Below are 55,755 nucleotides of genomic sequence, written 5' to 3'. Positions count from 1 at the left end.
ATGCCGGTACCGGCGGGCGTCAGGTTAAATTCGCGGGTGATGTCTTTAATGCCGAACGCCAGCGCGCCCAGATCGTAGGCATCGAGAAAAATGCCGCCCAAAGCGATTCCGACCACGATACGGGCGTTTGTCCGGCCCTGAGAACCGTCATTAACGAGGCGTGATACATCCGACGCGCTGCGCACCCACTGGATGTCGCCATCCGGGGTGCTTCCTGCCGTTGAAAGGGGAGTTGGTTCTGTGATTTCTGCCATTTTTCTTTTTGTGTGGTTGTGTTGTGTCTCTAACAGTTACCACAGGCAGAAGGTGACCAAAATCACATTTGGCTATAAGGCATAACTAACCCTTCGGAGCGTCTTTTTTCTTTCTCTTGAGCTTCGTCCATATTTTGGTCTCCTGACGACGCCACAGGCGCTGGATATTGTCGTGATGACGCAGCAGGATAAGACAGGAGAGCATCGACACCGGGAAGGTGAACTGGGGTTTGAACCACCAGACGTAGAACGGGGCGATCAGCGCGCTGACGATGGCGCCCAGCGACGAGTAGCCGCTCAGAAGAATGGTCAGAAGCCAGGTTCCGGCCATGACGCCGGTGAGATCCCAGCCGATAGGTGCAATCGCACCGAAGGCCGTCGCAACGCCTTTTCCGCCTTTAAAACCAAAGAAAATGGGCCAGATATGGCCAACGCAGGCAGCAATAGCAATGAGCCCCAGCCAGAACGGCGTAACGCCCAACGCATAGGCGCCCCAGACGGGCAGCATCCCTTTCAGAACATCAAAAATCAAAACCGCTACGGCTGCTCCCTTGCCGCCAATTCGTAGTACGTTGGTCGCCCCCGGATTCCCGGAACCATTTTCACGCGGGTCAGGTAACCCGGCAATGCGGCAGACCAGAATGGCGCTGGAGATTGAGCCGCAAAGATAGGCGAGGAGGATCATTCCAGGCGCGATTGCACTCATAACGCTGTTCCGTTTTGAAAATGTATCTGTATTCTCAGCATCTGTGGATAATACGCATAATTCGCCGGAAGTGGTATCCGGTTTAGCCAAAAAGCAGGCAGGTCGTGATGGATATTGTATTTATAGAGCAACTTTCGGTAATCACCACAATTGGTGTTTACGACTGGGAACAGACCATCGAGCAGAAGCTGGTGTTCGATATCGAAATGGGATGGGATAACCGCAAATCGGCAAAAAGCGATGACGTGAACGACTGTCTGAGCTATGCCGATATCAGTGAAGCGGTCATCGCCCACGTTGAAGGGCAACGTTTTGCGCTGGTCGAACGGGTGGCGGAAGAAGTTGCAGAATTGCTGCTGAAAAAATTCAACTCATCGTGGGTGCGCATCAAGCTGAGCAAGCCGGGAGCGGTGGCGCGCGCCGCCAACGTTGGCGTCATTATTGAGCGTGGCACAAATCTGAAAGGCAAGAATTAACGTCATAATTGCTAAACCATTTTAGGTTATACCGGTCTTAAAGCTGTATCTTTCACGGTAGCCGTTGGGGCGACCGTTTTTTTATATCTTTTTAGGGGTTTATAGATGAGCGATATGCACTCGCTGCTGGTGGCGGCAATACTGGGTGTGGTCGAAGGATTGACGGAGTTTTTGCCGGTCTCCAGTACGGGCCATATGATTATCGTTGGCCATCTGCTGGGCTTTGAAGGCGATACCGCAAAAACGTTTGAAGTGGTGATCCAGCTGGGGTCTATTCTGGCGGTGGTCGTAATGTTCTGGCGTCGCCTGTTTGGCCTGATCGGCATCCATTTTGGCCGTCCGCCTCAGCACGAGGGGGCCAGTAAAGGTCGTCTGTCACTGATCCATATTCTGCTTGGGATGATCCCTGCGGTGGTGCTGGGCCTGGTGTTCCACGACGCCATCAAATCGCTGTTTAACCCGATTAACGTAATGTACGCGCTGGTGGTGGGGGGCTTCCTGCTCATCGCCGCGGAAGTGCTGAAGCCAAAAACGCCGCGGGCGGAAGGTCTGGACGATATGACGTATCGTCAGGCGTTTATCATTGGCTGCTTCCAGTGTCTGGCGCTGTGGCCGGGCTTCTCGCGTTCAGGCGCAACCATCTCCGGCGGGATGCTGATGGGCGTAAGCCGTTACGCCGCGTCAGAGTTCTCGTTCCTGCTGGCGGTGCCGATGATGATGGGCGCCACCGTACTCGACGTCTATAAGAGCTATCACTTCCTGACGGCTGGCGACATTCCGATGTTCGCCGTCGGCTTCATCACCGCGTTTATCGTGGCGCTGATTGCGATTAAAACCTTCCTGCAGCTGATTAAGCGTATCTCGTTTATTCCGTTCGCGATCTATCGCTTTATCGTGGCGGCTGCGGTGTACGTGGTCTTCTTCTGACCGATGGCCCTCAGTCTTTCGGCTGAGGGCAATGCTTTTCCTTCCAGTCCGACACCGCCTGAATTCGCCGTTTCGTGAGCTCTTCGCGAATTTCCGGCCCTTTGAATCCCGCTTCGACAACGTCCTTCGTGGGCACCGCTTTCGCTACATCCCAGGCTTTGCGCAGTAAACGTCCCTGCGGGTAATCGCACGCTTCAAACCCGGTACGACCGCGCACGTCAGCTTCGCTGGTGAGCGCGATTTGCTCGACGCGCTGGGGTTTGCGCCAGGCGTCGATGTTATCGAAAAGCTTAACGATGGTGGCCGGTTTCAGAATAGGGAAGGTGTGGATCAGATCGTGGAACTCGGCCACCAGTTTCGCCAGATCGCGGATCTCGTTCGGCACGCGCAGACGCTGGCACAGCCCCTCGACCAGCTTCACCCCCGCCGGGCCGTGCCCGTGGTGGCGAGGCCAGAATTCTTTTGGCGTTAGGCCTTTGCCGAGATCGTGGCACAGGGTGGAAAAGCGCACGTCCACGTCAGGGCTGAGCATGGCGGCCATGCTCAGGGTCATTAGCGTGTGTACGCCGGTATCAATTTCCGGGTGCCATTTTGCCGGGGCAGGTACGCCAAACAGCGCGTCTATTTCCGGGAACAGCACCTTCAGCGCGCCGCAGTCGCGCAGGACCTGGAAAAAGACCTGCGGGTTGCGCGTGGTGAGGGCATTTTCCGTCTCTTTCCAGACGCGCTCAGGCGTCAGGTGTTCAAGCTCGCCCGCCTCGGTCATGGCGGTCATCAGCGCCATTGTTTCATCGGCAATCCGGAAGCTGAGATGGGCGTAACGCGCGGCAAAGCGCGCCACGCGCAGCACGCGGAGCGGATCTTCAGAAAACGCCGGGGAGACGTGGCGTAAAAGGCGGTTGCGCAGATCGTCCTGACCGCCATAGGCGTCAACGATCTGCCCGTCCTCGTCCTGCGCCAGCGCGTTGATGGTGAGATCGCGGCGCAGGAGATCTTGCTCCAGCGTCACGTCCGGCGCGGCATAGCAGGTGAAGCCCGTATAGCCCGAGCCCGATTTCCGCTCGGTACGCGCCAGGGCATACTCTTCACGGCTTTTCGGGTGCAGGAACACGGGAAAATCGCGGCCTACCTGCTGGTAGCCCGCGTCGAGCATCTCTTCAGGGGTAGCGCCAACCACCACCCAGTCTTTATCTTTGACCGGCAGACCTAACAACGCATCACGTACCGCACCACCGACCAGATAACTCTTCACGCCCAACTCTCCCGTTTTCTCTTTTCCAGAATGATACGTAAGTCTGGCAGAGAAGACGAATTAGTTCATCCAGCGATCTTTACGCTTGCGGCTTGGGATCAGATGCGGCAGGACCAGACCCAGCACCAGACCCACGCCCAGCACGCCGCCGCCATACATAAACCACTGCATGATGATGGTGCGCTGTTTGTCGTCGAGCTGCAGATTAGCGGCATTCACTTTCTTCTGCGCGACAATCAGCTCGTTTTTCAGTTTCTGGTTCTCTTCTTTCAGGCCGTTAATCACACCGTCGCTTTGCGCCACTTTCTGCTGCATTTCAGCGGTGCGCTGGTTCCAGGTGCCGTCGATGTTGTTCAGCTTATCGGTCAGGGTCTTCACCTGGTTTTCCAGATCGGGAACGCGCGTGCGCAGGCTTGGCACGGTGCTCAGCTCTTTCAGCGGGATCCAGGACGTACGACCGGTACTGTCGCGAACCTGACCATAGTTGGTGTCCGCGTTGGTCTGCAACAGGGTGACTTCCTCGCCGGCATTCACCGTGCCCACGAGGCGATAATTATCTCCGGGGCCACTGCGTACCCAGGTGTTCAGTTCGTCAGAAACGTAACGCTTCTCTTCAGCGTGCACTGCGGTTGCGGCGCTAAAAGCGAGTAAAGTAAGTCCAATCAGGCGTAATTTAAGCATCATTAGTCGTTATTTTCATAAATAGTGGAACGATAGTAGTGGCAACAGTGTCTCTACGCAAAGCATTCGTCAGCAATCAGAATCATCTGTGTCACGACTCTATACATTTACGCCCGACAAATTGCTCATTGCATGGCAATTTGGCGCAAAATACTATGTACTGACAAACAAATGGCGAGGAAGTTCGCCCTCATTGACGCGTCTGTGACGCCCGCAAAAGTACAAGGCTATGGCACAAGAAATCGAATTAAAGTTTATCGTCGAAAAAGACAGCGTTGACGCACTCCGCCAGCATCTGCATACGCTTTCCGGCGAACACCATGCACCGGTACAACTGCTTAATATCTATTACGAAACGCCAGACAACTGGCTGCGTCGCCACGATATGGGGCTGCGCATCCGCGGCGCGAGCGGGCGCTACGAGATGACGATGAAAATTGCCGGCCGCGTGGTCGGCGGTTTACATCAGCGTCCGGAATACAATATCGACATCAGCAAGCCAGAACTTGAGCTGGAACGTTTCCCGACGGAAGTCTGGCCGGATGGCGAGCTGCCTTCCACGCTGGCGGAACAGGTGCAGCCGCTGTTCAGCACCGATTTCTGGCGCGAGAAATGGCTGGTGACGGAAGGCAAAAGCCGCATCGAAATCGCCCTCGATCTGGGCGACGTGAAGGCGGGTGAGTTCCAGGAACCGATTTGCGAACTCGAGCTTGAGCTGCTGGAAGGGGACGCGAATGACGTGCTGAAGCTGGCGCGCAAGCTGGTGAACCAGTCCGGACTGCGTCAGGGAAGCCTGAGTAAAGCCGCGCGGGGTTACCATCTGGCCGCCGGAAATGCGCCGCGCGTGCTGAAAGAGACGACCATCCTGCACGTTGCGCCGAAGGCCAGCGTTGAACAGGGCCTGGAAGCCGCGCTGGAGCTGGCGCTTTCTCAGTGGCAGTACCATGAAGAGCTGTGGGTGCGAAATGTGAAAAACGCGAAATCCCACGTGCTGGCGGCGATTGCCCTGGTGCGCCATACCCTGACGCTCTTCGGCGGTATTGTTCCTCGCAAAGCGAGCGCTCACTTACGTGATCTGCTGACGCAAACCGAAACGCTGATGCTCTCCGACGTATCGGCGCAAACGGCGATCTACAGCCCGCAAGCCGCGACGGCAAAACTGGCGCTGACCGAGTTTCTGGTGACGCGCGGCTGGCGCGCCTTCCTGGATGCGAAAGCGGAGGCCAAAATCGCGGAAAACTTTAAGCGTTTCGCGGATATTCATCTTTCCCGTCATGCCGCCGAGCTGAAGAGCACCTTTGCGTATCCGCTCGGGGACCAGTATGGCGATCAGCTTCCCCGTCTGTCGCGCAACATCGACAGCATGCTGCTGCTTTCCGGCGCTTATGACGGCGTTAAAACCCAGGCCTGGCTGGAAAACTGGCAGGGGCTGAAGCATGCCATTGAAACCCGACAGCATATTGAGATTGAGCATTTCCGTAACGAGGCCATTTCGCAGGAGCCGTTCTGGCTGCACAGCGGAAAACGTTAACTCTGGCAAGGAACCCCTATAATGCCGCTTTCTTCACCGTTACAGCAGCAGTGGCAGACCGTTAGCGAACGTCTGCCTGAGTCATTACCGGCGTCATCGTTAAGCGAGCAGGCGAAGAGCGTGCTCGCCTTCAGTGATTTTGTGCAGGAAAGTATCACCGCCAACCCGGACTGGCTGGCAGAGCTTGAGAACGCGCCGCCGCAGGCGGACGAGTGGCGGCAGTATGCCGGCTGGCTGCAAACCGCACTCGAAGACGTTGCGGATGAAGCCACGCTAATGCGCGTCCTGCGCCAGTTCCGCCGTCGGGTGATGGTGCGCATTGCCTGGGCTCAGGCGCTGGAGCTGGTGAGCGAAGAGAGTACGCTGCAGCAGTTAAGCGAGCTGGCGCAAACGCTGATTGTCGCCGCGCGCGACTGGCTGTACGCCGCCTGCTGTAAAGAGTGGGGCACGCCGTGCAGCGAGGAAGGGGTTCCTCAGCCGCTGTTGATTCTGGGGATGGGCAAGCTGGGCGGCTGCGAGCTGAACTTCTCCTCCGACATCGACCTGATTTTTGCCTGGCCCGAGAACGGCTCCACGCGCGGCGGCCGTCGCGAACTGGACAACGCCCAGTTCTTTACCCGCCTCGGTCAGCGTCTGATTAAGGCACTGGATCAGCCGACGCAGGACGGTTTTGTTTACCGCGTGGACATGCGCCTGCGCCCGTTTGGCGACAGCGGACCGCTGGTGCTGAGCTTTGCCGCGCTGGAGGATTACTACCAGGAGCAGGGGCGCGACTGGGAGCGCTATGCGATGGTTAAAGCGCGGATCATGGGCGACAGCGACGACGCTTACGCCAACGAGCTGCGCGCCATGCTGCGCCCGTTCGTGTTCCGTCGCTATATTGACTTCAGCGTGATCCAGTCCCTGCGTAATATGAAAGGGATGATCGCCCGTGAGGTGCGCCGTCGCGGGCTGAAGGACAACATCAAGCTCGGCGCGGGCGGCATCCGCGAAATCGAATTTATCGTCCAGGTCTTCCAGCTTATTCGCGGTGGCCGTGAGCCGTCCCTGCAGTCCCGCTCGCTGTTGCCGACGCTGAGCGCCATCGAGCAGCTGCACCTGCTGCCGGACGGCGACGCGCAAACCCTGCGCGAGGCCTATCTGTTCCTGCGCCGTCTGGAAAACCTGCTGCAAAGCATCAACGACGAACAGACCCAGACCCTGCCGGGCGATGACCTTAACCGGGCGCGCCTGGCCTGGGGCATGCGTGTGGACGACTGGGCGGCGTTAACCGAACGGCTGGACGCTCACATGGCGGGCGTGCGCCGCATCTTTAACGAGCTGATCGGTGATGACGAAAGTGAATCATCGGACGATGCCCTTTCCGAGCACTGGCGCGAGCTGTGGCAGGACGCGCTCCAGGAAGATGACACCACGCCGGTGCTGACGCACTTAACCGACGACGCCCGCCATCGCGTGGTGGCGCTGATCGCGGATTTCCGTCTTGAGCTGAACAAACGCGCCATCGGCCCGCGCGGCCGTCAGGTGCTGGATCACCTGATGCCGCACCTGCTGAGCGAGGTCTGCTCGCGGGCGGACGCGCCGGTGCCGCTGTCGCGCATGATGCCGCTGCTGAGCGGGATTATCACGCGTACCACGTATCTGGAGCTCCTGAGCGAGTTTCCGGGGGCGCTGAAGCACCTGATTACGCTCTGCGCCGCGTCGCCGATGGTGGCCAACAAGCTGGCGCGTTACCCGCTGCTGCTGGATGAGCTGCTCGACCCGAACACGCTGTATCAGCCCACGGCGACGGATGCCTACCGGGACGAGCTGCGTCAGTATCTGCTGCGCGTGCCGGAAGAGGACGAAGAGCAACAGCTGGAGGCGCTGCGCCAGTTTAAGCAGGCGCAGATGCTGCGCGTGGCGGCGGCTGACATCGCCGGAACGCTGCCGGTGATGAAAGTGAGCGATCACTTAACCTGGCTGGCAGAGGCGATCATCGACGCGGTGGTCCATCAGGCGTGGGTGCAGATGGTGGCGCGCTACGGCCAGCCGAAACATCTGGCCGAACGTGAAGGACGCGGCTTTGCGGTCGTGGGGTACGGCAAGCTTGGCGGCTGGGAGCTGGGCTATAGCTCCGATCTGGATTTAATCTTCCTCCACGACTGCCCGGTTGACGTAATGACCGACGGCGAGCGTGAAATTGACGGGCGCCAGTTCTACCTTCGCCTGGCGCAGCGCATTATGCATCTTTTCAGCACCCGCACCTCGTCGGGCATTTTGTATGAAGTGGATGCGCGCCTGCGTCCGTCCGGCGCGGCGGGCATGCTGGTGACCTCGACGGAGTCCTTCGCCGATTACCAGAAGAATGAAGCCTGGACGTGGGAGCATCAGGCGCTGGTGCGCGCTCGCGTGGTGTATGGCGATCCGCAGCTCAAAACGCAGTTTGACGTCATCCGTAAGGAGGTTATGACCACCGTGCGTGATGGCAGCACGCTGCAAACGGAAGTGCGCGAAATGCGCGAGAAAATGCGCGCGCATCTCGGCAATAAACACCGCGATCGCTTTGATATTAAAGCCGACGAGGGCGGGATTACCGATATTGAGTTCATTACCCAGTATCTGGTGCTGCTGCACGCCCACGACAAGCCGAAGCTGACGCGCTGGTCCGATAACGTGCGCATTCTGGAGCTGCTGGCGCAAAACGACATCATGGACGAGCAGGAGGCGCAGGCCTTAACCCGCGCCTACACGACGCTTCGCGATGAGCTTCATCACCTGGCGCTGCAGGAGCAGCCGGGGCACGTGGCGCTGGACTGTTTTGCTCATGAACGTGCTCAGGTAACGGCCAGCTGGCAGAAGTGGCTGGTGGAACCGTGCGTAACAAATCAAGTGTGATATTATCGCGCGCAAATTGTGAATCTTTCTGGAGTCAGGAATGAAAGTAACACTGCCAGAGTTTGAACGTGCTGGGGTAATGGTTGTTGGGGATGTGATGCTGGATCGCTACTGGTATGGGCCTACCAGCCGCATCTCTCCGGAAGCACCGGTACCGGTGGTTAAGGTCGACACCATTGAAGAGCGTCCCGGCGGCGCGGCAAACGTGGCGATGAACATTGCCTCTCTGGGCGCGCAGTCGCGTCTGGTGGGCCTGACCGGCATCGACGATGCGGCGCGCGCGCTGAGCAAGTCGCTGGCGGACGTGAACGTGAAGTGCGACTTCGTTTCTGTTCCGACCCACCCAACGATTACGAAACTGCGCGTGCTGTCGCGCAACCAGCAGCTGATCCGCCTCGACTTTGAAGAAGGGTTCGAAGGCGTTGATCCTGAGCCGCTGCACGAGCGTATCAACCAGGCGCTGGGCAATATCGGCGCGCTGGTGCTGTCCGACTACGCCAAAGGCGCGCTGGCGAGCGTGCAAACGATGATTCAGCTGGCGCGTAAAGCCAGCGTGCCGGTGCTGATCGACCCGAAAGGGACCGATTTTGAGCGCTATCGCGGCGCGACGCTGCTGACGCCAAACCTCTCCGAGTTTGAAGCGGTGGCGGGCAAATGCAAAACCGAGGACGAACTGGTTGAGCGCGGCATGAAGATCATTGCCGATTTCGAGCTGTCCGCGCTGCTGGTGACCCGCTCCGAGCAGGGGATGACGCTGCTGCAGCCGGGCAAAGCGCCGCTGCATATGCCAACCCAGGCGCAGGAAGTGTACGACGTGACCGGTGCCGGTGATACGGTGATCGGCGTGCTGGCGGCGACGCTGGCAGCAGGAAACTCGCTGGAAGAGGCGTGCTACTTCGCTAACGCCGCGGCGGGCGTGGTCGTCGGTAAACTTGGTACCTCAACCGTTTCGCCAATCGAGCTGGAAAACGCGGTGCGCGGTCGTGCGGATACCGGTTTTGGCGTCATGACCGAAGACGAGCTGAAGGTGGCCGTCGCCGCCGCGCGCAAGCGTGGTGAAAAAGTGGTGATGACCAACGGCGTGTTCGACATTCTGCACGCGGGCCACGTTTCGTATCTGGCGAACGCGCGCAAGCTGGGCGATCGCCTGATTGTGGCGGTTAACAGCGATGCATCGACGAAACGCCTGAAGGGCGAAACGCGTCCGGTGAACCCGCTCGAGCAGCGCATGATTGTGCTCGGCGCGCTGGAAGCGGTGGACTGGGTGGTGTCGTTTGAAGAAGATACCCCGCAGCGCCTGATTGCCGGCATTCTGCCGGACCTGCTGGTAAAAGGTGGGGATTACAAGCCGGAGCAAATCGCGGGTAGCGAAGAGGTCTGGGCCAACGGCGGCGAGGTGATGGTGCTCAACTTTGAGGACGGGTGCTCAACCACCAACATCATCAAGAAGATCCAGAAAGACAGTCAGTAAAAAACGGGCCAGCTGGCCCGTTTTTTTATGTCGGGTGGCGGCTGCGCCTTACCCGACCTACGCGTTCATGTAGGCCCGGTAAGGCGTAGCTGCCACCGGGCACAACAGGCCGCACTTACTCCTGGTCATCCACCGGTGGAATGGCCGGTGCCGGCTTCACTTCTTCTGGCGCATTGCGGTTTTCCAGCTCGGTCAGACGCTGTTCCAGCAGCGCCAGCTTCTCGCGGGTGCGCAGCAGAACCTGGGTCTGCACGTCAAACTCTTCGCGGCTGACTAAATCAAGGCGAACCAACTGCGCCTGCAGCGTCTGGCGGATTTTCTTTTCTACGTCATCACCAAATTCACGAATGCCTTTTGGCATAGATTCATGAACCTGACGCGCGATCTGCTCAATTTTTTTCGGGTCAATCATTGGCGTTTCCCTTGATGGAAAAGTGTTAGTGTCCATTGTAGCGCGTCATGCCCGGGGTAAACAAAATTGTTTGATGCTTATGCATTGCCCAGGATAATCAATAGCGTTATAGTTATCTCGCTTATTCTCAGGGCGGGGCGAAATTCCCCACCGGCGGTAAATCAGCGTGACGCTGAAAGCCCGCGAGCGCTTTGGGTGAATACTCAAAGGTCAGCAGATCCGGTGTAATTCCGGGGCCGACGGTTAGAGTCCGGATGGGAGAGAGTAACGATCAAGTCGGGCATGGGCCCGCTCACGTTATCTTTTTGCCGCTTATACGGCGCTCCTAAGACTGCCCTGATTCTGGTAACCATAATGTTAATGAGGTTTTTTTACCATGAATCAGACGCTACTTTCCTCTTTTGGCACTTCAACTCAACGTGTTGAACATGCACTGGATGCACTGCGCGAAGGCCGCGGTGTGATGGTGCTTGACGATGAAAACCGTGAAAACGAAGGCGACATGATTTTCGCCGCCGAAAACATGACCGTTGAACAGATGGCGCTGACCATCCGTCACGGCAGCGGCATCGTATGCCTGTGTATTAATGAAGATCGTCGTAAGCAGCTCGATCTGCCGATGATGGTCGAAAACAACACCAGCGCCTTTGGTACCGGTTTTACCGTGACCATTGAAGCGGCGCATGGCGTGACCACAGGTGTGTCTGCGGCTGACCGTCTGACCACCGTACGTGCAGCGATTGCTGATGGTGCGAAGCCATCCGATCTGCACCGTCCAGGCCACGTCTTCCCACTGCGTGCGCAGGCGGGCGGCGTGTTGACCCGCGGTGGTCACACCGAAGCGACGATCGACCTGGTGACGCTGGCTGGCTTCAAACCTGCTGGCGTGCTGTGCGAACTGACCAACGATGACGGCACCATGGCGCGCGCGCCGGAATGCATTACCTTTGCCCGCCTGCACAACATGCCGGTGGTCACGATTGAAGATCTGGTTGAGTATCGCCAGGCGCACGAGCGCAAAGCCAGCTGAAAATAAAAACGCCGGGATATCCCGGCGTTTTTTTACCCGATTCCTGCGGTCTGCAGCAGAACCAGACTTAATCCCATCACCGACATTCCGCACAGCACGCCATAGCTGGGGTTGTTGTTAGGATCGATCTCCTTCGCCAGCGGCATCAGTTCATCCACCGAAAGCGCAACCATGATCCCGGCTACCGCGGCCATAATCGCCGCCATCACCACCGGAGAGACCAGGCTACCAAGGATCAGCCAGGCCAGTACGCCGCCAAGGATTTCGGCCATCCCGGAAATGCCCGCCCAGAACACCGCGGTGCGTTTCGATCCCGTTGCGGCATACACGGGTCCGGCGACGGCCAGTCCTTCAGGAATATTGTGTAAGGCGACCGCCAGCGCGATGCCAAAGCCCATCTCAAGATTGCTGCTGGCCGTCACGTAGGTAGCGACCCCTTCCGGGAAGTTATGCAGACTGATGCCAAGCGTTAACAGCACGGCGGTACGCTTGATATTGCGCGGCATGGGCGTCACGTTTTTCTGCATTAAATCCTGCGGATGCGCGTGCGGAAGCATCCGATCGAGGGCAAAGTATCCCAGCAGGCCAAAGACAAACATGCCGTAGCCCAGCAGCGGAGACATGCCTTCTGTGCCCAACGCGGCAGGCAGCATCTCCATCAGGGAGATGAGCAGCATGATTCCGGCAGCAAAGCCCAGTGAAAAGGCCAGTACGCGGTTAGAGGGCTTTTGGCCGAGCACGCCGAGGAGCGCACCGATAAAGGTCGCGGCGCCCGCCAGTATGGTCAGGATCAAGGGGACTGACATGCATTGCTCCTTATGATAATCATTCTCATTAATATAAATGATTCATTTCTGGCAAAGCGAGGGTGAAAACCCGGCTTTACACATTCCTTACATTCAAATTTCCTGATGATGATCTTCACGCTTATCTGCGTTCATCTTTGCCGGATTGCGCGTAATGTAGCACCATTAAATTGACACCTTCTGTAAGGATATCACCATGACTTCTTCCCGTATGCCAGCCCTGTTTTTAGGCCACGGTAGCCCTATGAACGTTCTGGAAGACAACGTCTATACCCGCGCCTGGCGTCATCTTGGCGAGACGTTGCCGCGTCCGAAAGCGATCGTGGTGGTGTCTGCACACTGGTTTACCCGTGGGACGGGCGTGACCGCCATGGAAGCGCCAAAAACCATTCATGATTTTGGCGGCTTCCCGCAGGCGCTGTACGACACGCATTATCCGGCCCCCGGGTCGCCTGAGCTGGCGCAAAAGCTGGTAGAGTTGCTGGCACCTGTCCCTGTGACGCTGGATAAAGAAGCCTGGGGCTTTGACCATGGCTCCTGGGGCGTGCTGATTAAAATGTATCCTGACGCGGATATCCCGATGGTGCAGTTGAGCATCGACAGCACTAAACCGGCGGCCTGGCATCTGGAGGTGGGGCGCAAGCTGGCAACCCTGCGTGATGAAGGCATCATGCTGGTTGCGAGCGGCAACGTGGTGCATAACCTGCGTACCGCACGCTGGCACGGTGAGAACACGCCGTACCCGTGGGCAACCTCTTTTAACGACTACGTTAAAGCGAACCTGACCTGGCAAGGCCCGGCTGAGGAGCATCCCCTGGTGAACTATCTGGATCATGATGGCGGTTCGCTCTCTAATCCGACGCCGGAGCACTTCCTGCCGTTGCTGTACGTGCTTGGCGCGTGGGATGGTCAGGAGCCGGTGACGATCCCGGTCGACGGTATTGAGATGGGGAGTCTGAGTATGCTGTCGGTGCAGATTGGGTAATAAAAGCAAAACGGCAACCTCAGGTTGCCGTTTTCAGTGTTTGCACCCTCTCCCTGTGGGAGAGGGGCGGGGTGAGGGCATCAGGCCGCGGCCTATTCGACAAAAATGTGCGGATAAAACCGTGACAGATCCTGCGTGATCAGCGCGCGATCTTCGCGAATGCCAATCCCGGCCGGTTGATCGTTGATGAGCCAGCTGCCAATCAGCGTATAGCTGTCGCCAAATTTCGGCAGCTGATAGAACTCCTGGACGATCATCCCTTCTTCGCCGTATGGCCCTTCAACCGCTTCCAGCGTCTTGCCGTTTTCGATAATCGAGACGTTTGCGCCTTCGCGGGAGAAGATCGGCTTAACAACGTATTTTTCCATTTGCGGGTAATCATCTTCCGCAAAATAGGCTGGCAGCAGGTTCGGGTGGTTCGGGAACATCTCCCAGAGCATCGGCAGCAGGGCTTTGTTAGAGATGATGCTCTTCCAGGCCGGCTCCAGCCAGCGCACGCCAGCATCTTCCAGCTTGGTGGAGAACATCTCGCGCAGCATGTATTCCCACGGGTAGAGCTTGAACAGGTTGCTTATCACCTGGTCCTGCATATCCGTAAACTGACCTTTTTCACCCAGGCCGATATCCTCGATATAGAGGAACTCGGTCGCCACTTCCGCTTCGGCGGCGCAGTCCTGCAGATACTGAACCGTGCCACGGTCTTCTTCCGTGTCGCGGCAGCAGGCGAGATGGAGCAGGTTAAAGCCATGCTGTTCGCGCAGCTCGGCAAAACGCTCAATCAGCTTTTCCTGCAGGCTGTTAAACTGGTCGCTGCCTTCCGGCAGGTTTCCGGCATTGGCCTGGTCTTCCAGCCAGATCCACTGGAAGAACGCCGCTTCATACAGAGAGGTTGGCGTATCGGCGTTGTTTTCCAGCAGCTTCGGTTCACCTTTGCCGTCCCACGCCAGATCCAGGCGAGAGTAAAGCGAAGGTTGATTCGTTCTCCACGACTGGCGCACAAAGCCCCAGGTGTGCTTCGGAATGCGGAACTTTGCCATCAGCTCGTCGCTGTCGATGACCTTTTCCACGACCTTCAGGCACATCTGGTGCAGCTCGGCCGTCACCTCTTCCAGTTTTTCCACCTGAGCCAGCGTGAGCTTGTAATAGGCGTCTTCACACCAGTACGGCTCGCCGTACATGGTGTGGAAGTTAAAACCGTACTCGGTGGCTTTTTCGCGCCAGTCCGGGCGCTCGGTGATACTGACTCGTTCCATGATCAGCCGCCCATTGAGCGAGTAGAGGAGGTGCCTGTCGCACTGCGCTGCATGCTGGTCTGCTTCGCCACAGATTCACCAAACCCGCCGCGGGTGATGGTGCTGGTGGTCGCAGGCTTCGGCGCCATCGCCGTTTTCGGAACGTTCACGGTGCGGCCTGGGGTCGCTGCGCCGTAGCCTTTGCCGCTGGCATCGGTATATTGACCGTAAGCCGGGCTGGCCGGGTTTTTCGAGCTAAACAGCGGCTGCTGCTGGTAGCCCGCACCGCCGCCCATCAGGCGACCCATCATGTAGCCTGCCATCAGCGGCATCCAGAAGCTGCCGCTGGACTGCGCCTGCGCCTGATTTTCAGGTGCGGTGCCTGCCTGAGCCGGTGCCTGCTGGCACTGACCTTCACCAAACTCCGCCACGCAGTCTTCGCGTGAGGCATATTTCGGTGCAGTACGTTCCGCTTCTTTCAGCGCGCTGGTGTAAGCCGTTTTACATTCGGCGGCTTTGCCGGTTGCGGCAGAGCAGTCGTCTGCGTTTTGATACAGCGAAACCGTTTCGTCATTTTTTTCACAGCCTGCCAGCATAAAGACAGCCGTGACCGCCAGCGCAACAGGGGTGAGGTGACGCGCGTTCCAGCTCTTGCGGAACGAAGCGTGATTTATGGATTTTGTCCGTTTCATGTTTGTCTTCCAGGACCCAGTGGTAATAACGCTCAGGATAGAGGATGAGTGGTTGAAAATGAAGCGAAGAGGGGCGGAATCAGGGGGATCTTTACGTTGGCTTACGTTCGGATGTGATTCAGATGCGCCCCTCTCCCTGTGGGAGAGGGGTGGGGTGGAGGGCATCAGGCCGCAGTGGGCCTGATAACACTCTTAGTTACGGAACGGATTATTGCCTTTGCTGGCGGATGTAGTGGTACGCGCAGCGGCCGGCTGTGCCGCAGGGGTGCTGCTGTTAGCGTTGAAGTTATCAACCGCGGCAACCTGCTCCGGGTTCTCCGGCGCAACGCTGTCCGGAGAGGTGGAGACCGGTTTGCCCAGCGCGCTGTTCAGCATCTGCAGGTCTTGCTCGTTCAGCGTACCCAGAGCCTGTTTGATGTTCAGCTGGTTAATCAGGTACTGGTAGCGCGCGCTGGAGAGCTGCTGTTTCGCGTTGTACAGCGTGGTGGTCGCGTCGAGCACGTCAACGATAGTACGTGTACCGACCGAGTAGCCCGCTTCCATCGCATCCAGGGAGCTCTGTGCAGACACAACGGCCTGTTTATAGGCGTTGATGCTGCTGATTGAGGCGTTCACGTTGTTGAAGGAGGAACGCACGGTCTGCACCACGTTGCGGTGGGCGCTTTCCAGCTGCTCGCTCGCGCCAACAAAGTTGTACTGCGCCTGTTTCACCTGAGAGTTGACCTGACCGCCCTGATACAGCGGCAGGGAGAAGCTCAGACCCACTTTATTCTGACCCATATTGCTGTCGTCATACTGGGACGTATTGGTTTTAGAGCCGCTATAGGACGTATCAGAGACACCGGTAGACGCGCTCAGGCTCAGGGTTGGCAGATGGCCGTCCTGCGCCTGACGAATTTGCTCGCGGGCCAGGTCCTGGCTCAGACGCGCCTGCAGCAAACTCAGGTTGCGGTTTTCCGCCTCTTTCAGCAGGGCGTTAACGGCCTGCGGTTTATCCGTTTTAAAGCTGTCCACGTTCAGCGACGCCAGCTCAGGATAGTAATTCCCGGTGACCTGACGCAGGGATTCCAGCGCGTTGTCGAGGTTGTTACGCGCGGTCACTTCGTTAGCCAGCACGGTGTCGTACTGTGAACGGGCGTTCTGCACGTCGGTGATCGCGACCAGGCCCACGTTGAAACGCTGGGTGGTTTGATCTAACTGGCGGTAAATCGCCTGTTTCTGCGCTTCGGTGTAGGAGAGTGCGTCAATCGCGCTCAGCACGTTGAAGTACGCCGTGGCGGTGTTCAGGATCAGCGTCTGCTGGTCGGTCTGATAGGTCACATCCTGAATACCCGCACTCTTTTCCTGCAGGGTCAGGGCGCGCCATTTGGACATATCAAACAGCGTCTGTGTCAATTGCAGTGAGGCGCTGGTAGCATTGGAGTTTACGCCGTTAGCGTCGCGGAAACCGTTGCTGTAGGTATAATCTGCACCTAAACCTAACTGTGGCAGCAGGGGGCTACGCGCTTCGTTAATCTTTTCAAACGCAGCATCACGATCGGCCGCTGATTTACGTAAATCAGGGTTGCCCAGACGTGCCTGCTGGTAGACCTGTAACAGGTTTTCCGCCTGGCTCATTGCACTGAAGCCCGTCAGGCTCAGGCCGATAAGGATGGGGAGCAATTTCTTCATTTGCATTCCTTGTTGTGAAGCAGTATTAGCGCTGATCTAATTAAAAAATAATTGCCGATTCTAACAGAATCTTCCATACCAAAAGGTTGGCGTAACGTGCCATCTGGCGGTAATTTGCACCAATCTACCATATAGCCTTACAAACGGCAGCCAAACAGCCTTGAAATTCACAATTTCATCACCATTGCTACCAGGACTCGACTCATGCAAAAACCAGAAAAGTTGCCCGTGACATTCGCCAAAAACGATGTAGAAATTATTGCACGAGAAACGCTTTATAGCGGTTTTTTTTCAATGGATCTTTACCGTTTCAGGCATCGCCTGTTTAACGGGGAAATGAGCGGCGAAATCAGACGCGAAATTTTTGAGCGCGGGCATGCGGCAGTCTTGCTACCCTTTGACCCAGTGCGTGACGAAGTTGTGCTGGTGGAGCAGATCCGCATCGCCGCTTATGACGTCAGTGAGAGCCCGTGGCTGCTGGAGATGGTGGCCGGGATGATCGAAGAAGGTGAGTCTGTTGAAGACGTCGCCCGTCGCGAGGCGCTGGAAGAGGCCGGACTGGTGGTGGGCCGTACAAAACCGGTGCTGAGCTATCTGGCAAGCCCGGGCGGTACCAGCGAGCGCTTGTCCATAATGGTGGGCGAAGTGGACGCCACGACGGCGGAAGGGATCCACGGTCTGGCAGATGAAAACGAAGATATTCGGGTTCATGTGGTGAGCCGGGAACAGGCTTATCAGTGGGTAGAAGAGGGGAAAATCGACAACGCAGCGTCTGTCATCGCCCTGCAATGGCTGCAGCTGCATTATCAGACATTACGAAACGAGTGGAAAAAATGAAGCGCTATACACCTGACTTCCCAGAAATGATGCGCCTGTGCGAAACCAATTTCGCACAATTGCGCCGCCTGCTGCCGCGAAACGACGCACCCGGCGAAACGGTAAGCTATCAGGTGAGCAACGCGCAGTATCGGTTAACGATAACAGAATCAACGCGCTACACTACGCTGGTGGAGATTGAGCAAACGGCACCCAGCATTAGCTACTGGAGCCTGCCGTCGATGACGGTGCGCCTCTATCACGACGCGATGGTCGCTGAAGTGTGTTCAAGCCAGCAGATCTTTCGCTTCAAGGCGCGGTATGATTACCCGAATAAAAAGTTGCATCAACGCGACGAAAAGCATCAAATTAACCAGTTTTTAGCCGACTGGCTAAGATATTGTTTAGCACATGGAGCAATGGCGATTCCGGTTTGTTAGCGTCATAAACCTACCTAAGGACACCATTTGGAAAGCCTGTTGAACCTGACTGTTGCTGGTGGGGCGCCAGTCAGGATATTACAAATCACCGATACCCACCTTTTTGCCGAAAAGCATGAAACGCTACTGGGGGTCAACACCTGGGAGAGTTATCAGGCGGTACTTAGCGCCATTCACGCTGAAAACCGTGCATGCGATCTGATTGTCGCAACGGGCGATCTGGCGCAGGATCAGTCCTCCGCGGCCTACCAGCATTTTGCTGAAGGCATCGCGAGCTTTAGCGTGCCTTGCGTCTGGCTGCCAGGAAACCATGACTTCCAGCCCGCCATGTACAGCTCTCTTCAGGATGCGGGAATTTCTCCGGCGAAATGTGTTTTTGCGGGTGAACAGTGGCAGATCCTGCTGCTTGATAGCCAGGTGTTTGGCGTCCCGCACGGTGAGTTAAGCGAGTTTCAGCTCGACTGGCTTGAGACCAAACTGGCTGCTGAACCTGAACGTCACACGCTGCTGTTGCTTCATCATCATCCTCTGCCGGCGGGCTGCAGCTGGCTCGATCAGCACAGCCTGCGCAACTCCGCGGCGCTGGATCGCGTGCTGGCGAAGTTCCCGCGGGTGAAAAATCTGCTGTGTGGACATATTCATCAGGAACAGGATCTCGACTGGAACGGACGCCGCATGCTGGCGACGCCATCGACCTGCGTTCAGTTTAAGCCGCACTGCGCCAACTTTACGCTTGACACCATCGCGCCAGGCTGGCGCTGGCTGGAACTGCATGCCGACGGCACGCTGACCACGGAAGTCTGCCGTTTGACCGGTGCAAAATTCCGCCCGGATACCGCTTCAGAAGGCTATTGATGTCTACGCTCCTTTATCTGCACGGATTCAACAGCTCGCCGCGCTCCGCAAAAGCGACACAGTTTCGCCAGTGGCTGAGCGAGCATCACCCCGACGTTGAGATGATTATCCCGCAGCTGCCGCCTTACCCGGCAGAGGCCGCGGAGATGCTGGAATCTATTGTGCTTGCGCACGGCGGCGAAACCTTCGGTGTGGTCGGTTCATCGCTGGGCGGGTACTACGCCACCTGGCTCTCACAATGCTTCATGCTGCCCGCCGTTGTGGTTAATCCGGCGGTACGGCCATTTGAGCTGCTGAGGGACTTTCTTGGCGAAAACGAGAACCCCTACACCGGGCAGCAATATGTGCTAGAGTCACGCCATATTTACGATCTCAAAGTTATGCAGGTCGACCCGCTTGAGGCACCGGATCTCATCTGGCTGCTGCAACAGACGGGTGATGAAGTGCTGGATTACCGCCAGGCAGTGGCGTATTACGCCTCCTGCCGCCAGACTATAGAAGAGGGCGGAAACCATGCTTTCACGGGCTTTGAGAATCATTTCACCCAGATTGTCGATTTTCTTGGACTGCACAGCCACTGACAATCAATGCGAATTGCTAGTTTAAATCATGACGCAAACCTATAACGCTGATGCCATTGAGGTCCTCACCGGGCTTGAGCCGGTTCGCCGCCGCCCGGGGATGTACACCGATACGACGCGCCCAAACCATCTGGGCCAGGAAGTTATTGATAACAGTGTGGACGAAGCGCTGGCGGGCCATGCCAAACGCGTTGACGTCATTCTGCACGCCGATCAGTCGCTGGAAGTCATCGACGACGGGCGCGGCATGCCGGTGGATATCCATCCGGAAGAGGGCGTGCCTGCCGTTGAGCTGATCCTCTGTCGTCTGCACGCGGGCGGTAAGTTCTCCAACAAGAACTACCAGTTCTCCGGTGGTCTGCACGGCGTGGGCATTTCCGTGGTGAACGCCCTATCCAAACGCGTGGAAGTGAACGTCCGCCGCGACGGCCAGGTCTATAACATCGCGTTTGAAAACGGCGATAAGGTGCAGGATCTGCAGGTTGTCGGCACGTGCGGCAAACGCAACACCGGCACCAGCGTCCACTTCTGGCCTGACGAAAGCTTCTTCGACAGCCCGCGTTTTTCCGTTTCTCGCCTGACGCACCTGCTGAAAGCCAAAGCGGTGCTGTGCCCCGGCGTGGAAATTACCTTTACCGATCACGTTAACAATACCGCACAAACCTGGTGCTACGCCGACGGTCTGAACGACTACCTGTGCGAAGCGGTAAACGGCCTGCCAACGCTGCCGGAAAAACCGTTTGTCGGTAACTTTAGCGGCGATACCGAAGCCGTGGACTGGGCGCTGCTGTGGCTGCCGGAAGGCGGCGAGCTGCTGACGGAAAGCTACGTCAACCTGATCCCAACCATGCTCGGCGGTACGCACGTCAACGGCCTGCGCCAGGGGCTGCTGGACGCGATGCGTGAGTTCTGCGAATACCGCAACATTCTGCCGCGCGGCGTGAAGCTGTCGGCGGAAGATATCTGGGATCGCTGCGCCTACGTGCTCTCCGTGAAGATGCAGGATCCGCAGTTTGCCGGTCAGACCAAAGAGCGCCTGTCGTCACGCCAGTGCGCGGCGTTCGTTTCCGGCGTGGTGAAAGATGCGTTTACCCTGTGGCTGAACCAGAACGTTCAGGCGGCAGAGATGCTGGCCGAAATGGCCATTTCCAGCGCCCAGCGTCGTCTGCGCGCCGCGAAGAAAGTGGTGCGTAAAAAGCTGACCAGCGGCCCTGCGCTGCCGGGCAAGCTGGCGGACTGTACCGCGCAGGATCTCAACCGTACCGAGCTGTTCCTCGTGGAAGGGGACTCGGCGGGCGGATCGGCCAAGCAGGCGCGCGATCGTGAATATCAGGCGATCATGCCGCTCAAGGGTAAGATCCTGAATACCTGGGAAGTCTCTTCTGATGAAGTGCTGGCCTCGCAGGAAGTGCACGATATTTCGGTGGCGATCGGCATCGATCCGGACAGCGACGATCTGAGCCAGCTGCGCTACGGCAAGATCTGTATCCTCGCGGATGCGGACTCCGATGGTCTGCACATCGCCACGCTGCTGTGCGCGCTGTTCGTGAAGCACTTCAAAACGCTGGTGAAAAACGGTCACGTCCACGTGGCGCTGCCGCCGCTCTACCGTATCGACCTCGGCAAAGAGGTTTACTACGCGCTGACGGAAGAAGAGAAAGCGGGCGTGCTGGAACAGCTGAAGCGCAAGAAGGGCAAACCGAACGTGCAGCGCTTTAAAGGGCTGGGCGAGATGAACCCGATGCAGCTTCGCGAAACGACGCTTGATCCGAACACGCGCCGTCTGGTGCAGCTGACGATCAGCGACGAAGACGAGCAGCAAACCAACGCCATGATGGATATGCTCCTTGCCAAGAAACGTTCGGAAGACCGACGCAACTGGCTGCAGGAGAAAGGCGATATGGCGGATATTGAGGCCTGATGCCCTCACCCTAACCCTCTCCCGCCGGGAGAGGGAATGGATCGTAGGCCCGGTAAGCATTAGCGCCACCGGGCTTTTTTACATCAAAACTCCATCTTCACCGTAAACTGCACTTCGCGCGGATCGCCAATCTGGTTGCCCAGGTTGTTGGTCGCAATGGACGACGTGTAGTAGGTCTTATCAAACAGGTTTTTCACGTTTACCTGCAGCGTCACCGGATACTGTAGCTTCATCTTGTACGCCGCAAACGCGTCCGCCACGAAATAGCCCGGCAGATAATAATCCGCACCGTTGGTTGCTGAGCGACGGCTTACGCCGTGCCCGCCGCCGCCCAGCGTCAGGGTATTGCCGGCAAACGCATTGTGAATATCGTAGGTCAGGAACAGGGAGCCGGTATGGCGCGGCACGTTCGGCAGCGGTTTGCCCGCATAGTCCGGATCTTCCAGCACCTTCGCGTCGGTATAGCCGTAGCTGGCGATAATGTTGGTGTTCTCGGTCAGCGACCCGGCGAGATCCACCTCCACGCCCTGCGAGCGCACGCGGCCCGCTGTTTTGGCGACGGTTTCATCACCCACGCTCTCGGTGTACAGCACGTTGCGCTTGTGGATATCAAACAGCGCAATATTGGCGGTAATGCCGTCGAACAGGTCAAACTTAGCGCCTATTTCATACGCGTTTGATGTTTCCGGCGGCAGGTCGCCGATGTAGCTCGCAATGGACGACTGCGGCATAAACGTCTGGGAATAGTTGGCAAACAGCGAGACCGCCGGGGTGAGCTTATAAACAAGACCCAGCTTCGGCGTCCACTGGTCGTCGCGGCTGTCGGTGTTCACGTTAAACGGACGGCCTTTGCCCGCGTACTGGGTGTAATACTGATAGCGCATTCCGGCGACGGCGATCCACTTATCGGTCAGATACAGCGCGTCCTGCGCGTAGGCGGAGTAGCTCTCCTGCTTAATGGTTTGATCGCTGTCGGATGCCGAGACGGTGGTGCACTTGCCGAGGCTGCCGTAGCTCGGGTGGTAAATATTGAAATCCTTAACGTTCTTACAGCGGATCATGTCCGTACGCAGCAGATCGTAATTCTCATACGACACGCCGGTCAGGATCTCATTGTAAAAGCCCGCGATGTCCACGTTTCCCTGTAGATCCGCGCGCGTCGTGTGCATACGCTGGGTCGAGCCCTGGGTCGCATCCACGCGGCGGGTCAGGTTGCCGGTTTTTGAATCGTAGGCCATCACGCGGGCCTGGTTATCGCTGTATTTATCCTGGCTGTAGCTGTAGTCGAACTTCGCGGTCCACTGGCTGTTTAGGCGATACTCCGCGTTGAGCTGAGCGAGATCGGACTGGCCGTCGGTCACGTTAAACGGTTCGTCGAAGCGGGTTTTGCGATCGACGTTGACGGCCTTTTTGGTGTTGAGATCGAAGATCGTTCCGCGATCGAACGGCGTTTTATAGTCGCGATGCGAATAGAGCACGGTCACGGTGGCATCGTCGCCGAACCAGGTCAGCGACGGGGCAATAAAGGTGCTGCGTTCGTTGCCGAAATTACGCCAGTAATCCTCGTCCTGATATTCGCCCGTCAGGCGATACGCCAGGCGCGTGCCGTCAATCGGGCCGGTAACATCGATCTGTCCGGTGCCGCCGCCAAAGCTGGAAGAGGTAGCGGAGAGGGAACCGCCGAAGGTTTTCTCCGGGCGTTTGGTGATGACGTTGATCAGGCCGCCCGGATCGAGAATGCCGTAAAGCGTCGAGGCCGGGCCTTTCAGCACCTCCACGCGCTCGGTTGCGGCATTAAAGCTGCGCGGCAGCACGGTGCGCAGGCCGTTGGTCATGATCGAGCCGTCGCGGTTCGCGCCAAATCCGCGGCGCACGAAGGCATCCTGCGTACCGCCCAGGGTGTTGGTCTGCACCACGTTGCTGACGTTATAGAGCGCTTCGTCCAGCGTGGTGGCATGCTGATCCTCCAGCACTTTATCGCTGACGGTATTGACCACCTGCGGGATATCCAGCATCGGCATGTTGGTTAACGTCGCGGTGGAGGTATTCAACGGCTGATAGCCATTCGTGGCCTCCGCCGTCGTATTTGGATCGGCGGTGACGGTAAGCGTTTCGCCGCCTTTAGCCGCAGTGTTATCTGCTGCCTGCACCAGCGGCGCCATGAACAGCAGTGAAAAGAGCGCGCGCCCTTTTACCCCAGAGAGTGAAGGTGTGAACGTAGCCATTACATCTGTTATCCCGAAATATCCCGCGAATGACGTTTCGCGGAAAAATGTGTGAGTCATTGCCCTTTACGGTCTGTCCGTTAGCCACGGTGGGCATCGGACATGTAATTGAGAATCATTCAATCATGCGCGAATGTAGTAGTAAATGGAAAAAATAAAAAATCGACTACAACATTTAGCCGGGCGTATAAGCGCAACGGGATGATTATTAATTTATTGAATTAAATGCTTTTTAAAGTCATTCCTTGTTCATTTTCCCTCAGGCTTATCCCTGGTTTTATCAGGGTGTTTCTTCTCTTGACTACTACATGGCACAGCGTCAAACTCTCAAAAGAGAATGATTTTTATTTATATTTGTTGCGCTTTTTTATTACGTTGGCATTCACGTGGCTCACAACACAAAAAAACCGGGACTGGTTCTGGAGAACCTCTCTGCGGGCTATCAGAAAAAAATCATCGTTGATGATATCTCCCTTGCGATCCCACAGCAGAAAATGACCGTGCTGGTAGGGGCGAACGGCTGCGGAAAATCCACGCTGCTGAGCACCATTGCGCGTTTGCTTCAGCCGCTTGGCGGCGCGGCAGTTCTCGACGGCAAGGCGATCCACGAGCAGCCGACCAAAGCCGTCGCCCGCCAGCTGGGTATCCTGCCGCAGTCTCCGCTGCTCCCGGAAGGGTTGACCGTCTTTGAGCTGGTCTCGCGCGGGCGTTTTCCCTGGCAGAACTTTATGCGCCAGTGGAGCGACGAGGACGAGCTGGCGGTGGAAGAGGCCCTGCGCCTGACCGGCACGGCGGAGTTTGCCCATATGCCGGTGGAAAGCTTATCCGGCGGCCAGCGTCAGCGCTGCTGGATCGCCATGGCGCTGGCGCAGCAAACGCCGTATATCCTGCTTGACGAGCCCACGACGTTTCTCGATCTCCGCTATCAGGTGGAGATCCTGGAACTGCTGCACACCCTGACCCGCCGGCACGGACGTACCGTCGTGGTGGTGCTGCACGATCTCAACTTCGCCGTAAACTACGGCGATTCGCTGGTCTTTTTACGCCAGGGGAAAGTTGAAGGCGTATTGCATGAGGGCGATGTCTGCACGCCGGAGCTGATCAAAGCGGTGTTTGATGTGGACGTGCATATGTCCATAAACCCGTTGACCGGCAAGCCGTTCTTTATGCCGTTTCGCCAGAGTACCGTTCAGCCATGATGCGCTCCTCTCTGGCCTTTCCGATCTTCGCACTGCTCCTGGCGCTGGGTGCGATTATGCATCTGGGCATCGGCGCACGCTTCATCGCCCCGCAGACGGTGGTGGAGGCATTTTTCCATTTCGATCCGCGCAATTTCGACCATAACGTCATTATCAAATTAAGACTGCTGCGCCTCAGCGCCGCGATGGTGACGGGCGCCGCGCTCGGCGTGGCGGGCGTGCTGCTGCAGTCCGTGATCCGCAACCCGCTCGGCGAGCCGCATATTCTGGGGCTCAACGCCGGGGCCGCGCTGGCGGTCGTGATTACCAGCGCGCTTGGGCTGTCGCTGCCGTTTGGGCGCCCGCTCGTTGCCGCCGCCGGTGCCGCCGCGCTGTTTTTGCTGGTGCTGATGTTCTCCTCGTCCGGTCGCACCGGGCTTACGCCGATGAAGGTCACGCTGTGCGGCGTGGCGATGTCGGCGTTTGCCTCGTCGATTACCGCCGCGGTGTTAATCCTCGATGAACAGACGCTGCTCGCCATGCGCACCTGGCTGGCAGGGGACCTGGCCGGGATCAACGTGCAGACGCTCCGGAGCGCCCTGTGGGCCGCAACAGCCGGTTTTGTTCTCGCCATCGGGCTGTCGCCCTCGCTCAACATGCTGGCGCTGGGAGACCGAATGGCGCAGGGGCTTGGCGTGTCGCTGCTGAAAACCCGCCTGCTTGCCCTGCTGGCCATCGCGCTGCTCTGCGGCGCGGCCGTCTCAATTGCCGGGCCGATTGGCTTTATCGGCCTGGTCGTGCCGCAGCTCATTCGCCGTCTGGTGTCGGTGGATTTACGCGTTATGGTGCCGCTGTCTGCCCTGTGTGGCGCGCTGGTTCTGCTGCTGGCGGATATCGCCGCCCGCACGCTGTTTACGCCCTGGGAGCTGGCAACCGGCATCATGACGGCCCTGGTCGGCGCACCCGTATTCATCTTTATGGCATCGAGGATGTTCAAATGAACCGGGCCGGATTCCGCGCGATCCGTATTGGCCGTTTATCGGCGCTGGTTCGCCCGAGGGCGCTGGCGTGCCTGACGCTTTTAGCGCTGGTGGCGTTAAGCCTGCTGGGCTTTGGCCTGACGCACGGATCTCTGCCTGTTCCCACCTCCGCCATCGGGCGGGCGCTGTTTTCTCCTGAGAGCCTGACGGCGGAGACGCGCTACATCGTGATGAATATCCGCCTGCCGCGCCTGCTGATGGCGGTGCTGTGCGGCGCGATGCTCGGTATGGCGGGGGCGGCAATGCAGTCCATCACCCGCAATGGTCTGGCCGATCCCGGGCTTATCGGCGTGAAGGAGGGCTGTAGCGCGGCGGTACTGCTGCTGATTTTTCAGTTCCCGGCGCTGGGCCTGGCCTGGCGTCCTCTGGTCGGCATGGCCGGCGGGCTGCTTACCGCGCTGCTGGTTATCGCCCTGGCGCGCGATATCTCGCGCCCGCGGTTCATCCTGATCGGCATCGGCGTGTCGTGGGCGTTTGCCGCCGCAATGGGCGTCTTTATCACCACCGCCGACGTGCGGGACGTGCAGACGGCGATGCTGTGGCTGGCGGGAAGCCTGCATGCGGCAAACTGGACGCTGGTGGGGTTAGCCGCGCTCTGGGCTGCCCCCGCGTTTGCGCTGCTGCTGTTTACCGCACGGGCTGCGGACGTGGCGTTGCTTGGCAATCAGGCCGCCGCGGGCCTTGGCGTACGCACAACCCGGCTGGCGCTGCTGCGGGTTCTTGCGCCGGTGGTGCTGACGGCGGCCTGCGTCTCGTGCGTGGGCAGTATAGGTTTCGTGGGGCTGATTGCCCCGCATATGGCGCGCCTGCTGCTGCGCGGTGGGCAAACCGCGCTCCTGACGGGAAGCGCCGTGCTGGGCGCGCTGCTGCTGCTGCTGGCGGATAACGTCGGACGTCTGGCGTTCCTCCCGCTGCAGCTGCCGGCGGGAATTGTGATTTCATTGATTGGCGGACCGTTTTTCCTGCTGCTGCTCTGGCAGCGTCGGGACAGATTTTAGGAGACTAGGATGCGCGTAGTGTTTTCGATGCTGTTGCTGGTGGGGTTCGCGGTGGGTGCGGCGGAGCCGACGCAGACGTTTACTGACGATCTGAACCGAAAAGTGGTGGTGCCGGTTCATCCGAAACGGATTGTCTCTTTACACGATCTTGATATCACCATTCCGCTGATTGAGCTTGGCGTGCCGCCGGTGGCAAGCCATGGCCGCACGCGGCCGGACGGCAGCCACTTTCTGCGCTCCAGCGGCATGTTGACCGGCGTCGACTTTGATAATTCCGACATTAAGTTTATCGGCACGGCCGATATCGACATTGAAGCCATCGCCGCCGCAAAGCCTGACCTCATCGTTACCGAGCCGACCCGCAACACCCCGCTGGAACAGCTGGCAAAAATTGCCCCGACGGTGAGCATCGATCATCTCGACGGCGGCGCGCCGGAGATCTACCGCAAGCTGGCTCAGCTGACGGGAACGCAGGCGCGGCTCAAGGTTCTGGAGCGGCGCTATCAGGAGCAGATTAAGGCCCTGAAGGCGACAATTGATACCCGCAAGGTGACCGTGTCCGTGATTCAGGCGAATCAGGGAAAGATTAATGCCATGCACAGCTACCACTCGCTGGGCCGCGTGTTGCGCGACGCCGGATTCACCTTCCCGCCGCTGATTGAGTCCATCCCGGACGGAGGGCGTATCGACGTCAGCGCCGAGCGCCTGCCGGAGCTGGATGCCGATTTCGTCTTCGCCACCTGGCGCGGGGATACGGGCGGTAAACCGCAGGACGAGCTGGCGGCGATGGATGCGGTGATGCCGGGCTGGTGTCAGTTCCTGAATGCCTGCCGAACCGGGCATTACGTGCTGATCTCGCGTGAAGAGGCCATCTCGAATTCGTACGCCTCGTTAGGGCTGATGGCCGCGCAGGTGCAGTCGCAGATTGCCGGGCGTCCGCTGCCGGAGGCGTCACGGTGATCCGCAAAGAGAAAGGGCGCGTGGATGTCTATGGCGACCGCTTTCGCGCGCGTGCGCATCAGCTGACGCCTCGTCTGCTGCAGGTTGCACGCTATATCCATGACAACCGCGAAGCGGTGATGGAACAGACCGCAATGGAGATCGCGACGCTGTTGAAAACCTCGGATGCCACGGTAGTCCGCGCCATTCAGGCGCTGGGTTTCGCCGGGCTGCGCGATCTCAAGCAAACGCTGGAGCAGTGGTTTGGTCCGGTGGTCACCTCCAGCGAAAAGATGTCCACCACGGTGAATACGCTCGCCAGCGACGTCAACGCGAGCATTGATTTCGTGCTGGAGGGGCATCAGCACACCTGCGAGGTGTTATCCGAGCCCCACAACCGCTACGCAATGGCCCAGGCGGTCTCTCTGCTGGCGCAGGCGAGGCAGGTTGCCATATTTGGCATTGGCGCCTCCGGCATTCTGGCCGAGTACACCGCCAGGCTGTTCAGTCGTATGGGGTTACCCGCCACGCCGCTTAACCGTACCGGAATAGGGCTTGCCGAGCAGCTGATTGCGCTTCAGCGCGGCGACGTGCTGGTGATGATGGCGCAGAAATCCGCGCACCGGGAGGGGCAAACCACGCTGCGTGAAGCAAAACGGCTGGGCATTCCCACCATCCTGCTGACCAACGCCCTCGATTCGCGTTTCAGCAAGGAGGCCAGCGTGGTGATCCACGTTCCGCGCGGCGGCGAAAAAGGCAAAATCCCGCTCCACGGCACGGTGCTGCTGTGTCTGGAGATGATCATTTTATCCGTCGCCTCCACCGAGCCGCAGCGCACCATCAAGTCGATGAAGCGCATCAACGAGTTACACCGTGGGTTAAAGCCGGGGAAGAAAAGCACCTAAAAACAAAGCCCGGTAGCGCTGACGCTCACCGGGCCTGGATCTGTTCTCCCTCTCCTTTCGGGAGAGGGCGGGGGAGGGGAAACTTAAACCCCTTGCTCCAGAATGCGGATGTGGGTTTCCAGCACGTCACCCTTCACCGCGTCGCTCCACGCTTTCATGTGCGCGGTCTGCAGGTGCGCTTCAAGATGCGCGACGGTTTCCCACTGCTCAACCATGATGATCGAGTCTGGCGCGGTCGCCTGGAAGCTGGCGTCAGTGGCGGCATCCACCATCGGCGCGTAGCCGTGGCAGCCTTCTTCTTTCAGTACGGTCGGGATAATTTTCGCGAACTGATCCAGCACCGCCTGACGGTGATGTTGACCTGGACGAGTACGGATTTCTGCGATTACGGTAAGCATGTTTACTACTCCTTTAATTCCAGGCTACCAGTTAAGCAAAAATTTCCGCGAGATGCTTGCGATATTCTGCGATATAGCTCGGGACGTCAGGCATTTTAATCACGTCGTTGACGATAAAGGTCGGCAGCGGATCCATGCCCAGGAACTGGTTAGCCTTGTGGAACGGCAGGTACGCGCCGTCAACGCCCACGCCTTCGAAGAACTGATCTTTATCGGTGAAGGCTTCCAGCGGGGCGTTCCAGGTCAGCGAGAGCATATATTTTTTGCCCTGAATCAGGCCGCCCGAGCCGTATTTTTTGGAGGCGTCAGAGCGGGTGCGGCCATCGCTGGCATACAGCGAGCCGTGACCTTCGGTGAACACGTCGTCCATGTATTTTTTCACGGTCCACGGCGCGCCCATCCACCAGCCTGGCATCTGCCAGATCACCACATCAGCCCACAGGAAGTTCTGCACTTCGGCCTTCACGTCGTAGTTGCTGTCTGCACGCACGACCTTAACATCATGCCCGGCGTCGCGCAGGAAACCGTCCGCGACCTCGGTCAGGGTGTCATTCAGCTGGCCTTTAGAGTGCGCAAATTCTTTTGCACCGTTGATAATCAGGATATTGCTCATTATTTGTCCTCGATGATGAGAGTATGGCCAGTATTCTACGCGCGAGGACGGTGCGGTAAAATGAGCAAAATGTGCAAAGTCTTTTGCGTTAAACGCAATAATCCCTTACCAGCTGACCTTCACTTCAAAACCGCCTTCATGGGCATTGCCCAGCGAAACGCGCATCCCGTGCAGGGTGGCGATGCGTTTTACAATGGATAACCCCAGCCCGCTGCCCGTGGCATCCTGACCCGGCGGGCGATAAAAGCGCTCGCCGATGCGCGCCAGCGCGTCCGGTGAAATGCCTGGGCCGTTGTCGCGCACGATAAAGCCACGCGCGTCCAGCGTCACGTCGACCACGCTGCCGCGCGGGCTGTAGCGAATCGCGTTGTCCAGCAGGTTGCGCACCAGCAGGCTCAGGAGCAGCTGCTGGCCCGTGCGTGTCACCTCTGGTGCATGGATGTTCAGGCGAATATCAATGCCCGCCTGCTGCGCCGGATGCCAGATATCCAGCACGGCCGACTGCAGCAAGTCGGCCAGGGGAATCGGTTCGACATCGTCAAGGTTATCCAGCGAGTCCAGACGCGACAGCGTGAGGAGTTGATCCACCAGCCGGGAGGCGCGGTCGATACCCGCATGCAGCTGCATCAGCGCTTTTTCCCGCGCCTGCGGATCGTCATGAGAGAGCTGGGCCACGTCAGTTTGCACCTTCAGGGCCGCCAGCGGGCTGCGCAGCTCGTGGGCGGCATCGGACGTAAAGCGGCGCTCGCGGGTCATCATCTCCTGGGTGCGCGCGAAGAGATGATTCAGCGAGTCGAGCAGGGGGCGCACTTCCGTAGGGACACCCTCAGTCGGCAGTTTATCGGTGGCATCCGGCGAGCGGGAGCGCAGGGTCTGCGCCAGCTTTTTCAGCGGCTTCAGCTCCCGACTCAGGAGGACGATCAGCAGCAGCAACATCACGGGCAGCGCCACCAGCCAGGGGGTCAGCTGCGAGCTGACCACGTCCAGCGCCATCTCCTGGCGGTACTCCCACTCCTGGCCGACCACCACGCGGTACTTCCCGTCGGGTGAGGTTAGCCATAAAAAACGCCACTCGTCGTTGTCGCCCTGCAGCTGCCCGTTATCGAACCCGTCGCGGCGATAGTGGTACGGAATATCGCGTCCGTTTTCACCGTCGTTGAGGAGCATTTTGCCGTCGACGGCGTAAATGGCGAAAGCCAGCGCGTCGTCGTCCAGACGACCGTGCTTCACTTTTTTCGGGATCTCGCGCATGCGTTCGGGGGCGCGGATCTCGTCCAGATCCATCGTCAGCAGCCGTTTTGCAAACAGCATCTGCTGGGTATCGAACAGCTTGTCGAGCTTGTGGGTCGTCTGCTGCCAGGCAACCAGGCTGGCGGCAAACCAGGCCGTCAGAGACAGAAGTAAAAAGAGAAGCGTCAGGCGCAGCTTCAGGCTCAGTTTCATGCGTCACCCAGGGTATAGCCGATGCCGTGCACGGTGCGGATAAACTCGCTCCCAAGCTTGCGGCGCAAATGATGGACGTGAACCTCGATGGCGTTGCTGGAGACGTCGTCGTCCCAGGTATAGAGTTTTTCCTCGATCAGCTTTCGCGGCAGCACCCGGCCCGCGTTACGCATTAACAGCTCCAGCAGCGCGAACTCTTTCGGCTTGAGCGTCAGCGGCTCACCGTCTAGCGTGGCGACGAGACGGGTCGGATCGAGCGTGACCTTCCCGTGACGCAGCTCGCTACGCGCCTGGCCGTGGCTGCGGCGGACCAGCGCTTCGAGGCGGGCACCCACTTCGATCAGCGCGAACGGCTTACAGAGATAATCATCCGCCCCAAGACGCAGCCCTTCGACGCGCTGGTTCAGCGCATCCCGCGCCGTCAGAATCAGTACCGGCTCGCTGCGCCCGCTCTCGCGCCACGCGCGCAGGATGTCCAGACCGTCAATTTCCGGCAGCGTCAGATCCAGCACCACGGCATCATAGGGTGCAGAGGACAGCGCGGCCTGGCCGGTTTTACCGTCGGTAAACCAGTCCACGCTAAAACCCATTTTGCTCAACCCCGCCTTGATACCGTCGCCGATTAACCTGTCGTCTTCTACCAGTAAAATGCGCATGTTCCCTCCTTGATGTCGTCAGTAAACCCTCTGTAAGCGCCTGCTGTACAGCAATAATAAATAAATTTTTCCCTTAAGAAGTTGTTAAGGATTACCCTGTTAAATGGACTGCGAAACGACATTAAAGGGAGAGATGAAGATGAAAAAATTCGCTGCAATTGCTGCCATCATGATGATGACCACCGCGCCGGTCTTAGCTGCTCAGGGCGGTTTTACTGGCCCATCGGCCACACAGACCCAGACGCAAACTCAGCAGGGCGGTTTTGTCGATAACAACGCCAACCTCACCACCGCGGCAAAAGTGAAAGACCTGAAGGACGATGCCTGGGTGAAGCTGCGCGGGAACATCACCGAGCGCCTGTCCGATGACCGCTACACCTTCCGCGATGAATCCGGCACGGTCGTAGTTGAGATTGACCACAAGCGCTGGAACGGCGTGACCGTCACTCCGCAGGATAAAGTTGAACTGCAGGGTAAAGTCGATAAAGACTGGAACGAGTTTGAAATCGACGTGAAGCAGGTTATTAAGCTGAACAAATAACCCGAAAAGGGCCGCCTGTGCGGCCCTTTTTCTTTGTGACTCAATTCATCAGATGAGGTAGTATCTGCGGCAATATTGCCTGAAACCCTTCGGTTTCTGAGTTGAGGAATCACACGTAATGAGCGATATGGCAGAGCGCCTCGCGCTACATGAATTCACGGAAAACGCCTACCTGAACTACTCCATGTACGTCATCATGGACAGGGCGTTGCCGTTTATCGGGGATGGCCTGAAGCCCGTTCAGCGCCGCATCGTGTATGCGATGTCCGAACTGGGGCTGAACGCCACCGCCAAGTTCAAGAAATCCGCCCGTACCGTCGGTGACGTACTGGGTAAATACCATCCGCACGGCGACAGCGCCTGTTATGAAGCGATGGTGCTGATGGCGCAGCCGTTCTCTTACCGCTATCCGCTGGTGGACGGGCAGGGGAACTGGGGGGCGCCGGACGATCCGAAATCCTTCGCGGCGATGCGTTATACCGAATCCCGCCTCTCTAAATATGCCGAAGTGCTGCTGGGCGAGCTGGGTCAGGGAACCGTTGACTGGGTGCCGAACTTCGACGGTACGATGCAGGAGCCGAAGATGCTGCCCGCGCGTCTGCCGAACATTCTGCTGAACGGCACCACCGGTATCGCGGTCGGTATGGCGACGGACATTCCGCCGCACAACCTGCGTGAAGTGGCGAAAGCCGCTATTACCCTGATTGAGCAGCCGAAAGCGACGCTCGACGAGCTGCTGGATATCGTGCAGGGGCCAGATTTCCCGACCGAAGCCGAGATCATCACCTCGCGCGCGGAAATCCGCAAAATCTACCAGAACGGTCGCGGCTCCGTGCGCATGCGCGCGGTGTGGAATAAAGAGGACGGCGCCGTGGTGATCACCGCGCTGCCGCACCAGGTTTCCGGTGCCAAAGTGCTGGAGCAGATCGCCTCCCAGATGCGCAATAAAAAGCTGCCGATGGTGGACGACCTGCGCGACGAATCCGACCACGAGAACCCGACCCGTCTGGTGATCGTGCCGCGCTCCAACCGCGTGGACATGGAGCAGGTGATGAACCACCTGTTCGCCACCACCGATCTGGAAAAAAGCTACCGCATCAACCTGAACATGATTGGCCTCGACGGACGCCCGGCAGTGAAAAACCTGCTGGAGATCCTCACCGAATGGCTGACGTTCCGCCGCGATACGGTCCGCCGTCGTCTGAACCATCGTCTGGAGAAAGTGCTTAAGCGCCTGCATATCCTCGAAGGTTTGCTGGTGGCGTTCCTCAATATCGACGAAGTGATTGAGATCATCCGTACCGAGGACGAGCCGAAGCCGGCGCTGATGTCGCGCTTTGGCATCAGCGAAACCCAGGCCGAAGCGATCCTCGAACTGAAGCTGCGCCATCTCGCCAAACTGGAAGAGATGAAGATCCGCGGCGAGCAGAACGAGCTGGAAAAAGAGCGCGATCAGCTGCAGGCGATCCTCGCGTCCGAGCGCAAGATGAATACCCTGCTGAAGAAAGAGCTGCAGGCCGATGCCGACGCCTTCGGCGACGACCGTCGTTCTCCGCTGCACGAGCGCGAAGAAGCGAAGGCGATGAACGAGCACGACATGCAGCCGTCCGAGCCGGTCACGATTGTTCTGTCGCAGAGCGGCTGGGTGCGCAGCGCCAAAGGCCACGATATCGACGCGCCGGGCCTGAGCTACAAGGCGGGCGACAGCTTCAAAGCGGCGGTGAAAGGCAAGAGCAACCAGCCGGTGGCGTTTATCGACTCCACCGGCCGCAGCTACGCCATCGACCCGATCACGCTGCCTTCCGCGCGCGGGCAGGGCGAACCGCTCACCGGCAAGCTGACGCTGCCGCCGGGGGCGACGGTTGACCATATGCTGATGGAAGCCGATGACCAGAAGCTGCTCCTGGCGTCCGATGCGGGCTACGGCTTTATCTGTACCTTTAACGATCTGGTCTCCCGTAACCGTGCCGGTAAGGCGCTGATAAGCCTGCCGGACAACGCCCACGTGATGGCGCCGCTGGTGATCGAGAACGAAAGCGACATGCTGCTGGCGATCACCACCGCCGGACGTATGCTGATGTTCCCGGTCAGCGATCTGCCGGAACTGTCGAAAGGCAAGGGCAACAAGATCATCAACATCCCGTCGGCGGAAGCCGCGAAAGGCGAAGATGGCCTGGCGCACCTCTTCCTCCTGCCGCCGCAGAGCACGCTGACCATTCACGTCGGCAAGCGTAAGATCAAGCTTCGTCCGGAAGAGCTGCAGAAAGTGGTGGGTGAGCGCGGTCGCCGCGGCTCGCTGATGCGCGGCCTGCAGCGCATCGACCGCGTGGAGATTGACTCTCCTGCACGCAGCACCGCGGGTGACAGCGAAGAGTAATGTCGTGATATCCCCCTCTGCCCGGAGGGGGAGTTTCAATAAAATTTCCCGTAAAATCGTTGTTAATTCGTGCGTTGCGATTAACAATACGCGCTCGTAATAAAGTCCTTACCTGGCCACAGGTGAAGTATAATTGTCAGCTGTTGGGGCTTCAGAGGTCGCTATGCTATATATTGTTCGTCTTATTCTTACCGTTATCTACTGCATTCTGGTCTGTATTTTCGGCTGCATCTATTGCCTGTTCAGTCCGCGTAATCCTAAGCATGTTGCCACCTTCGGCCATATGTTCGGTCGCCTTGCGCCGCTGTTTGGTCTGAAGGTTGAAAAACGTCTGCCTGAAGGGGCGGAGAATTTCGGTAACGCCATCTATATCGCCAACCATCAGAACAATTACGATATGGTGACCGCCGCAAATATCGTTTTGCCACCGACCGTGACGGTGGGGAAAAAAAGCCTGCTGTGGATCCCGTTTTTTGGCCAGCTGTACTGGCTGACCGGTAACCTGCTGATCGACCGTAATAACCGTGCGAAAGCGCACAGCACCATTGCGGAAGTGGTCAATCATTTTAAAAAGCGCAGAATCTCAATCTGGATGTTCCCGGAAGGAACGCGCAGCCGCGGCCGCGGCCTGCTGCCGTTTAAAACCGGGGCGTTTCATGCCGCAATTGCGGCAGGTGTTCCAATTATTCCTGTGTGTGTTTCCAATACTTCGAATAAGATTAATCTTAACCGCCTGAATAACGGGCTGGTGATTGTCGAAATGCTGCCACCCGTCGATACCAGCAAATACGGTAAAGACCAGGTGCGCGAGCTGGCAGCGCACTGCCGTGAGCTGATGGCTCAGCATATTGCGCAGCTCGACAAAGAAGTCGCAGAGAGAGAAGCCGCCGGTAAGATTTAATCCGGCGTTGAAGGGAAAACGAATTCCCGCGTTGTTAGTCGTTTCAGATGGAGCTTATATGTCACTCAGTCGGCGTCAGTTTATTCAGGCTTCCGGGATCGCCCTTTGTGCGGGTGCGATGCCGCTGACAGCCAGCGCCGCCGGGCAGCAACAGCCGCTGCCCATTCCGCCATTAATTGAATCCCGTCGCGGTCAGCCGCTTTTCCTGACGCTGCAGCGTAGCCACTGGTCCTTTACCCAGGGGACGCGCGCGCCGGTCTGGGGCATTAACGGACGTTACCTTGGGCCGACCATACGCGTGTGGAATGGCGATGACGTAAAGCTCATCTACAGTAACCGTACCCCTGAAAATGTCGCCATGACCATCAGCGGCTTACAGGTGCCTGGCCCGTTGATTGGCGGCGCGGCGCGAATGATGTCACCCAGCGCCGACTGGGCGCCGGTTCTGCCGATTCGCCAGAGCGCGGCCACCCTGTGGTATCACGCCAACACGCCTAACCGCACGGCGCAGCAGGTTTATAACGGCCTGGCCGGAATGTGGCTGGTGGAAGATGAGGTCAGCAAATCCCTGCCGATCCCGAACCACTACGGCGTGGATGACTTCCCGGTTATCATCCAGGACAAGCGTCTGGATAATTTCGGTACGCCAGAATACAGCGAGCCGGGCAGCGGTGGCTTTGTCGGCGATACGCTGCTGGTCAACGGCGCGCAAAGCCCGTATGTGGAAGTTTCGCGCGGCTGGGTGCGCCTGCGTCTGCTCAACGCGTCTAACTCGCGCCGCTATCAGCTGCAAATGAGCGATGGCCGTCCGCTGCACGTGATCTCCGGCGACCAGGGCTTTTTACCGGCCCCGGTGTCCGTCAAACAGCTGGCGCTCTCGCCGGGCGAACGTCGTGAAGTTCTCATTGATATGACCAATGGGGATGAAGTGTCTGTCACCTGCGGTGAAGCGGCCAGCATTGTTGACCGCATTCGCGGGTTCTTTGAACCGTCGAGCATTCTTGTCTCGACCCTGGTGCTGACCCTGCGCCCAACCGGTCTACTGCCGCTGGTGACCGATAGCCTGCCAATGCGCCTGCTGCCGCAGGAGATCATGAGCGGCTCGCCGGTGCGCAGCCGTGATATCAGCCTGGGCGACGACCCGGGCATCAACGGCGCGCTGTGGGACGTCAACCGCATCGACATTACCGCGCAGCAGGGCACCTGGGAGCGCTGGACGGTTCGCTCGGATATGCCGCAGTCGTTCCATATTGAAGGGGTGGCATTCCTGATCCGCAACGTCAACGGTGCGATGCCGTTCCCGGAAGACCGCGGCTGGAAAGATACCGTCTGGGTGGACGGTCAGGTTGAACTGCTTGTCTACTATGGTCAGCCTTCGTGGCCGCACTTCCCGTTCCTGTTCCACAGCCAGACGCTGGAGATGATGGACAGGGGCTCCGTGGGGCAGATGCTGATCAACCCTGCGCCATAATCCCAACATTCCCGGTTCGCCGGGAATGTTTTATGCCCGCCAGAAAAAGCGCGAGAACAGAATCAGCACCGGGTAAATTTCCAGACGCCCCAGGATCATCGCCGCGCACATCAGTAGTTTTGCCCCCTCTGTTAACGTGCCGAACGTCGACGCCGTCTCCCCAAACCCCAGCCCCATGTTGTTGATGCAGGCGGCGACCGTTGCGAATGCGGTGAACAGGTCGTAGCCCATCAGATTGAGCGACCAGACAAAAAAGCCGGTGATCATGACGTAGAGAAAAAAGAAGCTCCATACCGAGCGCAGGACGCGTTCATTCACCACGCTTTTGCCCACCTTAATGCTCAGCAGCGCTCTCGGATGCGCCAGCTGGTTCATCTCCTGAATACTCTGCTTGAACATAATGAGAAAACGCAGGGCTTTGATCCCGCCGCAGGTCGAGCCTACGCAGCCGCCAAAAAAGCTGGCGCTCAACAGCAGGAAAATGGTGTGTGCAGGCCATTGGGCATAGTCGGCGGTCGAAAGGCCGTTATCGGTCATCATCGAACTGGCAAGGAAGAAGGCGTGCACCAGGCTATCCGTAGCGTTGTACATCCCGGCATGCCAGACCTGCCAGGCGGTGATGACAATAATCACCGCGGCGGCGCTCAGAAAGAATTTAACCTCCGGGCTGCGGCGAATCGGTTTCAGGGTGCGTCTGACAATGGCGACGTACCAGAGGGTGAAGTTGAACGCGGAGAGCAGTGAAAACGCCCCGGCGACCAGCTCAATCGCGTGGCTGTCATAAAACCCAATGCTCTCGCTGCGGGTGGAGAACCCGCCCAACGACACGGTCGACAGCCCGTGACAGAGGGCGTCAAAAAATGACATTCCCGCCAGCCAGTAGGCCAGGGTGCAGGCTACGCCCAGCGCGAAGTAGGTTACCCACAGCGTGCGCGCGGTATCGGCAAGGCGGGGAGTCAGACGCTCCTCCTTGAACGGCCCCGGCATCTCTGACTGATAGAGCTTCATGCCGCCGATGCCCAGCAGCGGAAGGACCGCGACGGCCAGCACGATGACGCCTAACCCGCCAATGAAATTCAGCTGAGCGCGGTAATAAAGGTATGACTTAGGCAGGGCGCTGACGTCCCCGATCACCGTTGCCCCGGTGGTGGTGATCCCGGAAACCCCTTCAAAGAGCGCGTCGGCAAAGGAGAGCTGAAGCCCGTCATCCATCCAGAGCGGCATGGCGCTAATGAATGAAAACAGCAGCCAGAACAGCACGATAATCACAAACCCGTCGCGGGTGCGAAGCTGTATGCCGGCGTGACGGGTTGCCCGCCAGGTTAGCCCTCCAAGAGTAAAAAAGGTTAAAAAGGTGGTCAGGAAGGCAAAGTAGGTCCGCTCTTTATTCAGCAGGGCGATCACCATCGGCGGCAGCATGGAAAGGCTGTACAGCAGAACCAGAAAACCGCAGAGGTGAAGGACAACCCGCAGCTGGGATACATGTAACGAATCGTTGGGCTTCACGACAGAGCTCCGCGCAATAACACGTTCCGGGGCAACTCACCGGAAAATATAGTGAATATTATGATTCAAAATTATCAGGGCGCCGTATTTTAACGACTTCCACGAATATCTGCCTGCTTCCTGCATCCTTTTCTTCAAATCTGGCGGATGAACAGCGTATAATCCCGCTCCTTTTGTCTATTTTTTCTTCGGAAGCATTATGAGCGCAATTTCCCTGATCCAGCCGGATCGTGACCTCTTCTCCTGGCCCCAGTACTGGGCGGCCTGCTTTGGACCGGCGCCATTCCTGCCGATGTCCCGGGAAGAGATGGACCAACTGGGCTGGGACAGCTGCGACATCATTCTGGTCACGGGCGATGCCTACGTTGACCATCCGAGCTTCGGCATGGCCATCTGTGGCCGTATGCTTGAGGCGCAGGGCTTCCGCGTGGGGATCATCTCCCAGCCTGACTGGAACAGCAAAGACGACTTTATGCGTCTGGGTAAACCGAACCTGTTCTTCGGCGTGACCGCAGGCAACATGGACTCGATGATCAACCGCTATACCGCCGACCGCAAGCTGCGTCATGACGACGCCTACACGCCGGATAACGTGGCGGGTAAACGCCCCGACCGCGCAACCCTGGTCTATACCCAGCGCTGTAAAGAAGCCTGGAAAGACGTCCCGGTGATCCTGGGCGGCATCGAGGCGAGCCTGCGCCGCACCGCACACTACGACTACTGGTCAGATACCGTTCGCCGCTCGGTGCTGGTGGATTCCAAAGCCGATATGCTGATTTACGGTAACGGCGAGCGTCCGCTGGTGGAAGTGGCGCACCGTCTGTCGCAGGGTGAGCCGGTGAGCAGCATCCGCGACGTGCGCAATACCGCCATCATGGTAAAAGAGGCGCTGCCGGGCTGGAGCGGGGTGGATTCCCGCATCATTGATATGCCGGGCAAAATCGACCCGATCCCGCATCCGTACGGCGAAGATCTGCCGTGTGCCGATAACAAGCCGGTTGAGCCGAAAAAAGCGGAAGCGAAGGCAATCGTTGTGCAGCCGCCGCGCCCGAAACCGTGGGAAAAGACCTACGTGCTGCTGCCGTCCTACGAGAAGGTGAAAGCCGACAAGGTGCTCTACGCGCACGCGTCCCGTATTCTGCACCATGAAACCAACCCGGGCTGCGCCCGCGCGCTGATGCAGAAGCACGGCGAGCGCTTTATCTGGATCAACCCGCCGGCGATCCCGCTCTCCACCGAAGAGATGGACAGCGTCTTTGCGCTGCCGTACAAGCGCGTTCCGCACCCGGCGTACGGTAACGCCCGTATCCCGGCGTATGAGATGATCCGCTTCTCGATCAACATCATGCGCGGCTGCTTCGGCGGCTGTTCCTTCTGCTCCATTACCGAACACGAAGGGCGCATTATCCAGAGCCGCTCTGAAGATTCGATCATCAATGAGATCGAAGCGATTCGCGACTCGGTGCCGGGCTTTACCGGCGTGATTTCCGACCTTGGCGGCCCAACCGCGAACATGTACATGCTGCGCTGCAAGTCGCCGCGCGCGGAGCAAACCTGCCGTCGCCTCTCCTGCGTCTATCCGAGCATTTGCGAGCATATGGACACTAACCACGAGCCGACGATCAACCTCTACCGCCGCGCGCGCGACCTGAAGGGCATCAAGAAGATCCTGATCGCGTCCGGGGTACGTTACGACATCGCCGTGGAAGATCCGCGCTACATCAAAGAGCTGGCAACGCACCACGTCGGCGGCTATCTGAAGATTGCGCCGGAGCACACCGAGGAAGGCCCGCTGTCGAAAATGATGAAGCCGGGCATGGGCAGCTACGATCGCTTTAAAGAGCTGTTCGATACCTATTCAAAGCAGGCGGGTAAAGAGCAGTACCTGATCCCTTACTTCATCTCCGCGCACCCGGGCACGCGCGATGAGGACATGGTGAACCTGGCGCTGTGGCTGAAGCAGCGTCGCTTCCGCCTGGATCAGGTGCAGAACTTCTATCCGTCACCGCTCGCCAACTCGACGACCATGTATTACACCGGCAAGAACCCGCTGAGTAAGATTGGCTATAAGAGTGAAGAGGTGGTGGTGCCGAAAGGGGATAAACAGCGTCGTCTGCATAAGGCGCTGCTGCGCTATCACGATCCAAAAAACTGGCCGCTGATCCGTCAGGCGCTGGAAGAGATGGGTAAAAAACACCTGATCGGCTCGCGCCGCGACTGCCTGGTACCGGCCCCGACGCTCGATGAGATGCGCGAAGCGCGTCGCCAGAACCGCAATACGCGCCCGGCGCTGACCAAGCACACGCCGATTGTGCATCAGCGTTCGAACGGTAATTCGAGTGTGAAGAAGCCCGTGAAGCGCAAAGCGTAAATAAAAAACCCCGGCGAGCCGGGGTTTTTATGTCGACACGTAGGCCGGGTAAGGCGAAGCCGCCACCCGGCTTTTTTACGCGATTACCCGCCAAACTGGTCCGGGTCCGGGCCTAAACGTTTACCCTTATCCAGCTTCGCAATCTCACCCAGCTCGTCTTTGTCCAGACGGAAATCCCAGACGTCGAAGTTCTCGGCGATGCGCGATGGCGTGACCGATTTCGGGATGACCACCAGGCCGTTGTCCAGATGCCAGCGAATGACGATTTGCGCCGGGGTTTTACCGTATTTATCCGCCAGCTCACGGATAATCTTTTGATCAAACACCCCTTCGCCGCCCTGCGCCAGCGGACTCCAGGACTCGGTCTGGATTTTATGCGTGGCGTTCCAGGCGTGTAGCTGGCGCTGCTGCATCAGCGGGTGCAGCTCGATCTGGTTAATCACTGGTGCAACGCCCGTCTCGTCAATCAGCCGCTGCAGGTGATGAACCTGGAAATTACAGACGCCGATGCTTTTCACCAGCCCCTCTTTCTGCAGTTCAATCATCCCTTTCCAGGCATCAACGTAGTGATCGATAGCCGGAACCGGCCAGTGCATCAGCCAGAGATCGACGAAATCGAGCTGGAGTTTCTCCAGGCTCTCCTCCAGCGCTTCGCGGGGGCGTTTTTGATCGTCGTTCCACAGTTTCGTGGTGATGAATAACTCATCGCGGGGGACGCCAGCGCTGGCCAGTGCCTTACCCACGCCGTCCTCGTTTTTATATGCGGCGGCGGTATCAATGGACCGATAGCCGACTTCCAGGGCTTTATGAATGGCGGAGACGACCTCGTCGTTACCGGCTTTCCATACACCTAGCCCCAGCTGGGGCATCACGTTGCCGTCCTGCAGCTTGATTACGGTTTGGTTTGCCATTTTTCCTCCTTCAGGTGCGCATCGCCGGAGGGTTCCTCCGGCGATGGGTTGTGCATTAAGTCTGGACGAAATGTCAAAAAACGAAAGTCGGGAGGGCAAAAACGCTTAGCGCGCCGCTTCGTAGATGCGACGGCTGACGTCCAGCGTAATGTCGCCGTGCTCGCCCAGGTGGGTCATGCCGTGTTCTTCGAGTTTCGCCAGCAGGGCAGGGATGGAGCTGCCGTCCAGGCCGTAGCCGGACAGACGCGTTGGCACGCCCAGGCCTTCAAAGAAGCTGCGGGTCGCTTCGATGGCGGCATCAATACGCGCATCGTCGGAACCCTCGGTGATGTTCCACACGCGTTCAGCGTACTGCAGCAGCTTGGCGCGCTTGGTATCCCGCTTTTCGTTCCACAGCGCAGGCAGCACAACGGCCAGCGTTTGCGCGTGGTCCAGACCGTGCATCGCCGTCAGCTCGTGGCCCAGCATGTGGGTTGCCCAGTCCTGCGGTACGCCAGCGCCGATCAGGCCGTTCAGCGCCTGCGTTGCCGCCCACATGACGTTGGCACGCACGTCGTAGTTTTCCGGCTCTTTCAGCGCTTTGGGACCTTCTTCGACGAGCGTCAGCAGAATGCCTTCCGCGAAACGATCCTGAATTTTGGCATTCACCGGATACGTGACGTACTGCTCAACGGTATGAACAAAGGCATCGACCACGCCGTTTGCAACCTGACGCGCAGGCAGAGTGTAGGTGTAAACCGGATCCAGGATCGCGAACACAGGCTGAACGTGTTCGTTTATGAAGGCCTGTTTGTCGCCGGTCGTTTTACGGGAGATCACCGCACCCTTGTTGGATTCAGAGCCGGTGGCCGGCAGGGTCAGCACGGAGCCCATCGGGATGGCGCTTTTAATGTCGCTGCCGCGGGTTTCCAGAATGTGCCACGGATCGATGCCGTCAGCGTAGTGCGCTGCCGCCGCGATGAACTTGGTGCCGTCCAGCACGGAGCCGCCGCCGACGGCCAGCAGGAAGGTGATATTTTCTTCGCGGGCAATTTTCACCGCGTTCATTAGCGTTTCGTAAGACGGATTTGGCTCGATGCCGCCGAACTCACGCACGTCCAGACCGTCCAGGGCGCTGTAAACCTGATCCAGCACGCCGGTTTTTTTCACGCTGCCGCCACCGTAGGTGATCAGTACGCGGGCGTCAGCGGGGATCTGCGCGCGCAGATCGGCGATAGCATCTTTACCAAACAGAATGCGGGTTGGGGTGTGAAGATTAAAGTTGTTCATTGCTCGTTCCCTTTAGTGGGTGAAAAACCGTGGTGGCGCAGAGGGCGACCTGATGCTGCACATTGTGGCCGTCCGGGGCTATCCTCTCAATGCACATTCCTGCCGATGTCTTGCCCATTTCTACAGAGCGCTGGAGAAAGCGCGGAAAAGCACGCACACTGTCAACGTCGGAAACCGTACCCGGAGTAACGTAATATGAACCGTGAAGCGATCTGCCATCAGCTCACTGCGCAGATTAAAAGACTGATAGATAAAGAAAATGGCGTCAGCGATCTGCTTCCTGACATTCGCCTGCTCTACGGCACGCAGCCCGGGACGCGCACGCCGGTCATGTACCAGCCGGGCATCGTTTTTCTCTTCTCGGGCCATAAAATTGGCTATATCAACGAGCGCGTGTTCCGCTACGACACCAATGAATATCTGCTCCTGACGGTACCTTTACCCTTCGAATGTGAAACCTTCGCGACAGAGGCCGTTCCGCTGGCCGGTATTCGCGTCAACGTCGATATTCTTCAGCTGCAGGAGCTGCTGATGGATATTGGCGAAGATGAGTTCTTCCAGCCGTCTATGGCGTCGAGCGGGATTAACTCGGCGACGCTGTCGGAAGAGATCCTCTGCGCCATTGAGCGTCTGCTGGACGTGATGGAAAGGCCGCTGGACGCGCGTATTCTGGGCAAACAGATCGTCCGCGAAATTCTCTACCATGTGCTGCTGGGTCCGGGCGGCGGGGCGTTACTGGCTCTGGTGAGCCGACAGACCCACTTCAGCCTGATAAGCCGCGTGCTCAAGCGTATCGAAAGCCAGTACACGGAAAACCTCAGCGTCGACCAGCTGGCGGCGGAAGCGAACATGAGCGTCTCGGCGTTTCACCATAACTTCAAGTCGGTAACCAGCACCTCGCCGCTGCAGTACCTTAAAACCTACCGGCTGCATAAGGCGCGGATGCTGATGATCCACGACGGCATGAAGGCCAGCGCGGCGGCGATGCGGGTGGGTTACGAAAGTGCGTCGCAGTTCAGTCGGGAGTTTAAGCGCTATTTCGGCGTTACGCCGGGAGAGGATGCGTCACGCATAAGAACGATGCAGGGAGCTTAAGCTTTTCCCCTCTCCCCTATGGGGAGAGGGTCAGGGTGAGGGGATCAGGCGCTGCAGTACTTCTTCTTAATCACCACCGCGATGGTTCCCACCAGTCCTGCCACCAGCAGGAACATCGGCAGCACCATCAGGAAGGTCATCACCTGATCTTCATGGTGTTTCACAAAGGGGATCATATTCAGCGCATAGCCGAGCGTGGTGACCACACCCACCCACAGCAGGGCGCTGAGCCAGTTGAAGAACTGGAAGCGGCGGTTTGACAGACCGGAAATGCCCGCCATCGTAGGCAGAAGCGTGCGAACAAACGCGAGGAAACGCCCCGCCAGCAGTGCCAGCAGGCCATGCCTGTCGAACATGCAGGTCGCACGCTGATGATATTTATGCGGTAACTGAGCCAGCCAGCCTTTCACGACGCGGGTATTCCCGAGCCAGCGGCCCTGCAGATAGCTCAGCCAGCAGCCCAGGCTGGCTGCGGAGGTGAGAATAACCATCGTTGGCGTGAAGTCCATGACGCCTTTCCCGATTAACGCCCCGGCAAGTAAAAGCAGGCTGTCACCGGGTAAAAAAGAGGCTGGCAGTAATCCATTTTCCAGAAACAGAGTTGCGAACATCACGAGGTAAACGATACCGACGACGTGAGGATCCGCCAGCGCGGCAAAGTCGTGTTGCCAGAGCGCCGCGATAATATCTTGAATAACAGCCATGGACTTTCCTGTGGAACAGCAGATATAGCGCTATTGTACTCCCTTATTCGCCCGTCGGGTTTGATCCCGGGCGCAACTCAAGCAGACTTTTCTGCTTGCGGTGTCCACAAAAGCGTCCAGGGAGTACATTTTCAGCCAGCACTCTACACGATACGCTCGAACCCTGCTGCTAAATCGGCAATCAGATCGTCAACGTTTTCTAAACCGATATGCAGTCGAATCAGGGTGCCGCTGAAGTCCACTTCACCGCCGGGGCGCAGAGCCGCAACCTGTTCCGGCTGGTTAGGCAGGATCAGAGATTCAAAACCGCCCCAGGAGTAGGCCATGCTGAAGAGGGTAAAATTATCCAGATAGCTCGCCAGCTCGTCGTTATTCAGCCGCTTTTGCAGTACGAACGAGAACAAACCGCTGCTGCCCGTAAAATCACGCTGCCAGAATTCGTGGCCTTTACTGCCCGGTAACGCGGGATGATTCACGCGCTCAACCTGCGGATGCTGCGCCAGCCATTCGGCCACCTTCAGGCTGCTTTCATGGTGCTGACGCAGGCGAACGCCCAGCGTGCGGAGTCCGCGGCTGGTCATGTAGGCCGTATCTGCATCCACCATCTGGCCCATCAGGTAGGCATTTTCACGCAGCTGATCCCAGCAGCGCGCGTTGGAAACCGCGGTGCCAATCATGCCGTCAGAGTGGCCTATCAGGTATTTCGTCGCCGCCTGAATCGAGATATCAATGTCGAATTCCAGGGCTTTAAACAGCACGCCCGCCGCCCAGGTGTTATCGATCATAACGATCGCCTCTGGGGCTTTGCTGCGCACGGCTTTCACGATAGCCGGCACGTCGTGAACTTCCATGGTGAGCGATCCCGGAGATTCCAGGAACACAATGCGCGTGTTTGGCTGAATAAGTTCGGCAATGCCTTCACCGATCAGCGGGTCGAACCAGCCGGTCGTTACGCCGAGCTTGCTGAGGATTTTGGTGCAGAAGTCCTGGCTGGGCTCGTAGGCGGTGTTGGTCATCAGGATATGGTCGCCCTGTTCCACAAACGCCAGAATGGTGTTGGCGACCGCCGCCGCCCCGCACGGGAACAGCGCGCAGCCTGCGCCGCCTTCCAGCTCGCACATCGCTTCCTGAAGAGAGAAATGGGTTAGCGTGCCGCGACGGCCATAAAACAGCCCGCCTTTCGCGCGATTGCGCGTGGCAATTTTTTTCTCCTCAACGGTATCAAACACCAGCGAGGAGGCTCGTTGAATCACGCTGTTGACCGATCCCTGCGTATATTTTTTGCTGCGTCCTGCCTGTACCAGCGTGGTATCAAGATGCTTCTTTGTCATGTTCGCTAACCCTGTTTTTATACGTCTGGACGTCCAGACTACCACGATTGGAAAAAACTGCACCCCGGGGCTTATCGAATAAGCAGAAAATATTAGCAAAAATTTGCATAAGAAATTTTTACTGCGTAAGCGCAAGGAAAGTGAACGAAAATTACGGCACCATGCAAATACTAATGAGAACTACTATCAATTCGACGACGTTTTGATATTATTACGCTCAGATTTTGTGATTTGCGTCCTGGAGATACAGAGTGGGTAATAATTTGATGCAGACGGATCTCTCCGTTTGGGGCATGTATCAGCATGCTGACATCGTGGTTAAGATTGTGATGATCGGCCTGATTCTGGCGTCCGTTGTCACCTGGGCTATCTTCTTCAGCAAAAGCGCCGAGCTGCTTTCGCAGAAGCGTCGCCTTAAGCGGGAACAGCTACAGCTGGCTGAAGCCCGCTCTCTGGATCAGGCTTCAGATATGACCTCATCCTTCCACGCGAAAAGCCTGACCACCCTGTTAGTGAACGAAGCGCAGAACGAGCTGGAACTCTCCGCTGGCAGTGAAGATAACGAAGGGATCAAAGAACGTACCGGTTTCCGCCTGGAGCGTCGCGTTGCGGCCGTTGGCCGACACATGGGACGCGGCAATGGCTATCTGGCGACCATCGGCGCGATCTCACCGTTCATCGGTCTTTTCGGTACGGTCTGGGGCATCATGAACAGCTTTATCGGTATCGCGCAGACCCAAACCACCAACCTGGCGGTCGTGGCGCCGGGTATCGCAGAAGCGCTGCTGGCGACGGCAATCGGTCTGGTCGCCGCTATCCCGGCGGTGGTTATCTACAACATCTTCGCACGCATGATTGGCAGCTACAAAGCCACGCTGGGTGATGTTGCCGCGCAGGTTCTGCTGCTGCAAAGCCGCGATCTCGACCTGAACGCCAGCTCGGTTAAGCCGGTGCACGCGGCGTCTAAACTGCGCGCAGGTTAAGAGTATGGCGATGCGTCTAAACGAAAATCTGGACGATAACGGCGAAATGCATGAAATCAACGTGACGCCGTTTATCGACGTCATGCTGGTTCTGCTGATTATCTTCATGGTGGCCGCGCCGCTGGCGACGGTGGATGTGAAGGTGAATCTGCCCGCCTCTTCCAGCCAGCCCCAGCCGCGCCCGGAGAAGCCTATCTACCTGTCGGTGAAAGCGGATAAATCCATGTTCCTCGGGAACGACCCGGTGACGGCCGACTCGGTCATCCCGGCGCTGGAGCAGCTTACGGGCGGAAAGAAAGACACCACGGTCTTCTTCCGCGCGGATAAAACCGTTGATTATGAAACCATGATGAAGGTAATGGACACGCTGCATCAGGCGGGTTACCTGAAGATTGGACTGGTCGGCGAAGAGAAAGCGGCCTCGAAGTGATAAAGAAGCTGGCGAAAGCCGGCTTTTTTTATGCCTGTCGGTTTAAGCGTTTTTATTATCCGTCGGTGCGGTAGAAGGGGTTGCCAGCGCGTCCTCATCAAGCGCCACGCAGGTGACGTTTGAGGTACGGTACTCACCGTCGGACAGCTTGCGCGTCAGACGCAGGGTGGCGATTTCTCTGGCAAGCAGATACTGATAATTGGCCTCAAGACGTCCCAGAAGCTTCTCTTTCAGCTCGGGACGCTGCTCTATGATGGCGTTCATCACGGCACCGTAAATTTCTTCTTTGACCTGCAACGGATAAATTTCACGGCGATTCTGCCATTTCAGACGAACCAGCGTCGCCGGGATCGATACCAGGTCTTGCGTAATACGCGTCATCTCGTCATTTTTTGTGTTTCTTAGCGCGTCGAGATTTTGCTTTAAGATAAATTCATCACTTTTTTTATCATCTAAAGTCAAATAAACGTCGTTGTTTTTAACTTCTTTCACGTTAATCTTCCCCCAGGCTATAAAAGATTGGGTTGTTTTTTTCGCGAGTAATTAAATTAAGCCAAATTTCATTGCCCGCTTCATTAATTTCTTCGGTTTTTTCAGCCATTATTTGACTTAGTTTCTGGGAATCTATTTCACCCTCGGCCTGCAGGTCATTCAGCAGGTGGACAAAGGCTTCAATTTTTATGGCGCGAAATAAGCGGTCTTTTATATGGCGATCGTGCTCTTCCAGCAACATATTTCGGGATTTGCCAGTTCGGGAAACACCAATTAATATATCGGGCTCGAAATCAGAGAGCTTTCTTTTCCCCTGAGTGAAACTGGCCTCTTTTTCTGCTTCCGTCGGTTGCTGTTCCACAGGCGTAATGTGGTACTTAGCCGGGACGAGATAGTCGGGCAGCATTTTTAATTTCCTTTATTTTCAACAGGGTGGGGTTGGTAAAGGCGTGAGATTCGTTGACAATATCATGAGGCAAATTTAAAATCAAAAAAAATGGAGCCTACCCATGAACAGCATCTTTTTTACGGTCATCACATTACTATTACTGACCGCTGGTGTGCTTTTATTGATGCAGGAGTTCAATAAAACGAAAGTGTCGAAAGACACCAGTGAACCCCCGCAACCTGAACTGATGACAAAAGAGGAAGGGGAAGACCATTTCTCTGTATTGATGAACTCCGTTACGCCTGTCTGGTACTGGCGGGTGAACCACGAATATATCGACTTTTTACATGCGACAATTAAGCGCATGAAAATGTCGGAAATTAATGACACGCCTGGACTGTTTGAGGCGCAGCGTCGCTGTAGCGATCTGAATTCAGCAGTCTATAAATATTATGACAATATTAAAAAGCGCTGTCTTAACGGCGAGAAGGTCTCTTATTCCGATCTGGACGTATTAAATTTGCGTCAGTGTTTTCGCGAGTTCAGTCTGGAAGCCTATCCTGAACTGGTGGCGCTTGTCTGGCCGGAGTACGCACGTCCCGAGGTAAACCCAGACAACGTCTGAGTGACGTACCGTTGAGTTATTGCAAACAGTCAGCGCCGTTGAGATATACTGGGCGCTGGTTTCTTTTGCAAACAGGACTCTATGGAACGCTTTTTTGAAAATGCCATGTACGCCTCCCGCTGGATACTGGCCCCCGTCTATTTTGGCCTTTCGCTGGCACTTATCGCACTGACGATTAAGTTCTTTCAGGAAATCTGGCATGTTCTGCCGAACATTTTTTCTATTGCCGAAGCGGATTTGATTCTGGTTCTGCTGTCGCTGGTGGATATGACCCTGGTGGGCGGGCTGCTGGTGATGGTGATGTTCTCCGGCTACGAGAATTTTGTCTCCCAGCTCGATATCGACGAGCGTAAAGAGAAGCTCAGCTGGCTGGGCAAAATGGATGCTTCGTCGCTGAAGAATAAAGTGGCCGCGTCGATTGTGGCGATCTCCTCTATCCACCTGTTGCGCGTGTTTATGGACGCGAAGAACGTGCCGGATAACAAACTGATGTGGTACGTCATCATCCACCTGACGTTTGTGCTGTCTGCGTTTGTGATGGGGTATCTGGATAAGATCAGTAAGAAATAAAGTACACCTTACCCCTCACCCTAACCCTCTCCCCAAAGGGGCGAGGGGACCGCTCGGTGCGGCCTTTCTCCCTCTCCCTGTGGGAGAGGGCCGGGGTGAGGGCATCAGACCGCACTATTTATCCGACGACGCCTGCCACAGATTCAAAGCGCTTTCCCACTCTGCACTTATCACATCACAAATTGCATCACTAAGCGCGGGCCTAATGATTAACGCCAGCTGTGTGACCAGTGAAGCCACGCTAATTAAAAATGATCACAAAACGTTATAATTTCCCTCTTTCCTGCCGATAACGAGAGTAGTACTCGCCTCTGGGCGAACTCACCCTCACGGCAAGGAAGACTTATGAATATGCTCCGTAATTTCACGATCCGTTTCGTCATGCTGACGATTCTCGGGATCTTTTGTTTAATGTGGGCGGGCGTTGGGTTGTACAGCACCTGGTCCCTTTCTCGCGTATCGGATGGCAATGAAGTCGATCGCCAGCTGGTTAAACAGATGACGGTACTCAGTCAGGGTAACGATCAATATTTCCGCTTTGTGACCCGTCTGAGCCGTGCGATGGAAGTCAAAGCCGCAGGCGGCACGCCGGATCTCTCCTCTGCCCAACAGGCGCTGGATAACATGGGCAAAAAACTGGCCGAGATGAAAGCGATCTCCCCAGGCCCGATGGATGAGCAGATCTCTTCACGGGTGATCGGCTCCTGGCAGGCGCTGCTTGAACAGGGCGTCACGCCGCAAATGCAGCAGGCGAAGCAGGGGGCTCTGGAGGGGTATCGCCAGCAGGCCAACAACGTCACGCCACCGCTGAGCCGCGCGTTCGGTGCGGCCGCTGAGGCGTTCAACAATGCCGCCGCGAAGTCGCTCGACAGCACCCGCGTGGTGGTGGACGGCCTGACAAGCATGACCCGCACGGTGATTATCGTCGCCACGATTATCGGCCTGCTGATCCTGCTCTTCACCGACCGTTACCTGGTGGCGATGCTGGTCAAACCGCTGGCTCGCATTCGCCAGCAGTTCCGCCAGATTGCCCAGGGCGATCTCAGCCAGCCCATTGAGCCGTTCGGCCGCAACTGCGTGGGGCAGCTGGTGCCGCTGCTGAGCGCGATGCAGGACAGCCTGCGCGAAGCGGTCAGCACGATTCGCTCCGGCAGTGAAAATATCTGGCGCGGCGCGACGGAAATCTCCAGCGGTAACAACGACCTCTCTTCCCGTACCGAAGAGCAGGCGGCTGCGCTGGAAGAGACGGCAGCCAGCATGGAACAGCTGACCGCCACGGTGAAACTGAACGCGGAAAGCGCGCGTCAGGCCAGCCAGCTGGCCGATGTGGCCTCAACTACCGCCAGCCGCGGCGGCTCGCTGGTGGAAGAGGTGGTGACCACCATGAGCGGTATTTCGGAAAGCTCGAAGAAAATTGCTGAAATCACCAATGTGATCAACAGCATTGCCTTCCAGACCAATATTCTGGCACTCAATGCGGCGGTTGAAGCGGCGCGTGCCGGCGAACAGGGGCGTGGTTTCGCAGTAGTGGCAGGCGAAGTTCGCAACCTGGCAAGCCGCAGTGCCAATGCGGCTAAAGAGATTGAAGGGTTGATTACCGATTCCGTTTCCCGCGTAGAGCAGGGGGCGCAGCTGGTGAGCGACACCGGCACCACCATGGATGCGATTTTGCGCGACGTGACGGAAGTGACAACCATCATGAAGCAAATCGCTTCCGCCTCTGAGGAGCAAAGCAAGGGTATTTCGCAGGTCGGGATTGCCATTACCCAGATGGATGGCGTGACCCAGCAAAACGCCTCGCTGGTTGAAGAGGTTTCTGCGGCAGCGGCGGCGCTGGAGCGCCAGACCGAAGAGCTTCAGCGCTCGGTGCAGAAGTTCCGCCTGACGGCATAACGCAACCTATAAGGCCGCCTTATGCGGCCTTGTATTATTAACGCCTTCCCCATTCAGCCCCTTCTGAAACTGCTATTCTTTTGCTAACCCCCTGACGTTCTGGGCTCTCTTCTTCGAGGTGTTGCTATGAACAGATCGTTATCTGTCATTCCCGTCCTTTCTTTCATTCTTCTGATGCTGTTCTCGGTTTCTGCCAGTGCGACCCAGCAGGCGCAGGAGCGGCGCGTGGCGCGTGATGTCAGGCAGGAAACCCGCGACGCGTCGCGGCAGGTGAAGCAGACCTGCGTGGCGAACAATAACCAGAGTAATCAAGACTGCCGTCAGGACAAGCGTCAGATGAAACAGTCCGGAAGACAAAAAGCGCGGGACATTAAGTATTAATGCGGTTAACGGAAACTATCCAGGGATGAGACACGAACAATAAGCGGAGGGCGTCATCGGGAATGTGATTCATGCCGGGCAAACGCAGCGCCGCCCGGCTGTATTTATCAGTGCGTCGCTTCACCAATCAGCGCGCCCGTGCCCGCACCAACGGCTGCACCTTTCAGCACGCTCTTGCCGGTAACCGCCGCGGCACCTGCGCCTACGGCAGCTCCAACCGCGCCGCCCTTACGCGCGGCTTTACCTTTGCCGCCGTTTTTGAACATGGCACCGGTGCCTGCGCCCACGACGGCGCCGCCAACGGTCGATTTCAGATCTTTGCCCGTGGCCGCACCAATGGCCGCGCCTGCTACCGCGCCAGCGGCGGTTTTGTCGATAGCCATTCCCGAGGTGGAAAAAATGAGGGCGCTGATAACCAGCGTTGTTTTAATAAGTTTCATAACAGATCCTTTGTGACTGCTGTCGGTTGAGACGTCATTTCTCACTCTCTGACGCGAGAAAAACGTCCAGATAGTGCCAGCAATACCGGCTCAACCTTTAAGCTAATCATGCCCTGGGCTGGGATCTCAGTTGCCGGGCGGGGACCCGCCCGGCTGAACATTACGCCTGACGCTTATCTTCCGTATTGGTATCGAAGTCGCTCGCCGCGTGGCGTTCGTGGAGCTGCTCGTTCAGCTCGCCGCTGGTGCGGTTAACGATACGGCCGCGCTTAACGGCATGGCGATTCGCCACGTCTTTCGCCCAGCGCTGCACGTTTGTGTACTTCTCTGCATCGAGGAACTCGGCGGCGTTATAGACGCTGCCCAGCGCCACGCAGCCGAACCACGGCCAGATGGCGATATCCGCGATGGTGTACTCTTCACCCGCCACGTAGCGACCGCGCGCCAGCTGTTTATCCAGCACGTCGAACAGGCGCTTGGCTTCCATGGTGAAGCGGTCAATCGCGTATTCAATTTTTACCGGCGCGTAGTTGTAGAAGTGGCCAAAGCCGCCGCCGAGGAACGGCGCTGCGCCCTGCAGCCAGAACAGCCAGTTCAGGGTCTCGGTGCGTCCAGCCGGATCTTTCGGCAGGAAGTGACCGAATTTCTCTGCCAGATAGAGCAGGATATTGCCGGATTCAAAGACGCGCGTTGGCGGGTTCGTGGAGTGGTCACGCAGCGCCGGTATTTTCGAGTTCGGGTTCACCTCAACAAACCCGCTGGAGAACTGATCGCCTTCGCCGATGCGGATCAACCATGCGTCGTACTCCGCGCCCGTCACGCCCAGCGCCAGCAGCTCTTCGAGCATGATCGTCACTTTCTGGCCGTTCGGGGTCCCGAGAGAGTAAAGCTGCAGCGGGTGGGTGCCCACGGGCAGATCTTTCTCATGGGTCGCGCCGGAAATCGGGCGGTTGATGTTGGCGAACGCGCCGCCGCCGTTCTTTTTCCATTCCCACACTTTTGGTGGCTGATACGTGTTGTCTGACATGTTGGCCTGCCTTTTGAGTGATGTGTTGAGGCAGTGTAGCAGGAGATTTGTGAAGCGTTTAACGAACTGAGCGTAATCGATCTGCCGCTATTCCTTCCGGCGCTTATATATATCAAATCCGGCATAAGCTTAATCGAAAATCGCATTTTCATAATTAATGCGTAAACCGATAAAGCTGAATATGATGCTTCAACATAAATAAAAGATGCAGTAATAAACACTTTATAAGGCAAGGAGTTAGTGAGATGCGCAAGCTTCTGTTATCGGCAGTGGTCGTTTCGCTCGCGTTAGGCCTGGCGGGCTGTGATGATGCGAAAAATAAAGAGACAAATACGCCCTCAGCGGCAAAAAACGACGCGCCAAAAGAGGGCGGTTCGCTAATTATTGGAATTACCTCCGGCGACCCGTTAGCCGTTAATCCGCTCTATGCCAGTGACCGTACGACGTTAACGATCATGCAGGCGCTCTATGCCCCGCTGTACAGCTTTAATAACGGCAACATTGAGTGGGGCCTGGCGGAAAGCCTGACGCCTTCCGCCGACAACCTGAGCTATACCCTGACGTTAAAACCCAACCTCAAATGGCAGGACGGCCAGCCGCTGACGGCGGACGACGTGGTCTTTACGTTCAATAAGCTGCTGGATGCCAAACAGCACAGCTTCTTCCGCAGCATGTTCACCTACGGCGACAAGCCGGTACAGGTGAGCAAGGTGGATGAGCGCACCGTCAAATTCACCCTACCGCAGGTCAGCGCGGCCTTTACCGGCACCCTGGTACAAATCTACCCGATTCCGCAGCACGTGTTCGCCGGTGAAGGCGACCTGGAAAAGAGCAGCAAAAACGATGCGCCGGTCGGCTCCGGGCCGTTCAAATTCAAAGAGTACCGCGCCGGGCAGTATTACGCCCTGACCCGTTTTGACGATTACTGGAACGGCAAAGCGAAGCTTGATTCGGTCACCTACCGTTTCGCCAAAGACAGCAACGCCGCCAACCTTGCGCTGCAAAACGGGGAAATCAACCTCAAGATGGTTGACCCGCAGGATGTGAACCGTCTGAAAAATACCGGTAAGTTTGACTTCGTGGTCTATCCGGAAGGCCGTCTGGCCTATATGACGTTCAACCAGAACGTGCCGGTGATGAAGAGCAAAGCGCTGCGCCAGGCCATCGCGTATGCCATCAACAAAGACGAGCTCACCCAGACCGCCTTTACCTCGCTGGACTACGCTAAACCGGCGACCTCCTTCCTGACGCCAGATACGCTTTACAAGACGGATGACGTCGAGCAGTACAAGTTCGATCTGCAAAAAGCCAAAGAGCTGCTGAAGACGTCCGGCGCGCCGGACAACCTCAAGCTGCGCCTGGCGTATGTGAACACCAACAAAACCCAGGAGAGCATGGCGCTCTACATTCAGCAGGCGCTGAAGGGCATTGGGGTGAACGTGGAGCTGATGCCGCTGGACTCCAACGCCATGTCTCAGCGCAGCCTCGATATGAACAACACCGCGTGGGAGCTGAACCTGGGCGGCTACATCATGGGCTCCGAGCCGGACGGTTACAAATCGCTGTTCATGAGCAACGAAGCCTATAACTACGCGCACTACAAAAATCCGCAGTTTGATGCCCTGTGGGATAAAGGTGCAGTGGAAACCGACGCCGCAAAACGGGCCGATATCTATAAGCAAATTCAGCAGACCGTGGCGAACGACATGACCTACTACCCGATTGCCTACACCAATGCGACCGTCGCGGTGGACAAGCGCTTCGGCGGCACCCAGGAAGCGGAGCCGAAACCGGTCTATCTGCTCCAGGATCTGTCAAAAATCTATCAGAAATAAGTGATTGCCCCGGCCGTCAGGTCGGGGCCTTGGTAAGGGCACGTCGTGAACACACTCCTCACGCGTCGGCTGCTGCAGCTGCTGCCGATGCTGTTTTTTATTTCACTGGTGGCGTTTCTGCTGGTCAAGCTCGCGCCCGGCGATCCGGTGGCGGCGTACATTACGCCGCGTATGGCCCCGGAGGATATCGAACGTATTCGCCA

The 55,755-nt window shown here is 57.6% G+C and carries 54 protein-coding genes and 1 riboswitch (2 of these 55 running past the window's edge); of the genes, 31 read left to right on the top strand and 23 right to left on the bottom strand.

Going from position 1 to position 55,755, the window contains the following annotated elements; genetic code table 11:
• A protein-coding gene (locus EnteroDNA1_RS10710) for an MFS transporter (RefSeq protein ID WP_047060359.1) crosses the window boundary here: on the bottom strand, positions 1-254 show its beginning. The gene continues 1,213 nt to the left of window position 1, outside the view; 254 of the gene's 1,467 nt are visible here — the first part of the coding sequence; its start codon is at positions 252-254; its stop codon lies beyond the left edge, outside the window.
• A gap of 85 nt (positions 255-339) precedes the next feature.
• Positions 340-960: a glycerol-3-phosphate 1-O-acyltransferase PlsY gene (gene plsY, locus EnteroDNA1_RS10705; RefSeq protein ID WP_048974922.1), complete on the bottom strand. Its 621-nt coding sequence runs from the start codon at positions 958-960 to the stop codon at positions 340-342.
• Positions 961-1,067: 107 nt separating this feature from the next.
• Here plsY and folB point away from each other — a divergent pair, with 107 nt between their 5' ends.
• Both folB and bacA read left to right on the top strand, forming a co-directional pair.
• Positions 1,068-1,436, top strand: coding sequence for a bifunctional dihydroneopterin aldolase/7,8-dihydroneopterin epimerase (gene folB, locus EnteroDNA1_RS10700; protein ID WP_069303319.1), 369 nt, complete (start codon positions 1,068-1,070; stop codon positions 1,434-1,436).
• 105 nt (positions 1,437-1,541) lie between these two features.
• Complete coding sequence (gene bacA, locus EnteroDNA1_RS10695) at positions 1,542-2,363, top strand: undecaprenyl-diphosphate phosphatase (RefSeq protein WP_033146670.1); 822 nt, start codon at positions 1,542-1,544, stop codon at positions 2,361-2,363.
• 10 nt (positions 2,364-2,373) lie between these two features.
• Here bacA and EnteroDNA1_RS10690 read toward each other — a convergent pair whose 3' ends face one another.
• Both EnteroDNA1_RS10690 and EnteroDNA1_RS10685 read right to left on the bottom strand, forming a co-directional pair.
• Positions 2,374-3,615 (bottom strand): multifunctional CCA addition/repair protein, encoded by a 1,242-nt coding sequence (locus EnteroDNA1_RS10690; protein WP_023309213.1) that lies wholly within the window; start codon positions 3,613-3,615, stop codon positions 2,374-2,376.
• A gap of 60 nt (positions 3,616-3,675) precedes the next feature.
• Entirely contained in the window at positions 3,676-4,296 is a 621-nt protein-coding gene (locus EnteroDNA1_RS10685; RefSeq protein ID WP_024906484.1) for a TIGR04211 family SH3 domain-containing protein, read from the bottom strand.
• A gap of 229 nt (positions 4,297-4,525) precedes the next feature.
• On the opposite strand from EnteroDNA1_RS10685, the gene EnteroDNA1_RS10680 reads away from it, so the two are divergent.
• From EnteroDNA1_RS10680 to hldE, 3 genes are read left to right on the top strand one after another with little or no spacing between them, the layout of a single operon-like run.
• A complete protein-coding gene (locus EnteroDNA1_RS10680) occupies positions 4,526-5,827 on the top strand; it encodes a CYTH domain-containing protein (RefSeq protein WP_069303318.1) in 1,302 nt (433 codons plus the stop codon).
• Between the two features lie 21 nt (positions 5,828-5,848).
• Complete coding sequence (glnE, locus tag EnteroDNA1_RS10675; RefSeq protein WP_069303317.1) at positions 5,849-8,704, top strand: bifunctional [glutamate--ammonia ligase]-adenylyl-L-tyrosine phosphorylase/[glutamate--ammonia-ligase] adenylyltransferase; 2,856 nt, start codon at positions 5,849-5,851, stop codon at positions 8,702-8,704.
• Positions 8,705-8,744: 40 nt separating this feature from the next.
• Positions 8,745-10,175 (top strand): bifunctional D-glycero-beta-D-manno-heptose-7-phosphate kinase/D-glycero-beta-D-manno-heptose 1-phosphate adenylyltransferase HldE, encoded by a 1,431-nt coding sequence (gene hldE / locus EnteroDNA1_RS10670; RefSeq protein WP_033146667.1) that lies wholly within the window; start codon positions 8,745-8,747, stop codon positions 10,173-10,175.
• Positions 10,176-10,290: 115 nt separating this feature from the next.
• Here hldE and ubiK read toward each other — a convergent pair whose 3' ends face one another.
• Complete coding sequence (ubiK, locus tag EnteroDNA1_RS10665; RefSeq protein WP_014071796.1) at positions 10,291-10,587, bottom strand: ubiquinone biosynthesis accessory factor UbiK; 297 nt, start codon at positions 10,585-10,587, stop codon at positions 10,291-10,293.
• 119 nt (positions 10,588-10,706) lie between these two features.
• Positions 10,707-10,857, top strand: a riboswitch (FMN riboswitch).
• A gap of 106 nt (positions 10,858-10,963) precedes the next feature.
• Here ubiK and ribB point away from each other — a divergent pair.
• Positions 10,964-11,617, top strand: coding sequence for a 3,4-dihydroxy-2-butanone-4-phosphate synthase (gene ribB / locus EnteroDNA1_RS10660; RefSeq protein WP_023309208.1), 654 nt, complete (start codon positions 10,964-10,966; stop codon positions 11,615-11,617).
• A gap of 32 nt (positions 11,618-11,649) precedes the next feature.
• Here the strand turns inward: ribB and zupT are convergent, their stop codons facing one another.
• Positions 11,650-12,423, bottom strand: a complete 774-nt coding sequence (zupT, locus tag EnteroDNA1_RS10655) for a zinc transporter ZupT (RefSeq protein ID WP_033146665.1) — start codon at positions 12,421-12,423, stop codon at positions 11,650-11,652.
• Positions 12,424-12,619: 196 nt separating this feature from the next.
• On the opposite strand from zupT, the gene ygiD reads away from it, so the two are divergent.
• Positions 12,620-13,408 carry a 4,5-DOPA dioxygenase extradiol gene (gene ygiD / locus EnteroDNA1_RS10650; protein ID WP_033146664.1) on the top strand — a complete coding sequence of 263 codons (789 nt, stop codon included), beginning with the start codon at positions 12,620-12,622 and terminating at the stop codon, positions 13,406-13,408.
• 92 nt (positions 13,409-13,500) lie between these two features.
• Here ygiD and EnteroDNA1_RS10645 read toward each other — a convergent pair whose 3' ends face one another.
• The 3 genes from EnteroDNA1_RS10645 to tolC form a co-directional block, all read right to left on the bottom strand.
• The gene (locus EnteroDNA1_RS10645; protein ID WP_069303316.1) at positions 13,501-14,661 is read right to left on the bottom strand and encodes a glutathionylspermidine synthase family protein; all 1,161 of its coding nucleotides are present in this window, start codon (positions 14,659-14,661) and stop codon (positions 13,501-13,503) included.
• Positions 14,662-14,663: 2 nt separating this feature from the next.
• A complete protein-coding gene (locus EnteroDNA1_RS10640) occupies positions 14,664-15,332 on the bottom strand; it encodes a DUF1190 family protein (protein WP_029740695.1) in 669 nt (222 codons plus the stop codon).
• Between the two features lie 192 nt (positions 15,333-15,524).
• Entirely contained in the window at positions 15,525-17,003 is a 1,479-nt protein-coding gene (gene tolC / locus EnteroDNA1_RS10630) for an outer membrane channel protein TolC (protein WP_033146662.1), read from the bottom strand.
• A gap of 204 nt (positions 17,004-17,207) precedes the next feature.
• Here tolC and nudF point away from each other — a divergent pair, with 204 nt between their 5' ends.
• Genes nudF through parE form a run of 5 tightly spaced genes read left to right on the top strand, consistent with a single transcriptional unit; the run spans position 17,208 to position 21,616 of the window.
• Positions 17,208-17,840, top strand: a complete 633-nt coding sequence (gene nudF, locus EnteroDNA1_RS10625; protein WP_023333429.1) for an ADP-ribose diphosphatase — start codon at positions 17,208-17,210, stop codon at positions 17,838-17,840.
• Positions 17,837-18,259: a DUF1249 family protein gene (locus tag EnteroDNA1_RS10620; protein WP_003862516.1), complete on the top strand. Its 423-nt coding sequence runs from the start codon at positions 17,837-17,839 to the stop codon at positions 18,257-18,259. Before nudF ends, EnteroDNA1_RS10620 begins: the two co-directional genes overlap by 4 nt.
• Before the next feature lie 27 nt (positions 18,260-18,286).
• Positions 18,287-19,114, top strand: a complete 828-nt coding sequence (gene cpdA, locus EnteroDNA1_RS10615; protein WP_024906493.1) for a 3',5'-cyclic-AMP phosphodiesterase — start codon at positions 18,287-18,289, stop codon at positions 19,112-19,114.
• A complete protein-coding gene (gene yqiA, locus EnteroDNA1_RS10610) occupies positions 19,114-19,695 on the top strand; it encodes an esterase YqiA (RefSeq protein WP_008502976.1) in 582 nt (193 codons plus the stop codon). Before cpdA ends, yqiA begins: the two co-directional genes overlap by 1 nt.
• Before the next feature lie 28 nt (positions 19,696-19,723).
• Positions 19,724-21,616: a DNA topoisomerase IV subunit B gene (parE, locus tag EnteroDNA1_RS10605; protein WP_029740698.1), complete on the top strand. Its 1,893-nt coding sequence runs from the start codon at positions 19,724-19,726 to the stop codon at positions 21,614-21,616.
• Positions 21,617-21,699: 83 nt separating this feature from the next.
• Here parE and EnteroDNA1_RS10600 read toward each other — a convergent pair whose 3' ends face one another.
• Positions 21,700-23,841 carry a TonB-dependent siderophore receptor gene (locus EnteroDNA1_RS10600; protein WP_069303315.1) on the bottom strand — a complete coding sequence of 714 codons (2,142 nt, stop codon included), beginning with the start codon at positions 23,839-23,841 and terminating at the stop codon, positions 21,700-21,702.
• 386 nt (positions 23,842-24,227) lie between these two features.
• On the opposite strand from EnteroDNA1_RS10600, the gene EnteroDNA1_RS10595 reads away from it, so the two are divergent.
• From EnteroDNA1_RS10595 to EnteroDNA1_RS10575, 5 genes are read left to right on the top strand one after another with little or no spacing between them, the layout of a single operon-like run.
• Positions 24,228-25,040 (top strand): ABC transporter ATP-binding protein, encoded by an 813-nt coding sequence (locus tag EnteroDNA1_RS10595; protein ID WP_048979118.1) that lies wholly within the window; start codon positions 24,228-24,230, stop codon positions 25,038-25,040.
• Entirely contained in the window at positions 25,037-26,020 is a 984-nt protein-coding gene (locus tag EnteroDNA1_RS10590; protein WP_069303314.1) for a FecCD family ABC transporter permease, read from the top strand. The genes EnteroDNA1_RS10595 and EnteroDNA1_RS10590 overlap by 4 nt, the downstream gene beginning before the upstream one ends.
• The gene (locus EnteroDNA1_RS10585; protein ID WP_069303313.1) at positions 26,017-27,057 is read left to right on the top strand and encodes a FecCD family ABC transporter permease; all 1,041 of its coding nucleotides are present in this window, start codon (positions 26,017-26,019) and stop codon (positions 27,055-27,057) included. Before EnteroDNA1_RS10590 ends, EnteroDNA1_RS10585 begins: the two co-directional genes overlap by 4 nt.
• Before the next feature lie 9 nt (positions 27,058-27,066).
• Positions 27,067-28,017 carry an iron-siderophore ABC transporter substrate-binding protein gene (locus tag EnteroDNA1_RS10580; protein WP_069303312.1) on the top strand — a complete coding sequence of 317 codons (951 nt, stop codon included), beginning with the start codon at positions 27,067-27,069 and terminating at the stop codon, positions 28,015-28,017.
• Complete coding sequence (locus EnteroDNA1_RS10575; protein WP_033146656.1) at positions 28,014-28,901, top strand: MurR/RpiR family transcriptional regulator; 888 nt, start codon at positions 28,014-28,016, stop codon at positions 28,899-28,901. Before EnteroDNA1_RS10580 ends, EnteroDNA1_RS10575 begins: the two co-directional genes overlap by 4 nt.
• A gap of 83 nt (positions 28,902-28,984) precedes the next feature.
• Here EnteroDNA1_RS10575 and EnteroDNA1_RS10570 read toward each other — a convergent pair whose 3' ends face one another.
• The 4 genes from EnteroDNA1_RS10570 to qseB all read right to left on the bottom strand — a co-directional run bounded on the left by EnteroDNA1_RS10570 (position 28,985) and on the right by qseB (position 32,011).
• The gene (locus EnteroDNA1_RS10570) at positions 28,985-29,299 is read right to left on the bottom strand and encodes a putative quinol monooxygenase (protein WP_008502984.1); all 315 of its coding nucleotides are present in this window, start codon (positions 29,297-29,299) and stop codon (positions 28,985-28,987) included.
• A gap of 31 nt (positions 29,300-29,330) precedes the next feature.
• On the bottom strand, positions 29,331-29,912 hold the full coding sequence (locus tag EnteroDNA1_RS10565) for an NAD(P)H-dependent oxidoreductase (RefSeq protein ID WP_023333418.1): 582 nt from the start codon (positions 29,910-29,912) through the stop codon (positions 29,331-29,333).
• Positions 29,913-30,017: 105 nt separating this feature from the next.
• Entirely contained in the window at positions 30,018-31,355 is a 1,338-nt protein-coding gene (gene qseC, locus EnteroDNA1_RS10560) for a quorum sensing histidine kinase QseC (RefSeq protein ID WP_069303311.1), read from the bottom strand.
• Positions 31,352-32,011, bottom strand: coding sequence for a quorum sensing response regulator transcription factor QseB (gene qseB, locus EnteroDNA1_RS10555; RefSeq protein WP_069303310.1), 660 nt, complete (start codon positions 32,009-32,011; stop codon positions 31,352-31,354). Before qseB ends, qseC begins: the two co-directional genes overlap by 4 nt.
• Positions 32,012-32,150: 139 nt before the next feature.
• Here qseB and EnteroDNA1_RS10550 point away from each other — a divergent pair, with 139 nt between their 5' ends.
• The 4 genes from EnteroDNA1_RS10550 to ftsP all read left to right on the top strand — a co-directional run bounded on the left by EnteroDNA1_RS10550 (position 32,151) and on the right by ftsP (position 37,301).
• The gene (locus tag EnteroDNA1_RS10550) at positions 32,151-32,552 is read left to right on the top strand and encodes a YgiW/YdeI family stress tolerance OB fold protein (protein WP_069303924.1); all 402 of its coding nucleotides are present in this window, start codon (positions 32,151-32,153) and stop codon (positions 32,550-32,552) included.
• A gap of 118 nt (positions 32,553-32,670) precedes the next feature.
• A complete protein-coding gene (parC, locus tag EnteroDNA1_RS10545) occupies positions 32,671-34,929 on the top strand; it encodes a DNA topoisomerase IV subunit A (RefSeq protein ID WP_029740706.1) in 2,259 nt (752 codons plus the stop codon).
• Between the two features lie 163 nt (positions 34,930-35,092).
• Entirely contained in the window at positions 35,093-35,830 is a 738-nt protein-coding gene (gene plsC / locus EnteroDNA1_RS10540) for a 1-acylglycerol-3-phosphate O-acyltransferase (protein WP_023333413.1), read from the top strand.
• A gap of 58 nt (positions 35,831-35,888) precedes the next feature.
• Positions 35,889-37,301, top strand: a complete 1,413-nt coding sequence (ftsP, locus tag EnteroDNA1_RS10535; protein ID WP_033146650.1) for a cell division protein FtsP — start codon at positions 35,889-35,891, stop codon at positions 37,299-37,301.
• 30 nt (positions 37,302-37,331) lie between these two features.
• Here ftsP and EnteroDNA1_RS10530 read toward each other — a convergent pair whose 3' ends face one another.
• Positions 37,332-38,807, bottom strand: coding sequence for a TrkH family potassium uptake protein (locus tag EnteroDNA1_RS10530; protein ID WP_033146649.1), 1,476 nt, complete (start codon positions 38,805-38,807; stop codon positions 37,332-37,334).
• A gap of 199 nt (positions 38,808-39,006) precedes the next feature.
• On the opposite strand from EnteroDNA1_RS10530, the gene EnteroDNA1_RS10525 reads away from it, so the two are divergent.
• The gene (locus tag EnteroDNA1_RS10525; protein ID WP_045356051.1) at positions 39,007-41,178 is read left to right on the top strand and encodes a YgiQ family radical SAM protein; all 2,172 of its coding nucleotides are present in this window, start codon (positions 39,007-39,009) and stop codon (positions 41,176-41,178) included.
• An 83-nt stretch (positions 41,179-41,261) separates the two neighbouring features.
• Here the strand turns inward: EnteroDNA1_RS10525 and dkgA are convergent, their stop codons facing one another.
• Together dkgA and yqhD are read right to left on the bottom strand one after the other, a co-directional pair.
• Positions 41,262-42,089: a 2,5-didehydrogluconate reductase DkgA gene (gene dkgA / locus EnteroDNA1_RS10520; RefSeq protein ID WP_033146647.1), complete on the bottom strand. Its 828-nt coding sequence runs from the start codon at positions 42,087-42,089 to the stop codon at positions 41,262-41,264.
• Between the two features lie 105 nt (positions 42,090-42,194).
• On the bottom strand, positions 42,195-43,358 hold the full coding sequence (gene yqhD / locus EnteroDNA1_RS10515; RefSeq protein ID WP_069303309.1) for an alcohol dehydrogenase: 1,164 nt from the start codon (positions 43,356-43,358) through the stop codon (positions 42,195-42,197).
• A 195-nt stretch (positions 43,359-43,553) separates the two neighbouring features.
• Here yqhD and EnteroDNA1_RS10510 point away from each other — a divergent pair, with 195 nt between their 5' ends.
• Positions 43,554-44,453, top strand: a complete 900-nt coding sequence (locus EnteroDNA1_RS10510; protein WP_033146645.1) for an AraC family transcriptional regulator — start codon at positions 43,554-43,556, stop codon at positions 44,451-44,453.
• Positions 44,454-44,497: 44 nt separating this feature from the next.
• On the opposite strand, the gene yghB is transcribed toward EnteroDNA1_RS10510, so the two are convergent.
• Together yghB and metC are read right to left on the bottom strand one after the other, a co-directional pair.
• Positions 44,498-45,157 (bottom strand): DedA family general envelope maintenance protein YghB, encoded by a 660-nt coding sequence (yghB, locus tag EnteroDNA1_RS10505; RefSeq protein WP_023309176.1) that lies wholly within the window; start codon positions 45,155-45,157, stop codon positions 44,498-44,500.
• A 143-nt stretch (positions 45,158-45,300) separates the two neighbouring features.
• Complete coding sequence (metC, locus tag EnteroDNA1_RS10500; protein WP_069303308.1) at positions 45,301-46,488, bottom strand: cystathionine beta-lyase; 1,188 nt, start codon at positions 46,486-46,488, stop codon at positions 45,301-45,303.
• A 251-nt stretch (positions 46,489-46,739) separates the two neighbouring features.
• Between metC and exbB the strand changes: the two genes are divergently transcribed.
• A complete protein-coding gene (exbB, locus tag EnteroDNA1_RS10495) occupies positions 46,740-47,471 on the top strand; it encodes a tol-pal system-associated acyl-CoA thioesterase (protein WP_047347847.1) in 732 nt (243 codons plus the stop codon).
• A gap of 4 nt (positions 47,472-47,475) precedes the next feature.
• Entirely contained in the window at positions 47,476-47,901 is a 426-nt protein-coding gene (gene exbD, locus EnteroDNA1_RS10490) for a TonB system transport protein ExbD (RefSeq protein WP_023309173.1), read from the top strand.
• A gap of 42 nt (positions 47,902-47,943) precedes the next feature.
• On the opposite strand, the gene EnteroDNA1_RS10485 is transcribed toward exbD, so the two are convergent.
• Positions 47,944-48,393 carry a hypothetical protein gene (locus tag EnteroDNA1_RS10485; protein WP_032659963.1) on the bottom strand — a complete coding sequence of 150 codons (450 nt, stop codon included), beginning with the start codon at positions 48,391-48,393 and terminating at the stop codon, positions 47,944-47,946.
• Between the two features lies 1 nt (position 48,394).
• Positions 48,395-48,799 (bottom strand): hypothetical protein, encoded by a 405-nt coding sequence (locus EnteroDNA1_RS10480; RefSeq protein ID WP_064673306.1) that lies wholly within the window; start codon positions 48,797-48,799, stop codon positions 48,395-48,397.
• A gap of 103 nt (positions 48,800-48,902) precedes the next feature.
• On the opposite strand from EnteroDNA1_RS10480, the gene EnteroDNA1_RS10475 reads away from it, so the two are divergent.
• The 4 genes from EnteroDNA1_RS10475 (at position 48,903) to EnteroDNA1_RS10460 (ending at position 52,250) form a co-directional block, all read left to right on the top strand.
• On the top strand, positions 48,903-49,406 hold the full coding sequence (locus tag EnteroDNA1_RS10475) for an ESA_00282 family adhesion-associated protein (RefSeq protein WP_023309170.1): 504 nt from the start codon (positions 48,903-48,905) through the stop codon (positions 49,404-49,406).
• Between the two features lie 81 nt (positions 49,407-49,487).
• On the top strand, positions 49,488-49,976 hold the full coding sequence (locus tag EnteroDNA1_RS10470; RefSeq protein ID WP_023309169.1) for a TIGR00645 family protein: 489 nt from the start codon (positions 49,488-49,490) through the stop codon (positions 49,974-49,976).
• Between the two features lie 345 nt (positions 49,977-50,321).
• The gene (locus tag EnteroDNA1_RS10465; RefSeq protein WP_048977759.1) at positions 50,322-51,869 is read left to right on the top strand and encodes a methyl-accepting chemotaxis protein; all 1,548 of its coding nucleotides are present in this window, start codon (positions 50,322-50,324) and stop codon (positions 51,867-51,869) included.
• Between the two features lie 126 nt (positions 51,870-51,995).
• Positions 51,996-52,250, top strand: a complete 255-nt coding sequence (locus tag EnteroDNA1_RS10460; RefSeq protein WP_069303307.1) for a hypothetical protein — start codon at positions 51,996-51,998, stop codon at positions 52,248-52,250.
• A 107-nt stretch (positions 52,251-52,357) separates the two neighbouring features.
• On the opposite strand, the gene EnteroDNA1_RS10455 is transcribed toward EnteroDNA1_RS10460, so the two are convergent.
• Together EnteroDNA1_RS10455 and yghU are read right to left on the bottom strand one after the other, a co-directional pair.
• Complete coding sequence (locus EnteroDNA1_RS10455; RefSeq protein ID WP_029740720.1) at positions 52,358-52,690, bottom strand: hypothetical protein; 333 nt, start codon at positions 52,688-52,690, stop codon at positions 52,358-52,360.
• A 160-nt stretch (positions 52,691-52,850) separates the two neighbouring features.
• Complete coding sequence (gene yghU, locus EnteroDNA1_RS10450) at positions 52,851-53,717, bottom strand: glutathione-dependent disulfide-bond oxidoreductase (protein WP_069303306.1); 867 nt, start codon at positions 53,715-53,717, stop codon at positions 52,851-52,853.
• A gap of 245 nt (positions 53,718-53,962) precedes the next feature.
• On the opposite strand from yghU, the gene EnteroDNA1_RS10445 reads away from it, so the two are divergent.
• Both EnteroDNA1_RS10445 and EnteroDNA1_RS10440 read left to right on the top strand, forming a co-directional pair.
• Positions 53,963-55,552, top strand: a complete 1,590-nt coding sequence (locus EnteroDNA1_RS10445) for an ABC transporter substrate-binding protein (RefSeq protein ID WP_069303305.1) — start codon at positions 53,963-53,965, stop codon at positions 55,550-55,552.
• A gap of 45 nt (positions 55,553-55,597) precedes the next feature.
• Positions 55,598-55,755, top strand: the start of a protein-coding gene (locus EnteroDNA1_RS10440; protein ID WP_083239552.1) for an ABC transporter permease. Its footprint extends 796 nt past the window's final position; the window shows 158 of its 954 coding nt (coding positions 1-158); its start codon is at positions 55,598-55,600; its stop codon lies beyond the right edge, outside the window.

This window comes from Enterobacter sp. HK169 (assembly GCF_001719105.1).
GTDB lineage: Bacteria > Pseudomonadota > Gammaproteobacteria > Enterobacterales > Enterobacteriaceae > Enterobacter > Enterobacter asburiae_B.
Note: the sequence above shows the minus strand (reverse complement) of the source record. Positions and strands in the feature narration are given on the sequence as shown.

What these genes read in the sequence shown, in the direction of transcription:
- plsY (WP_048974922.1), bottom strand. Translation starts at nt 960, where the DNA reads ATGAGTGCAATCGCGCCTGGAATGATCCTCCTCGCCTATCTTTGCGGC.
- folB (WP_069303319.1), top strand. Translation starts at nt 1,068, where the DNA reads ATGGATATTGTATTTATAGAGCAACTTTCGGTAATCACCACAATTGGT.
- bacA (WP_033146670.1), top strand. Translation starts at nt 1,542, where the DNA reads ATGAGCGATATGCACTCGCTGCTGGTGGCGGCAATACTGGGTGTGGTC.
- EnteroDNA1_RS10685 (WP_024906484.1), bottom strand. Translation starts at nt 4,296, where the DNA reads ATGCTTAAATTACGCCTGATTGGACTTACTTTACTCGCTTTTAGCGCC.
- EnteroDNA1_RS10680 (WP_069303318.1), top strand. Translation starts at nt 4,526, where the DNA reads ATGGCACAAGAAATCGAATTAAAGTTTATCGTCGAAAAAGACAGCGTT.
- glnE (WP_069303317.1), top strand. Translation starts at nt 5,849, where the DNA reads ATGCCGCTTTCTTCACCGTTACAGCAGCAGTGGCAGACCGTTAGCGAA.
- hldE (WP_033146667.1), top strand. Translation starts at nt 8,745, where the DNA reads ATGAAAGTAACACTGCCAGAGTTTGAACGTGCTGGGGTAATGGTTGTT.
- ubiK (WP_014071796.1), bottom strand. Translation starts at nt 10,587, where the DNA reads ATGATTGACCCGAAAAAAATTGAGCAGATCGCGCGTCAGGTTCATGAA.
- ribB (WP_023309208.1), top strand. Translation starts at nt 10,964, where the DNA reads ATGAATCAGACGCTACTTTCCTCTTTTGGCACTTCAACTCAACGTGTT.
- zupT (WP_033146665.1), bottom strand. Translation starts at nt 12,423, where the DNA reads ATGTCAGTCCCCTTGATCCTGACCATACTGGCGGGCGCCGCGACCTTT.
- ygiD (WP_033146664.1), top strand. Translation starts at nt 12,620, where the DNA reads ATGACTTCTTCCCGTATGCCAGCCCTGTTTTTAGGCCACGGTAGCCCT.
- EnteroDNA1_RS10645 (WP_069303316.1), bottom strand. Translation starts at nt 14,661, where the DNA reads ATGGAACGAGTCAGTATCACCGAGCGCCCGGACTGGCGCGAAAAAGCC.
- EnteroDNA1_RS10640 (WP_029740695.1), bottom strand. Translation starts at nt 15,332, where the DNA reads ATGAAACGGACAAAATCCATAAATCACGCTTCGTTCCGCAAGAGCTGG.
- tolC (WP_033146662.1), bottom strand. Translation starts at nt 17,003, where the DNA reads ATGAAGAAATTGCTCCCCATCCTTATCGGCCTGAGCCTGACGGGCTTC.
- nudF (WP_023333429.1), top strand. Translation starts at nt 17,208, where the DNA reads ATGCAAAAACCAGAAAAGTTGCCCGTGACATTCGCCAAAAACGATGTA.
- EnteroDNA1_RS10620 (WP_003862516.1), top strand. Translation starts at nt 17,837, where the DNA reads ATGAAGCGCTATACACCTGACTTCCCAGAAATGATGCGCCTGTGCGAA.
- yqiA (WP_008502976.1), top strand. Translation starts at nt 19,114, where the DNA reads ATGTCTACGCTCCTTTATCTGCACGGATTCAACAGCTCGCCGCGCTCC.
- parE (WP_029740698.1), top strand. Translation starts at nt 19,724, where the DNA reads ATGACGCAAACCTATAACGCTGATGCCATTGAGGTCCTCACCGGGCTT.
- EnteroDNA1_RS10600 (WP_069303315.1), bottom strand. Translation starts at nt 23,841, where the DNA reads ATGGCTACGTTCACACCTTCACTCTCTGGGGTAAAAGGGCGCGCGCTC.
- EnteroDNA1_RS10590 (WP_069303314.1), top strand. Translation starts at nt 25,037, where the DNA reads ATGATGCGCTCCTCTCTGGCCTTTCCGATCTTCGCACTGCTCCTGGCG.
- EnteroDNA1_RS10585 (WP_069303313.1), top strand. Translation starts at nt 26,017, where the DNA reads ATGAACCGGGCCGGATTCCGCGCGATCCGTATTGGCCGTTTATCGGCG.
- EnteroDNA1_RS10580 (WP_069303312.1), top strand. Translation starts at nt 27,067, where the DNA reads ATGCGCGTAGTGTTTTCGATGCTGTTGCTGGTGGGGTTCGCGGTGGGT.
- EnteroDNA1_RS10570 (WP_008502984.1), bottom strand. Translation starts at nt 29,299, where the DNA reads ATGCTTACCGTAATCGCAGAAATCCGTACTCGTCCAGGTCAACATCAC.
- EnteroDNA1_RS10565 (WP_023333418.1), bottom strand. Translation starts at nt 29,912, where the DNA reads ATGAGCAATATCCTGATTATCAACGGTGCAAAAGAATTTGCGCACTCT.
- qseC (WP_069303311.1), bottom strand. Translation starts at nt 31,355, where the DNA reads ATGAAACTGAGCCTGAAGCTGCGCCTGACGCTTCTCTTTTTACTTCTG.
- qseB (WP_069303310.1), bottom strand. Translation starts at nt 32,011, where the DNA reads ATGCGCATTTTACTGGTAGAAGACGACAGGTTAATCGGCGACGGTATC.
- EnteroDNA1_RS10550 (WP_069303924.1), top strand. Translation starts at nt 32,151, where the DNA reads ATGAAAAAATTCGCTGCAATTGCTGCCATCATGATGATGACCACCGCG.
- parC (WP_029740706.1), top strand. Translation starts at nt 32,671, where the DNA reads ATGAGCGATATGGCAGAGCGCCTCGCGCTACATGAATTCACGGAAAAC.
- plsC (WP_023333413.1), top strand. Translation starts at nt 35,093, where the DNA reads ATGCTATATATTGTTCGTCTTATTCTTACCGTTATCTACTGCATTCTG.
- ftsP (WP_033146650.1), top strand. Translation starts at nt 35,889, where the DNA reads ATGTCACTCAGTCGGCGTCAGTTTATTCAGGCTTCCGGGATCGCCCTT.
- EnteroDNA1_RS10525 (WP_045356051.1), top strand. Translation starts at nt 39,007, where the DNA reads ATGAGCGCAATTTCCCTGATCCAGCCGGATCGTGACCTCTTCTCCTGG.
- dkgA (WP_033146647.1), bottom strand. Translation starts at nt 42,089, where the DNA reads ATGGCAAACCAAACCGTAATCAAGCTGCAGGACGGCAACGTGATGCCC.
- yqhD (WP_069303309.1), bottom strand. Translation starts at nt 43,358, where the DNA reads ATGAACAACTTTAATCTTCACACCCCAACCCGCATTCTGTTTGGTAAA.
- EnteroDNA1_RS10510 (WP_033146645.1), top strand. Translation starts at nt 43,554, where the DNA reads ATGAACCGTGAAGCGATCTGCCATCAGCTCACTGCGCAGATTAAAAGA.
- yghB (WP_023309176.1), bottom strand. Translation starts at nt 45,157, where the DNA reads ATGGCTGTTATTCAAGATATTATCGCGGCGCTCTGGCAACACGACTTT.
- metC (WP_069303308.1), bottom strand. Translation starts at nt 46,488, where the DNA reads ATGACAAAGAAGCATCTTGATACCACGCTGGTACAGGCAGGACGCAGC.
- exbD (WP_023309173.1), top strand. Translation starts at nt 47,476, where the DNA reads ATGGCGATGCGTCTAAACGAAAATCTGGACGATAACGGCGAAATGCAT.
- EnteroDNA1_RS10480 (WP_064673306.1), bottom strand. Translation starts at nt 48,799, where the DNA reads ATGCTGCCCGACTATCTCGTCCCGGCTAAGTACCACATTACGCCTGTG.
- EnteroDNA1_RS10475 (WP_023309170.1), top strand. Translation starts at nt 48,903, where the DNA reads ATGAACAGCATCTTTTTTACGGTCATCACATTACTATTACTGACCGCT.
- EnteroDNA1_RS10470 (WP_023309169.1), top strand. Translation starts at nt 49,488, where the DNA reads ATGGAACGCTTTTTTGAAAATGCCATGTACGCCTCCCGCTGGATACTG.
- EnteroDNA1_RS10465 (WP_048977759.1), top strand. Translation starts at nt 50,322, where the DNA reads ATGAATATGCTCCGTAATTTCACGATCCGTTTCGTCATGCTGACGATT.
- EnteroDNA1_RS10460 (WP_069303307.1), top strand. Translation starts at nt 51,996, where the DNA reads ATGAACAGATCGTTATCTGTCATTCCCGTCCTTTCTTTCATTCTTCTG.
- EnteroDNA1_RS10455 (WP_029740720.1), bottom strand. Translation starts at nt 52,690, where the DNA reads ATGAAACTTATTAAAACAACGCTGGTTATCAGCGCCCTCATTTTTTCC.
- yghU (WP_069303306.1), bottom strand. Translation starts at nt 53,717, where the DNA reads ATGTCAGACAACACGTATCAGCCACCAAAAGTGTGGGAATGGAAAAAG.
- EnteroDNA1_RS10445 (WP_069303305.1), top strand. Translation starts at nt 53,963, where the DNA reads ATGCGCAAGCTTCTGTTATCGGCAGTGGTCGTTTCGCTCGCGTTAGGC.